This window comes from Acidovorax sp. JHL-9 (assembly GCF_000426205.1).
Lineage (GTDB): Bacteria > Pseudomonadota > Gammaproteobacteria > Burkholderiales > Burkholderiaceae_C > Acidovorax > Acidovorax soli.
In genome coordinates, this window is the sequence record NZ_AUEX01000014.1 from 55,185 (window position 1) to 110,434 (window position 55,250).

Annotated in this window: 56 protein-coding genes and 1 tRNA gene (2 of these 57 cut by a window edge); 37 read left to right on the forward strand and 20 right to left on the reverse strand. The window is 63.2% G+C overall.

Annotated elements, in window-relative coordinates:
- On the forward strand, positions 1 to 993 hold the 3' portion of the coding sequence (gene dnaB / locus K225_RS0110910) for a replicative DNA helicase (protein WP_026436442.1). The gene continues 426 nt to the left of window position 1, outside the view; 993 of the gene's 1,419 nt are visible here — the last part of the coding sequence; its start codon lies off the left edge, out of view; it ends in the stop codon at positions 991 to 993.
- Positions 994 to 1,069: 76 nt separating this feature from the next.
- Here the strand turns inward: dnaB and K225_RS0110915 are convergent, their stop codons facing one another.
- The 4 genes from K225_RS0110915 to K225_RS0110930 form a co-directional block, all read right to left on the reverse strand.
- Positions 1,070 to 1,456, reverse strand: a complete 387-nt coding sequence (locus K225_RS0110915; protein ID WP_026436443.1) for a hypothetical protein — start codon at positions 1,454 to 1,456, stop codon at positions 1,070 to 1,072.
- Between the two features lie 2 nt (positions 1,457 to 1,458).
- Positions 1,459 to 3,216: a PhoH family protein gene (locus tag K225_RS0110920; RefSeq protein WP_026436444.1), complete on the reverse strand. Its 1,758-nt coding sequence runs from the start codon at positions 3,214 to 3,216 to the stop codon at positions 1,459 to 1,461.
- A 184-nt stretch (positions 3,217 to 3,400) separates the two neighbouring features.
- Positions 3,401 to 3,886, reverse strand: a complete 486-nt coding sequence (locus tag K225_RS0110925) for a peroxiredoxin (protein ID WP_026436445.1) — start codon at positions 3,884 to 3,886, stop codon at positions 3,401 to 3,403.
- A 135-nt stretch (positions 3,887 to 4,021) separates the two neighbouring features.
- A complete protein-coding gene (locus K225_RS0110930) occupies positions 4,022 to 4,402 on the reverse strand; it encodes an Mth938-like domain-containing protein (RefSeq protein ID WP_026436446.1) in 381 nt (126 codons plus the stop codon).
- A 164-nt stretch (positions 4,403 to 4,566) separates the two neighbouring features.
- Here K225_RS0110930 and K225_RS0110935 point away from each other — a divergent pair, with 164 nt between their 5' ends.
- From K225_RS0110935 to K225_RS22565, 7 genes are all read left to right on the forward strand, one after another.
- Entirely contained in the window at positions 4,567 to 5,796 is a 1,230-nt protein-coding gene (locus K225_RS0110935) for a pyridoxal phosphate-dependent aminotransferase (protein ID WP_026436447.1), read from the forward strand.
- A 69-nt stretch (positions 5,797 to 5,865) separates the two neighbouring features.
- On the forward strand, positions 5,866 to 7,200 hold the full coding sequence (locus K225_RS0110940) for a homoserine dehydrogenase (protein WP_026436448.1): 1,335 nt from the start codon (positions 5,866 to 5,868) through the stop codon (positions 7,198 to 7,200).
- 13 nt (positions 7,201 to 7,213) lie between these two features.
- Positions 7,214 to 8,644 carry a threonine synthase gene (gene thrC, locus K225_RS0110945; protein WP_026436449.1) on the forward strand — a complete coding sequence of 477 codons (1,431 nt, stop codon included), beginning with the start codon at positions 7,214 to 7,216 and terminating at the stop codon, positions 8,642 to 8,644.
- A gap of 111 nt (positions 8,645 to 8,755) precedes the next feature.
- Positions 8,756 to 9,325: a molybdopterin-guanine dinucleotide biosynthesis protein B gene (mobB, locus tag K225_RS0110950; RefSeq protein ID WP_026436450.1), complete on the forward strand. Its 570-nt coding sequence runs from the start codon at positions 8,756 to 8,758 to the stop codon at positions 9,323 to 9,325.
- Positions 9,322 to 10,539 (forward strand): gephyrin-like molybdotransferase Glp, encoded by a 1,218-nt coding sequence (gene glp / locus K225_RS0110955; protein ID WP_369794854.1) that lies wholly within the window; start codon positions 9,322 to 9,324, stop codon positions 10,537 to 10,539. Before mobB ends, glp begins: the two co-directional genes overlap by 4 nt.
- 79 nt (positions 10,540 to 10,618) lie before the next feature.
- The gene (gene moaD / locus K225_RS0110960) at positions 10,619 to 10,873 is read left to right on the forward strand and encodes a molybdopterin converting factor subunit 1 (RefSeq protein WP_026436452.1); all 255 of its coding nucleotides are present in this window, start codon (positions 10,619 to 10,621) and stop codon (positions 10,871 to 10,873) included.
- A gap of 75 nt (positions 10,874 to 10,948) precedes the next feature.
- Positions 10,949 to 11,458, forward strand: coding sequence for a c-type cytochrome (locus K225_RS22565; protein ID WP_238323222.1), 510 nt, complete (start codon positions 10,949 to 10,951; stop codon positions 11,456 to 11,458).
- 51 nt (positions 11,459 to 11,509) lie between these two features.
- On the opposite strand, the gene K225_RS0110970 is transcribed toward K225_RS22565, so the two are convergent.
- Positions 11,510 to 11,845, reverse strand: coding sequence for a hypothetical protein (locus K225_RS0110970; protein ID WP_026436454.1), 336 nt, complete (start codon positions 11,843 to 11,845; stop codon positions 11,510 to 11,512).
- A gap of 9 nt (positions 11,846 to 11,854) precedes the next feature.
- On the reverse strand, positions 11,855 to 12,109 hold the full coding sequence (locus K225_RS0110975; RefSeq protein ID WP_026436455.1) for a hypothetical protein: 255 nt from the start codon (positions 12,107 to 12,109) through the stop codon (positions 11,855 to 11,857).
- A gap of 74 nt (positions 12,110 to 12,183) precedes the next feature.
- On the opposite strand from K225_RS0110975, the gene K225_RS0110980 reads away from it, so the two are divergent.
- The 5 genes from K225_RS0110980 to K225_RS0111000 all read left to right on the forward strand — a co-directional run bounded on the left by K225_RS0110980 (position 12,184) and on the right by K225_RS0111000 (position 17,697).
- Positions 12,184 to 12,414, forward strand: coding sequence for a hypothetical protein (locus K225_RS0110980; protein WP_026436456.1), 231 nt, complete (start codon positions 12,184 to 12,186; stop codon positions 12,412 to 12,414).
- Positions 12,415 to 12,440: 26 nt separating this feature from the next.
- Entirely contained in the window at positions 12,441 to 12,917 is a 477-nt protein-coding gene (locus tag K225_RS0110985; RefSeq protein WP_026436457.1) for a molybdenum cofactor biosynthesis protein MoaE, read from the forward strand.
- Positions 12,918 to 13,126: 209 nt separating this feature from the next.
- Positions 13,127 to 15,733: an ATP-dependent chaperone ClpB gene (gene clpB / locus K225_RS0110990; RefSeq protein WP_026436458.1), complete on the forward strand. Its 2,607-nt coding sequence runs from the start codon at positions 13,127 to 13,129 to the stop codon at positions 15,731 to 15,733.
- A gap of 105 nt (positions 15,734 to 15,838) precedes the next feature.
- Positions 15,839 to 16,189 (forward strand): hypothetical protein, encoded by a 351-nt coding sequence (locus K225_RS0110995; protein WP_026436459.1) that lies wholly within the window; start codon positions 15,839 to 15,841, stop codon positions 16,187 to 16,189.
- 68 nt (positions 16,190 to 16,257) lie between these two features.
- Complete coding sequence (locus K225_RS0111000) at positions 16,258 to 17,697, forward strand: coniferyl aldehyde dehydrogenase (RefSeq protein WP_026436460.1); 1,440 nt, start codon at positions 16,258 to 16,260, stop codon at positions 17,695 to 17,697.
- Here K225_RS0111000 and K225_RS0111005 read toward each other — a convergent pair.
- Positions 17,669 to 19,519 carry a hybrid sensor histidine kinase/response regulator gene (locus K225_RS0111005; RefSeq protein ID WP_026436461.1) on the reverse strand — a complete coding sequence of 617 codons (1,851 nt, stop codon included), beginning with the start codon at positions 19,517 to 19,519 and terminating at the stop codon, positions 17,669 to 17,671. The two genes, K225_RS0111000 and K225_RS0111005, sit on opposite strands and share 29 nt — an antisense overlap.
- 2 nt (positions 19,520 to 19,521) lie before the next feature.
- A complete protein-coding gene (locus tag K225_RS0111010) occupies positions 19,522 to 20,157 on the reverse strand; it encodes a response regulator transcription factor (protein ID WP_026436462.1) in 636 nt (211 codons plus the stop codon).
- A gap of 163 nt (positions 20,158 to 20,320) precedes the next feature.
- Here K225_RS0111010 and K225_RS0111015 point away from each other — a divergent pair, with 163 nt between their 5' ends.
- The 3 genes from K225_RS0111015 to K225_RS0111025 all read left to right on the forward strand — a co-directional run bounded on the left by K225_RS0111015 (position 20,321) and on the right by K225_RS0111025 (position 22,686).
- The gene (locus tag K225_RS0111015) at positions 20,321 to 20,878 is read left to right on the forward strand and encodes a hypothetical protein (protein WP_026436463.1); all 558 of its coding nucleotides are present in this window, start codon (positions 20,321 to 20,323) and stop codon (positions 20,876 to 20,878) included.
- A gap of 121 nt (positions 20,879 to 20,999) precedes the next feature.
- Positions 21,000 to 21,518: a GNAT family N-acetyltransferase gene (locus tag K225_RS0111020; protein ID WP_026436464.1), complete on the forward strand. Its 519-nt coding sequence runs from the start codon at positions 21,000 to 21,002 to the stop codon at positions 21,516 to 21,518.
- A 19-nt stretch (positions 21,519 to 21,537) separates the two neighbouring features.
- Positions 21,538 to 22,686 carry a methyltransferase gene (locus K225_RS0111025; RefSeq protein ID WP_026436465.1) on the forward strand — a complete coding sequence of 383 codons (1,149 nt, stop codon included), beginning with the start codon at positions 21,538 to 21,540 and terminating at the stop codon, positions 22,684 to 22,686.
- Positions 22,687 to 22,746: 60 nt separating this feature from the next.
- Here K225_RS0111025 and K225_RS0111030 read toward each other — a convergent pair whose 3' ends face one another.
- On the reverse strand, positions 22,747 to 23,262 hold the full coding sequence (locus K225_RS0111030) for a hypothetical protein (RefSeq protein WP_026436466.1): 516 nt from the start codon (positions 23,260 to 23,262) through the stop codon (positions 22,747 to 22,749).
- A 263-nt stretch (positions 23,263 to 23,525) separates the two neighbouring features.
- On the opposite strand from K225_RS0111030, the gene K225_RS0111035 reads away from it, so the two are divergent.
- Complete coding sequence (locus K225_RS0111035; RefSeq protein ID WP_026436467.1) at positions 23,526 to 24,479, forward strand: tRNA-dihydrouridine synthase; 954 nt, start codon at positions 23,526 to 23,528, stop codon at positions 24,477 to 24,479.
- Positions 24,480 to 24,486: 7 nt separating this feature from the next.
- Here K225_RS0111035 and K225_RS0111040 read toward each other — a convergent pair whose 3' ends face one another.
- The 3 genes from K225_RS0111040 to mnmH form a co-directional block, all read right to left on the reverse strand.
- Positions 24,487 to 26,352, reverse strand: coding sequence for a phospholipase D family protein (locus tag K225_RS0111040; protein ID WP_081679657.1), 1,866 nt, complete (start codon positions 26,350 to 26,352; stop codon positions 24,487 to 24,489).
- Positions 26,353 to 26,514: 162 nt separating this feature from the next.
- Positions 26,515 to 27,717 (reverse strand): ammonium transporter, encoded by a 1,203-nt coding sequence (locus tag K225_RS0111045; protein ID WP_026436469.1) that lies wholly within the window; start codon positions 27,715 to 27,717, stop codon positions 26,515 to 26,517.
- A 249-nt stretch (positions 27,718 to 27,966) separates the two neighbouring features.
- Positions 27,967 to 29,016: a tRNA 2-selenouridine(34) synthase MnmH gene (gene mnmH, locus K225_RS0111050; protein WP_026436470.1), complete on the reverse strand. Its 1,050-nt coding sequence runs from the start codon at positions 29,014 to 29,016 to the stop codon at positions 27,967 to 27,969.
- 57 nt (positions 29,017 to 29,073) lie between these two features.
- On the opposite strand from mnmH, the gene selD reads away from it, so the two are divergent.
- Positions 29,074 to 30,138, forward strand: a complete 1,065-nt coding sequence (gene selD, locus K225_RS20715; RefSeq protein WP_034712467.1) for a selenide, water dikinase SelD — start codon at positions 29,074 to 29,076, stop codon at positions 30,136 to 30,138.
- A gap of 35 nt (positions 30,139 to 30,173) precedes the next feature.
- On the opposite strand, the gene ribD is transcribed toward selD, so the two are convergent.
- The 8 genes from ribD to K225_RS22575 all read right to left on the reverse strand — a co-directional run bounded on the left by ribD (position 30,174) and on the right by K225_RS22575 (position 37,284).
- Complete coding sequence (ribD, locus tag K225_RS0111060; RefSeq protein ID WP_026436471.1) at positions 30,174 to 31,280, reverse strand: bifunctional diaminohydroxyphosphoribosylaminopyrimidine deaminase/5-amino-6-(5-phosphoribosylamino)uracil reductase RibD; 1,107 nt, start codon at positions 31,278 to 31,280, stop codon at positions 30,174 to 30,176.
- 124 nt (positions 31,281 to 31,404) lie between these two features.
- On the reverse strand, positions 31,405 to 32,988 hold the full coding sequence (locus K225_RS22175) for a hypothetical protein (protein WP_155885253.1): 1,584 nt from the start codon (positions 32,986 to 32,988) through the stop codon (positions 31,405 to 31,407).
- Complete coding sequence (locus K225_RS21675; RefSeq protein ID WP_081679658.1) at positions 32,988 to 34,328, reverse strand: pilus assembly PilX N-terminal domain-containing protein; 1,341 nt, start codon at positions 34,326 to 34,328, stop codon at positions 32,988 to 32,990. Before K225_RS21675 ends, K225_RS22175 begins: the two co-directional genes overlap by 1 nt.
- Positions 34,328 to 35,044, reverse strand: a complete 717-nt coding sequence (locus tag K225_RS21680; RefSeq protein ID WP_162143892.1) for a prepilin-type N-terminal cleavage/methylation domain-containing protein — start codon at positions 35,042 to 35,044, stop codon at positions 34,328 to 34,330. The genes K225_RS21675 and K225_RS21680 overlap by 1 nt, the downstream gene beginning before the upstream one ends.
- Complete coding sequence (locus K225_RS21685; protein WP_081679660.1) at positions 35,038 to 35,556, reverse strand: GspH/FimT family pseudopilin; 519 nt, start codon at positions 35,554 to 35,556, stop codon at positions 35,038 to 35,040. Before K225_RS21685 ends, K225_RS21680 begins: the two co-directional genes overlap by 7 nt.
- Positions 35,553 to 36,038 (reverse strand): type IV pilin protein, encoded by a 486-nt coding sequence (locus tag K225_RS21690; protein WP_081679661.1) that lies wholly within the window; start codon positions 36,036 to 36,038, stop codon positions 35,553 to 35,555. Before K225_RS21690 ends, K225_RS21685 begins: the two co-directional genes overlap by 4 nt.
- 112 nt (positions 36,039 to 36,150) lie before the next feature.
- A complete protein-coding gene (locus tag K225_RS0111070; protein WP_081679662.1) occupies positions 36,151 to 36,933 on the reverse strand; it encodes a GspH/FimT family pseudopilin in 783 nt (260 codons plus the stop codon).
- A 60-nt stretch (positions 36,934 to 36,993) separates the two neighbouring features.
- Positions 36,994 to 37,284, reverse strand: a complete 291-nt coding sequence (locus K225_RS22575; protein ID WP_026436473.1) for a hypothetical protein — start codon at positions 37,282 to 37,284, stop codon at positions 36,994 to 36,996.
- Between the two features lie 88 nt (positions 37,285 to 37,372).
- Between K225_RS22575 and K225_RS0111080 the strand changes: the two genes are divergently transcribed.
- From K225_RS0111080 to nuoL, 19 genes are all read left to right on the forward strand, one after another.
- Entirely contained in the window at positions 37,373 to 38,530 is a 1,158-nt protein-coding gene (locus tag K225_RS0111080) for a pyridoxal phosphate-dependent aminotransferase (protein WP_026436474.1), read from the forward strand.
- A gap of 112 nt (positions 38,531 to 38,642) precedes the next feature.
- A complete protein-coding gene (gene rpsO / locus K225_RS0111085; protein WP_034712472.1) occupies positions 38,643 to 38,909 on the forward strand; it encodes a 30S ribosomal protein S15 in 267 nt (88 codons plus the stop codon).
- Between the two features lie 207 nt (positions 38,910 to 39,116).
- Positions 39,117 to 41,393 carry a polyribonucleotide nucleotidyltransferase gene (gene pnp, locus K225_RS0111090; protein ID WP_026436476.1) on the forward strand — a complete coding sequence of 759 codons (2,277 nt, stop codon included), beginning with the start codon at positions 39,117 to 39,119 and terminating at the stop codon, positions 41,391 to 41,393.
- 91 nt (positions 41,394 to 41,484) lie between these two features.
- Complete coding sequence (locus K225_RS0111095; protein ID WP_026436477.1) at positions 41,485 to 42,477, forward strand: NAD(P)H-quinone oxidoreductase; 993 nt, start codon at positions 41,485 to 41,487, stop codon at positions 42,475 to 42,477.
- Positions 42,474 to 43,217: a triose-phosphate isomerase gene (gene tpiA, locus K225_RS0111100; protein ID WP_034712458.1), complete on the forward strand. Its 744-nt coding sequence runs from the start codon at positions 42,474 to 42,476 to the stop codon at positions 43,215 to 43,217. The genes K225_RS0111095 and tpiA overlap by 4 nt, the downstream gene beginning before the upstream one ends.
- Positions 43,218 to 43,258: 41 nt before the next feature.
- The gene (gene secG / locus K225_RS0111105) at positions 43,259 to 43,645 is read left to right on the forward strand and encodes a preprotein translocase subunit SecG (RefSeq protein ID WP_026436479.1); all 387 of its coding nucleotides are present in this window, start codon (positions 43,259 to 43,261) and stop codon (positions 43,643 to 43,645) included.
- 113 nt (positions 43,646 to 43,758) lie between these two features.
- Positions 43,759 to 43,843: transfer RNA gene (locus K225_RS0111110), tRNA-Leu, on the forward strand.
- Positions 43,844 to 43,916: 73 nt separating this feature from the next.
- Positions 43,917 to 44,276, forward strand: a complete 360-nt coding sequence (locus tag K225_RS0111115) for an NADH-quinone oxidoreductase subunit A (protein WP_026436480.1) — start codon at positions 43,917 to 43,919, stop codon at positions 44,274 to 44,276.
- Positions 44,277 to 44,301: 25 nt separating this feature from the next.
- Positions 44,302 to 44,781, forward strand: coding sequence for an NADH-quinone oxidoreductase subunit B family protein (locus tag K225_RS0111120; protein WP_007849129.1), 480 nt, complete (start codon positions 44,302 to 44,304; stop codon positions 44,779 to 44,781).
- A gap of 10 nt (positions 44,782 to 44,791) precedes the next feature.
- Complete coding sequence (locus tag K225_RS0111125; protein WP_026436481.1) at positions 44,792 to 45,400, forward strand: NADH-quinone oxidoreductase subunit C; 609 nt, start codon at positions 44,792 to 44,794, stop codon at positions 45,398 to 45,400.
- Between the two features lie 27 nt (positions 45,401 to 45,427).
- A complete protein-coding gene (locus K225_RS0111130; protein ID WP_026436482.1) occupies positions 45,428 to 46,681 on the forward strand; it encodes an NADH-quinone oxidoreductase subunit D in 1,254 nt (417 codons plus the stop codon).
- The gene (gene nuoE, locus K225_RS0111135) at positions 46,678 to 47,169 is read left to right on the forward strand and encodes an NAD(P)H-dependent oxidoreductase subunit E (protein WP_026436483.1); all 492 of its coding nucleotides are present in this window, start codon (positions 46,678 to 46,680) and stop codon (positions 47,167 to 47,169) included. Before K225_RS0111130 ends, nuoE begins: the two co-directional genes overlap by 4 nt.
- Positions 47,166 to 48,521, forward strand: a complete 1,356-nt coding sequence (nuoF, locus tag K225_RS0111140; RefSeq protein WP_026436484.1) for an NADH-quinone oxidoreductase subunit NuoF — start codon at positions 47,166 to 47,168, stop codon at positions 48,519 to 48,521. The genes nuoE and nuoF overlap by 4 nt, the downstream gene beginning before the upstream one ends.
- Positions 48,522 to 48,536: 15 nt before the next feature.
- Positions 48,537 to 50,672, forward strand: coding sequence for an NADH-quinone oxidoreductase subunit NuoG (gene nuoG / locus K225_RS0111145; RefSeq protein WP_026436485.1), 2,136 nt, complete (start codon positions 48,537 to 48,539; stop codon positions 50,670 to 50,672).
- On the forward strand, positions 50,669 to 51,751 hold the full coding sequence (gene nuoH / locus K225_RS0111150) for an NADH-quinone oxidoreductase subunit NuoH (RefSeq protein ID WP_026436486.1): 1,083 nt from the start codon (positions 50,669 to 50,671) through the stop codon (positions 51,749 to 51,751). The genes nuoG and nuoH overlap by 4 nt, the downstream gene beginning before the upstream one ends.
- A 12-nt stretch (positions 51,752 to 51,763) precedes the next feature.
- On the forward strand, positions 51,764 to 52,276 hold the full coding sequence (nuoI, locus tag K225_RS0111155; protein ID WP_026436487.1) for an NADH-quinone oxidoreductase subunit NuoI: 513 nt from the start codon (positions 51,764 to 51,766) through the stop codon (positions 52,274 to 52,276).
- A 52-nt stretch (positions 52,277 to 52,328) separates the two neighbouring features.
- Positions 52,329 to 52,997: an NADH-quinone oxidoreductase subunit J gene (locus tag K225_RS0111160; RefSeq protein WP_026436488.1), complete on the forward strand. Its 669-nt coding sequence runs from the start codon at positions 52,329 to 52,331 to the stop codon at positions 52,995 to 52,997.
- Entirely contained in the window at positions 52,994 to 53,302 is a 309-nt protein-coding gene (nuoK, locus tag K225_RS0111165; protein ID WP_026436489.1) for an NADH-quinone oxidoreductase subunit NuoK, read from the forward strand. The genes K225_RS0111160 and nuoK overlap by 4 nt, the downstream gene beginning before the upstream one ends.
- Before the next feature lie 28 nt (positions 53,303 to 53,330).
- On the forward strand, positions 53,331 to 55,250 hold the 5' portion of the coding sequence (gene nuoL / locus K225_RS0111170; RefSeq protein WP_026436490.1) for an NADH-quinone oxidoreductase subunit L. Its footprint extends 120 nt past the window's final position; the window shows 1,920 of its 2,040 coding nt (coding positions 1-1,920); the start codon lies at positions 53,331 to 53,333; its stop codon lies beyond the right edge, outside the window.

The following is a 55,250-nucleotide window of genomic DNA, read 5'->3' on the forward strand; positions in this document are numbered from 1 at the left end:
ATCGCCACCAATGCGTTCAACCCCCAGGGGCGTCCGGTCGACAAGATCCTGGACGAGGCCGAGCAGAAGATCTTCAACATCGGCGAGGAAGGCTCGCGGATGAAGCAGGGCTTTCAGGCCATGGACACGCTGGTGGTGGACCTGCTCGACCGGGTGCAGGAGATGGCCGACAACCCGAACGACATCACCGGTGTGCCCACCGGGTTCATCGACCTCGACCGCATGACCTCGGGCCTGCAGGCCGGCGACATGGTGGTGCTGGCGGCGCGCCCGTCCATGGGCAAGACGGCGTTTGCCGTGAACATTGCCGAGCATGTGGCGCTGAACGAAGGCCTGCCCGTGGCCATTTTCTCGATGGAAATGGGCGCCGCGCAGCTGGCCGTGCGTATCGTGGGCTCGATTGGCCGCATCAACCAGGGCAACCTGCGCACCGGCAAGCTCTCGGATGAGGAATGGCCGCGCCTGACCGAGGCCATCGAAAAACTGCGCACCGTGTCGCTGCACATCGATGAAACACCGGGCCTGACGCCGTCGGAGTTGCGCGCCAATGCGCGGCGCCTGGCGCGCCAGTGCGGCAAGCTGGGCCTGATCGTGGTGGACTATCTGCAGCTGATGAGCGGCTCCAGCGGCTCGCAGGGCGAGAACCGGGCCACCGAGCTGGGTGAAATCTCGCGCGGCCTGAAGATGCTGGCCAAGGAGCTGCAGTGCCCGGTGATCGCGTTGTCGCAGCTCAACCGCTCGGTGGAGCAGCGCACCGACAAGCGCCCCATGATGAGCGATTTGCGCGAGTCGGGCGCCATCGAGCAGGATGCCGACATCATCATGTTCATCTACCGCGACGACTACTACAACAAGGACAGCAAGGAGCCGAATGTGGCCGAGGTCATCATCGGCAAGCAGCGCAATGGCCCCACCGGCACCGTGAAGCTGTTCTTCCAGAAGTCGCAGACGCGCTTCGAAAGCCTGGCGATGGGGTCGGGCGACGATTTCTAATGAAAATAGCCGCTAGCGCTTATGCATAAGCGCTAGCGGCTATCAAAGTAGAAGCGGTTGGGTGTTGCGAGCGATGCTATGGCCGCAGAGCCCACACCAGCAGGCCCACGCACAACGCCCCCAGTATGGCGACGGCTGCCGTGAGGCGCCGGTTGCGCAGGCGCAGTGCCTCGACCGCCTGCACTACCTGGGCATGCTGTTCGGCCAGGGACTGGATCAACAGGGCTGATTCCTGCTGCTCCAGTTCGAGCCGCGCCACGCGCTCGCGCAACTGCTGCAGTTGCAGGGCGACCGGGGGAGCGGCTGCGCCGTCCGCATCCGCCAGTTTGCCTGCAGCGGCATCCGCAGTACCTTGGCGCGTGGTGCCCAGCAGCTTCTTGGCTGCCTGCAGGATCTGGGGCGTCGCCTCCAGGACATCGCCCCAGGGAACCAGCTTGAGGGCGGCAACCCAGCCCACCGCCATGGCTACAGCACCTCGCTGGCAAAGTCTGCCAGGCGCGAGCGCTCGCCGCGCGCCAGCGTGATGTGGCCGCTGTGCGGCCAGCCCTTGAAGCGGTCCACGGCGTAGGTCAGACCCGACGAGCCTTCGGTGAGGTAGGGCGTGTCGATCTGCGCCAGGTTGCCCATGCAGATGATCTTGGTGCCGGGGCCGGCGCGGGTGATCAGCGTCTTCATCTGCTTGGGCGTCAGGTTCTGCGCCTCGTCGATGATCACGTACTTGTTCAGGAAGGTGCGCCCGCGCATGAAGTTCATGCTCTTGATCTTGATGCGGCTGCGGATGAGCTCGTTGGTGGCGGCGCGGCCCCACTCTCCCGCGTTGCCGCCATCGCCCTTGGCCAGGAATTCGAGGTTGTCGTCGAGCGCGCCCATCCAGGGGCCCATCTTTTCCTCTTCGGTGCCGGGCAGAAAGCCGATGTCCTCGCCCACGCTGACGGTGGCGCGGGTCATGATGATTTCGGTGTAGCGGCGGTCGTCCAGCACCTGGGTGAGGCCCGCGGCCAGGGCCAGCAGGGTCTTGCCGGTGCCGGCCGTGCCGGTCAGTGTGACGAAGTCGACCTCGGGGTCCATGAGCAGATTCATGGCGTAGTTCTGCTCGCGGTTGCGCGTGGTCACGCCCCATACCGCATGCTTGGCCGAGCCATAGTCCTTGAGCGTCTGCAGCACCGCGGTTTTCTCGCGGATCTCGCTGACCCGGGCAAACATGCTGGGCTCGCCCGGAGCCTCGAAGTACACAAACTGGTTGATCATCAGCTGCGGCACGATGGGGCCGCCGATGCGGTAATAGGTGTTCGCGCCGCTTTGCCAGCTTTCCACGTTCTTGCCGCTCTTGGCCCAGAAGTCGGGGGGCAGGGCCAGTACGCCAGAGTAGAGCAGGTCGCCGTCTTCCAGCGTTTTGTCGTTCTGGTAGTCCTCGGCGTTCAGGCCCAGGGCGCGCGCCTTGACGCGCATGTTGATGTCCTTGGATACCAGCACCACTTCGCGCGGGGCGTGCAGCTTGCGCAGCGCTTCCACCACGCCGAGGATCTGGTTGTCGGCCTTGCCTTGCGGCAGGCTGGTGGGCAGGCTGTAATCGAGCGGGGCCGTCTGGAAGAACAGGTGGCCGCCCGCAGCGCGCTGGCCTGTGGAGTCGAGCTTGAGGCCATGCGCAATGTCGGCGCCTTGCACGCCCGCCAGGGCATCCAGGGTGCGGCTGGTCTGGCGGCCGTTGCGGGCCACTTCGGTCATGCCCTTCTTGTGGCCATCCAGCTCTTCCAGCACGATCATGGGCAGGAAGATGTCGTGTTCCTCAAAGCGGAACAGGCTGGTCGGATCGTGCAGCAGCACATTGGTGTCCAGCACGAACAGCTTGGCAGGGCCCTGCGGTTGCGCCTTTTTGCTGCGGGACGCACCGGTTGCTGCGGGCGCGCTGGCGGTGGTCTTGCTGCCGGGGCTGCGCGGGCCGCGTGCACTGGCAGGGCTGCGCGCTGCGGGGGCCGTGGCGGGCGTGCGGGCGGGTTCTGGCGTGCGCGACCGGGTCTCGACCTGGATCAGGGCAGGGGCCGCGCCCGCTTCGAGGGTGGCCGCATCGTTGCGTGCGCTCTTGCGTCCACCCCGGCTGGCGGGGACGGCCGTTGTCTCTGCGTCGGGAAGCAGATTTTCGACGGGGCGGGCGCGCGCGCTTGCTTTGTAGGCTTCAGGTGCGAGGAGGGCGGCGCGCCGGTTGGGGGCGGGGGGCAGGGGCATGGTGGCGGGGTCTCGGGCAGTGGGGTGTTCAGAAAGCAAAAAGCCGCCTGGAGACCAAGGCGGCTTTGGAGGGAGAAAAAAGCGTTGCTGATTTCAGGAGCATCGAACCATTATGCCCATTCACCATGTCGGATTGCGGAAGGCGTCCGCAATCCGTGCCGGGGGGGGCTTGCAACGGTGGATTTCAGGCGGCCTTTTTCAGGGCCTTGATGGTCTTGACGGCCTTGAGCACTTCGTCCACGTGGCCCGGCACCTTCAGGCCGCGCCATTCGTTGTGCAAAATGCCATCGGGTCCGATCAGGAAGGTGCTGCGCTCGATGCCCTTGACCTTCTTGCCGTACATGATCTTGTTCTTGACCACACCGAACATGTGGCACATCTTTTCTTCGGTGTCGGCGATCAGCTCAAACGGCAGTTCCAGCTTTTCCTTGAACTCGTCGTGCGACTTCATGTTGTCGCGCGATACGCCGAAAACGGCTGCACCCGCCTTGACGAAGTCCTTGTACCGGTCACGGAACTGCATGGCTTCCGTGGTGCATCCAGGGGTGTTGTCCTTGGGGTAGAAGTACAGAATCACAATCTGGCCGAGGTGGGAGGTATTGGACACCTTGATTCCACCAGTCGCGTTGGCTTCAAATTCAGGGAGGGGTTTGTTGACAACGATCGCCATGGCACTTCAATCTCTCAGGATGTAGTCGTTGAAAAGCCGGGGGAGCTGGGGTGTTATTGCTTTTGGTGGTGCCCCCGACCGCAACCTAGGATTTTACCCTGAAAACGCCTGAGAACCAAGCTGCCACCCCGCCCCCTAAGACCCTGGCGCTTCCAGAATGAGCGCCGCCACCACGTTGCGGCCTTCGCTGGCAAGAATGTTGTAGGTGCGGCAGGCAGCGGGGGTGTCCATGGTTTCAAGGCCCAGTCGCCGGGCCATCAGCGGCTGCAGCCAGGCGGGTGGCGGAAAGCGGTTGCGTGCGCCGCTGCCAAAGACGATCAGTTCCGCTTCCAGGGTGGCCAGCTGGGCGAAATGCTCGGGTGTCAGGTCTTCAAAGCGGGTGCATGGCCAAGCCAGGCGCAGGCCGCCCGAACCCAGGATGATGCTGGTGGTGATCTTTTCCGTATCCACACCGATCCAGCCGGGGCCGTAGGCCCGGATGGTTTGCGCGGTGGAAGGTTCGGGCTGGAATTTCATGCAAGGACGGGGTGGGTGGGCGCGGGCCGTGGGTTGGGGCTTGGCGGGGGGGGGGGGCGCTGTGGCCTCGGGGGCGCCGGCGATCTGTGGTCAAATTATAGGTTTCGCCAAAGCGCCCGGGGCGCTGTCAGGTCTCTGGCAACATCGCATTCCAACGTCAGCCCATGAAAACCGTCCACAAATCCGCCAAGCTCGCCAACGTCTGCTACGACATCCGGGGCCCCATCATGGACGCGGCCCGGCAGATGGAGGAGGACGGCCACAAGATCATCAAGCTCAACATCGGCAACCTGGCCGTGTTCGGTTTCGATGCCCCCGAGGAAATCCAGCAGGACATGATCCGCAACCTGCCCAATTCTGCGGGTTACTCGGACAGCAAGGGCATCTTTGCGGCGCGCAAGGCCGTGATGCACGAGACACAGAAGCAGGGCATCAAGGGCGTTACGCTGGACGATATCTACCTGGGCAATGGCGCCAGCGAACTTATCGTCATGGCCACCAATGCGCTGCTCGACACCGGCGACGAATTGCTGCTGCCCTCGCCCGACTACCCGCTGTGGACGGCGGCGGCCAGCCTGTCGGGCGGCACGCCCGTGCATTACCTGTGCGATGAGGCCAATGGCTGGATGCCCAACCTCGATGACATCCGCGCCAAGGTCACGCCCCGTACCAAGGGCATCGTCGTCATCAACCCCAACAACCCCACGGGCGCGCTGTACTCCGACGCGTTGCTCAAGGGCATTGTGGCCATTGCCCGCGAGCATGGCCTGGTGATCTTTGCCGACGAGGTGTACGACAAGGTGCTGTACGACGGCGCCAAGCACACGGCCATTGGCTCGCTGAGCGAAGACGTGCTCACGCTCACCTTCAACTCGCTGTCCAAAAGTTATCGCTCGTGCGGTTACCGCGCAGGCTGGCTGGTGGTTTCGGGCGACAAGAAGCCTGCCCGCGATTACATCGAGGGCCTGAACATGCTCTCGAACATGCGCCTGTGCGCCAACGTGCCCGGCCAGTGGGCCGTGCAGACAGCGTTGGGCGGCTACCAGAGCATCAACGAGCTGGTGGGCGAGGGCGGGCGCCTGCGCAAGCAGCGCGACCTGGCCTACCAGCTCATCACCGCCATTCCGGGCGTGACATGCGTGAAGCCGCAGGCCGCGCTGTACATGTTTCCGCGCCTTGATCCGGAGATTTACCCGATCAAGGACGACCAGCAGTTCTTCCTGGAATTGCTGCAGGAAACCAAGGTCATGCTGGTGCAGGGCACGGGCTTCAACTGGGCCTGGCCCGACCATTTCCGCATCGTGTTCCTGCCGCACGAGGACGACCTGCGCGAGGCCATTGGCCGCGTGGCGCGCTTCCTGGAGCAGTACCGCAAGCGGTCTGGCACCAACTGAGACTCTTTTTTGATAGCTGCTTGCGCTGACAGGTAAAGCGCTGCAATCATTTTGACTGGTAAATTTTCCATGAAACCGATCCAAGTAGGCCTGCTGGGCATTGGCACCGTCGGCAGCGGCGTCTTCAACGTGCTGCACCGCAACCAGGAAGAAATCCGCCGCCGCGCCGGCCGGGGCATCGAGATCGCCATGGTGGCCGACCTCGACGTGGAGCGCGCCCAAAAAGTGGTGGGCGAGGGCGTGCAGGTGGTGAGCGACGCGCGCGCCGTCATCGCCAATCCCGACATCGACATCGTCATCGAGCTGATCGGTGGCTACGGTGTGGCCAAGGCGCTGGTGCTCGAAGCGATTGCCGCCGGCAAGCATGTGGTCACCGCCAACAAGGCGCTGCTGGCCGTGCATGGCACCGAGATCTTCGCCGCCGCATCGGCCAAGGGCGTGATGGTGGCGTTCGAGGCCGCCGTGGCCGGGGGCATCCCCATCATCAAGGCGCTGCGCGAGGGGCTCACGGCCAACCGCATCCAGTGGCTGGCCGGCATCATCAATGGCACCACCAACTTCATCCTGTCGGAGATGCGCGACAAGGGCCTGGACTTTGCCGTGGTGCTGAAAGAAGCGCAGCGCCTGGGCTACGCCGAGGCCGACCCCACCTTCGACATCGAAGGCGTGGACGCCGCGCACAAGGCCACCATCATGAGTGCCATTGCCTTTGGCATCCCGGTGCAGTTCGACAAGGCCTATGTCGAAGGCATCACCCAGCTCAGCGCCACCGACATCAAATACGCCGAGCAGCTGGGCTACCGCATCAAGCTGCTGGGCATCACCAAGCGCGTGGACAAGGGGGTGGAGCTGCGCGTGCACCCCAGCCTGGTGCCCTCCAAGCGCCTGATCGCCAACGTGGAAGGCGCCATGAACGCCGTGGTGGTGCAGGGCGACGCCGTGGGCGCCACGCTGTACTACGGCAAGGGCGCGGGCTCCGAGCCCACGGCCAGCGCCGTGATTGCCGACCTGGTGGACATCACCCGCCTGCACACGGTGGACCCGCTCAACCGCGTGCCGCACCTGGCTTTCCAGCCCCACACCCTCGACCAGGCCATGAGCGAGCTGCCCGTGCTGCCCATGAGCGAAGTGGTTACCAGCTACTACCTGCGCCTGCGCGTGGCCGACCAGGCCGGCGTGCTGGCCAAGGTCACCGGCATCCTGGCCGGTGCCGGCATCAGCATCGACGCCGTGCTGCAGCGCGAGGCTGATGAGGTGGGCGGCGAGGGTTCCACGCAGACCGATCTCATCATCCTCACGCACGACACTCGCGAAGGCACCATGAACGATGCCATCGCCCAGATGCAGCAGCTCCCCACGGTGCTGGCCCCCATCACGCGCATCCGCAAGGAAGAGCTGAATTAAGAGCGAGATTGCCATGCTGTACCTGTCCACGCGCGGCCATCCCGACCGCAAGCATTTCTGCGACATCCTGCTTGAAGGCCTGGCGCCCGATGGCGGGCTGTACCTGCCCGAGCACTACCCGCAGATCGACGATGCCGCCCTCACGCGCCTGCGCAAGGCGTACCAAAGCCAAGGCTACGCCGAGCTGGCGTTCCAGATCCTGTCGCTGTACATCGACGACATTCCCGCCGCCGACCTGAAAGCCCTGTGCGCCAAGACTTACACCGCCGAAGTCTTCGGCACGGGCGAGATCGTGCCCCTGCGCCACCTCGAAGACGGCCTGTGGCTCGAAGCCCTGTCCAATGGCCCCACGCTGGCCTTCAAGGACATGGCCATGCAGCTGCTGGGCAACCTGTTCGAATATGAACTCAAGCGCCGTGGCGAAGAGCTCAACATCCTGGGCGCCACCAGCGGCGACACCGGCAGCGCGGCCGAATATGCCATGCGCGGCAAAGAGGGTGTGCGCGTCTTCATGACCAGTCCGCACGGCCGCATGAGCGCGTTCCAGCAGGCGCAGATGTTCAGCCTGCAGGACGAGAACATCCACAACATCGCCATCGAAGGCGTGTTCGACGACTGCCAGGACATCGTCAAGGCGGTCAGCAATGACCACGCCTTCAAGCGCCAGTTCAAGATCGGCACCGTCAACTCCATCAATTGGGCGCGCCTGCTGGCGCAGGTGGTGTACTACTTCGCCGGCTACATCCAGGCCACCGAGACCAATGGCCAGAAGGTCAGCTTCACGGTGCCTTCGGGCAACTTTGGCAACATCTGCGCCGGCCACGTGGCGCGCATGATGGGCCTGCCGATTGCCAGGCTGGTGGTGGCCACCAACGAGAATGACGTGCTCGACGAGTTCTTTCGCACCGGCGTGTACCGTGTGCGTGGCAGTGCCGACACGCACGAAACATCGAGCCCCTCGATGGACATCAGCAAGGCCAGCAACTTCGAGCGTTTCATTTTTGACCTGCTGGGGCGCAACGGCCAGCGCACCAAGGCCTTGTTCAGCGCTGCCTTGCAGACCTATGGCCGGTTCGATCTGAGCGCCGACCCGCTGTTTGCCGATGCCGCCACCAAATACGGCTTTGAAAGCGGCAAGAGCACGCACGCCGACCGCCTGGCCACGATCAAGGACACCTACCACCGCTTTGGCATGACCATCGATACCCACACCGCCGATGGCGTGAAGGTGGCACGCGAGCACCGGGGCGACCCGGCGGTGCCGATGATCGTGCTGGAGACGGCCCTGCCCATCAAGTTTGCCGAAACCATACAGGAGGCCCTGGGCCATGCGCCCGAGCGGCCCGCCAAGTTTGCCGGCATCGAGGCATTGCCCAAGCGCGTTCAGGTCATGCCGGCCGATGTGGAACGGGTCAAGGCCTACATCGAGCGGCATTGCCAGTGATTCCCGCCGGAAGTGCGGGATATCAGGGTTTTTGAGTAAAAAAATGCCCCTGGCGATTGTCTGATAAGCGCTGGAAGCTATAAATAGCATAGCTATTCACAGGAGCATGGGATGAAGGTTGTAGGCTTTGCCGGTTTCTCTGGCAGCGGCAAGACCACGCTGGTCGAGCAGTTGATCCCCGAGCTGCGCCTGCGGGGACTGCGCGTGTCGGTGGTCAAACATGCCCACCACAGTTTCGACATCGACCACCCTGGCAAGGACACGTACCGCCACCGCGAAGCCGGGGCCTTCGAAGTGGTGGCCGCCTCGGACAAGCGCCTGATGCTGGTGCGCGAGTTCGAACAGCCCGCCACGCTCACAGTGCACCACCTGCTGGCCGAGCTGTACCAGGGCGTGGACTGGGTGCTGGTGGAGGGCTTCAAGGACAGCGATCTGCTCAAGGTCGAAGTCTGGCGCGCACCCGAGCCCGGCCGCGCGGCCAAGCCCGTGCGTTACCCCGACGACGACTTTGTGGTCGCCATCGCCACCGACGCCCCGCACAACCTGCCCGTACCCACGCAACGGCCCGTGCTCGACCTCAATGCCCCCGATCAGGTGGTGGACTGGCTGCTGCAGCATGCCGACCGCTTCGACTACCAGTGGGACCTGCACGGAGACCTGTTGCCATGCGTCCCCCAATGAAACCCCTGAAACCGCTGGATGAGGCGCTGGCCGAGCTGCTGGGCCACGCCGCGCCCCTGGCGGGCTCCGACACCGTCAGCACCTTCGATGCCGACGGCCGCGTGCTGGCGCAGGACTGCATTTCGGTGCTGCAGGTGCCGCCCAACGACAACAGTGCCATGGACGGCTATGCCGTGCGCTGCGCCGATGTCGTGGCGATGGGCCTTGCGCTGCCCGTGTCGCAGCGGATTGCCGCCGGCAGCGCGGGCGAGCCGCTGCAGCCCGGCACCGCTGCGCGCATCTTCACCGGTGCGCCCGTGCCTGCAGGCGCCGATGCCATCCTGATGCAGGAAGACTGCGAAGCGCTCGATGATGGCAGTGTGCGCGTCAACGCCGTGCCCCGCCCGGGCCAGTGGATTCGCCGTGCCGGCGAAGACATCACGCGCGGTGCCGTGGTGCTGCAGGCCGGCACCCGCCTGAGCCCGGCCGAGCTGGGCCTGGCCGCCAGCATCGGCCTGGCGCAACTGCCGGTGGCCCGCCGCCCGCGCGTGGCGCTGTTCTCCACCGGCGATGAACTGGTCATGCCCGGCGATGTGCCGCCCGAGCAGATGCGCCCTGGCGCCATCTACAACAGCAACCGGTTCTTTCTGCGCGCCATGCTGCTGCGCCTGGGCTGCGAGGTGAGCGATTTCGGCATCGTGCCCGACCGGCGCGACGCCACCACAGCCGCCTTGCGCCAAGCCAGCAACGCGCACGACCTGATCCTGACCAGTGGCGGCGTGAGCGTGGGCGAGGAAGACCACATCAAGCCCGCCGTCGAATCGCTGGGCACACTCGATCTGTGGCAGATCGCCATGAAGCCCGGCAAGCCGTTCGCCTATGGCCGCGTGGGTGCCGCGCACTTCATGGGCCTGCCCGGCAATCCGGTGTCGAGCTTTCTGACCTTCGCGCTGCTGGTGCGGCCGTTTGTGCTGCGGCTGCAGGGCGTGCAGGATGTGGCTCCTCAATCCATGGCTGTCCGCGCTGATTTCACATGGCCCAAGGGCGATAAACGCCGCGAATTCCTGCGCGTGCGGCACAACGCCACGGGCGGGCTGGACCTGTTCGACAACCAGAGCTCGGGCGTACTCACCTCGGCCGCCTGGGGTGATGGCGTGGTGGACAACCCGGCCGGCCAGACGATCGCATCCGGTGATACGGTGCGGTTCATTGCGTTTTCGGAGTTGCTGTCATGAACATGTGCCCCCACGCTTTCCACTTCGTGTGCTCGCTGCCCCCCGAGGGGGCCGCTTTTCATCTTGGGGTGGCCCAGCGATGAAAAAGATCACAGTGCGCTATTTCGCCTCCATCCGCGAGGCCATCGGCGCGGGGCAAGAACCGGTGCAAACCACCGCCACCACCTTGGGCGCGTTGCGCGACGAGCTCATTGCCCGCGGTGGTGCCCATGCCACCAGCCTTGCTCGTGGCCGTGCGGTGCGCATGGCGCTCAACCAGGCCTTGAGCGAAGAGTCGGCGGTTCTGGTCGATGGAGCCGAGGTGGCGTTTTTCCCGCCCGTGACGGGGGGGTAGCCGGGGGCGCCGGATCGGCCAGACCGTTTCGGCACGGGGCCGCCTTGAAGGGTGTGGGCGGCATCCGGGTGCACCATGGCCTGGCGTCTGCCAGCTGCTGCCGCGCTGCAGCCGCCCCCGAAAGTCGGCCTGCATATCCCCCGGGTTGTTTTGACGTATGTCAATACTGCGACGGCATTTGGTTGCGGGTCAATTGACGTGCGGTTGCGTCAGGAATATCTTGCATGTGGCATGTCGCCAAACCGCAAGGGGAAATTTATGAAGACGCTCCACCTCCTCGTCGTCGCAGGTTTGCTGGGTATGGGCTTTTCTGCGTGGGCCAACCCGCAGCTCGCTGACGAAAAACAATGCATGCAGTGTCACTCGATCACCAAGGATGGCGCGGGCCCTGCATTCCAGAAGATTGCGGTTCGGTGGAAAGGTGATCGGAGTGCCGAGAAAACCTTGGTGGCCACCATTCGGAAGGGCAGTGACGGCGGGAGCGGCCGGCATTGGGGCATCGCCAAGATGCCCGACGATTCCGAGCGGCCCTTGGTCAGTGAGGCGGAGGCCAAACAGCTTGTGAAATGGATTTTGTCGCTCTGATCGCTGCGCGCAGCAACCTGGGGCGCTGGGATGGCGCGGCGGCGCCACCCGTCAGCCACTTACCCCTGCATCCTTCACCGGGGCCAGTTCAGGGCACTGCCACGTCAGCAACTCGGCCAGCCGGGTGACGATCCAGGTGGCTTCGGGCACTGACACACCCGATTCCGCCGTGCACAGCCCCGCATGGATGCGCCGCAGGATCTCGGCCTCGGAGGGCGCCTGTACGTGGTACAGCGTCTGGGCGTGCTCCACCAGGTGGCCCGCCAGGTCTTCGCACAGTTCGTAGCGGCAGCGCACTTCGTCGGCCTTTTCGGTGAGGCGCCCGCGGGCGTCGGTGTACACCGCCAAGAAGGAGGGCGGCACGTGGATCTGGTTGTCGTCGTCCATGGGCACGGTTCAGTCGGGGGTGAACAGCCGCTCGAATTTGGCCTGGTCGGCCGCCAGCGCGAACGTGACCAGTTGCCCCATCTTCATGTCCGACAGGCGGCAGGCGGCAAACAGCGTGGTCTTGCCGGCCAGTTCCATGGCCGCCAGGTCGATGATGGCGTAGGGGTGGGGCACGAAGACCTGGTGCCCGAACACATCGCGGACCGTGTTGCGCGGGGACGGGTAGAGCTTGTACAGATCGGTCTGAATCGTTTGGGTGGCCATGGTAATCAGGTGCAGGGGGTCGCAGTGCGGGTACAGTGCGGGCGAATCGTACAGACAAACCTGTTTCACAATCTATGGCACGCAATAAAAGTGAATGGCCCGCCAAGGTGCTGGCGCTGGTGCGGGGCGGCAACCTGCCCGCCGCCATCGCGCAGATCAAGGTGGCCCCCACCGTGGCGGATGTCACGCGCCTGCAAACCCTGCTGGCCCAATTGCCGCCCTCGCCCGCGCTGGCGCAACTGAACAAGGTGGTGGAGGAAGAGCGCGCATTGCTGGCCGCACCCCGGCTGCATCGCTCGCCGTGAACCTCTCGCACGAAAGTCGTTTTGCCATGAACCTGCCCCGCGTTTCCATCCAGACCGAGGACTTCGACCTGTCCTGTGAAATCGCCGCCCTGCGCCGGGAGAACAAGAGCGTGGGTGCGGTATGCAGTTTCATTGGCACGGTGCGCGACAGGAACGAGGGGGATCCGGTGTCGTCCATGGAGCTGGAGCATTACCCCGGCATGACCGAGAAATCCATCGAAGCCATGGTGGACGAGGCCTTGCGGCGTTTCGACATCCTGGGCGCCCGCGTGATCCACCGTGTCGGGCTGCTCCAGCCGCTCGACCAGATCGTGCTGGTGGCCGTGACCAGCGCGCACCGGGGCCAGAGTTTCCAGGCCTGCGAGTTCCTGATGGATTACCTCAAGACCCAGGCGCCGTTCTGGAAGAAGGAAGAAACGCCCCAGGGCGCACGCTGGGTGGATGCGCGCGTGAGCGACGACGCCGCCCTGGCGCGCTGGGGCATCACGGCGAGCAATGCCTGAAGCACTGGGCCTTGTTCGACATTGAAAATCTGGATGAAATTGGCCTTTGATGTTGATTGGTAAATCGCTGGCAGCTATCAAAAAAGTAGTTTTCAGGGGCGATGGCTTCTGAATGGTGCGTTGACACAGCGCAACCGGCAGGCAGGGCGCTGCCTTGAAATCAGGCAACCCCTGCCCCAAGTGCTCTGCAATTCGGAGGACATTGACCCATGCGTCTCGACAAATTCACCACCAAGTTCCATGAAGCCCTGAGCGATGCCCAGAGCATTGCGCTGGGCAACGACCACGCCTACATCGAGCCCGTGCACATGCTCGTGGCCATGCTCCAGCAGGACGACGGCCCCAAGGCGCTGCTGCAGCGGGCGGGCACCAATGTGCCCGGCCTGCTGGCAGCGGCCGAAGCGGCCGTCAAGCGCCTGCCCCAGGTGCAGGGCCAGGACCAGGTGCAGGTCGGGCCCGAGCTCGCTCGCGTGCTGCAGGCCACCGAGAAGGAGGCCATCAAGCGCGGCGACCAGTTCATCGCCAGCGAGCTGTTTTTGCTGGCCGTGATCGACAGCAAGGGCGAGGCCGCGCGCATTGCCAAGGAAAACGGCCTCACGCGCAAGAGCCTGGAGGCTGCCATTGACGCCGTGCGCGGTGGCCAGAAGATGGACAGCGCCGAGGCCGAGGGCCAGCGCGAGGCGTTGAAGAAATACTGCATTGACCTGACCGAGCGCGCCCGCATCGGCAAGCTCGACCCGGTGATCGGCCGCGACGATGAGATCCGCCGCGCCATCCAGGTGCTGCAGCGGCGCACCAAGAACAACCCGGTGCTGATCGGCGAGCCCGGCGTGGGCAAGACGGCCATCGTCGAGGGGCTGGCCCAGCGCATCGTGGCCGGCGAGGTGCCCGAATCGCTCAAGGGCAAGCGCGTGCTGTCGCTCGACATGGCGGCGCTGCTGGCCGGCGCCAAGTTTCGCGGCGAATTCGAGGAACGCCTGAAGACCGTGCTCAACGAGCTGGCCAAGGACGAGGGCCAGACCATCGTCTTCATCGACGAACTGCACACCATGGTGGGCGCGGGCAAGGCCGAGGGCGCGATGGATGCCGGCAACATGCTCAAGCCGGCGCTCGCGCGCGGCGAGCTGCACTGCGTGGGCGCGACCACGCTCGACGAATACCGCAAGTACATCGAGAAAGACGCTGCACTGGAACGGCGCTTCCAGAAAATCCTGGTGGGCGAGCCTACGGTGGAGGCCACCATTGCCATCCTGCGCGGCCTGCAGGAAAAGTACGAGGTGCACCACGGCGTGGAGATCACCGACCCGGCCATCGTGGCCGCGGCGGAACTCTCGCACCGCTACATCACCGACCGCTTCCTGCCCGACAAGGCCATCGACCTGATCGACGAGGCGGCCAGCAAGATCAAGATCGAGCTCGATTCCAAGCCCGAGGTCATGGACAAGCTGGACCGGCGCCTGATCCAGCTGCAGATCGAGCGGGAAGCCGTCAAGCGTGAAAAGGACGAGGCCTCGCAAAAGCGTTTTGAGCTGATCGAGGAAGAAATCGCCTCCCTGCAAAAAGAGATCGCCGACCTCGACGAAATCTGGCAATCGGAAAAGGCCCAGGCCCAGGGCAGCCAGCAGGTGCGCGAGCAGGTCGAGCAGGTCAAGCTGCAGATCGAGGAATTGAAGCGCAAGGGAGACTTCAACAAGGTGGCCGAGCTGCAATACGGCAAGCTGCCCGATCTGGAGAAGCAGCTCAAGGAAGCCCAGGCCAAGGAAGAAGGCAAGGACGGTGCGGCACAGGCCAACCGTTTGCTGCGCACCCAGGTGGGCGCCGAGGAAATTGCCGAGGTGGTGAGCCGTGCCACCGGTATCCCCGTGGCCAAGATGATGCAGGGCGAAAAAGACAAGCTGCTGCAGATGGAAACCAAGCTGCACGAGCGCGTGGTGGGCCAGCAGGAGGCCATTGCCGCCGTGGCCAACGCCATCCGCCGCTCGCGCTCGGGCCTGAGCGATCCGAACCGCCCCACGGGCTCGTTCCTGTTTCTCGGCCCCACGGGCGTGGGCAAGACCGAGCTGTGCAAGGCGCTGGCGGGCTTCCTGTTCGACAGCGAGGAGCACCTCATCCGCATCGACATGAGCGAGTTCATGGAGAAGCACTCCGTGGCCCGCCTGATCGGCGCGCCGCCCGGCTACGTGGGCTACGAGGAGGGCGGCTACCTCACCGAGGCCGTGCGCCGCAAGCCCTACAGCGTGCTGCTGCTCGACGAGGTGGAAAAGGCCCACCCCGATGTGTTCAACGTGCTGCTGCAGGTGCTGGACGATGGCCGCCTGACCGACGGCCAGGGCCGCACCGTGGACTTCAAGAACACGGTGATCGTGATGACGAGCAACATCGGCTCGCACCTGATTCAGGCCATGGTGGGGCAGGACTCGCAGGACATCAAGGATGCGGTCTGGGGCGAGCTCAAGAACCATTTCCGGCCCGAGTTCCTGAACCGCATCGACGAGACCGTGGTGTTCCATGCGCTCGATGCGCAGCACATTGCATCGATCGCCAAGATCCAGCTGCAGTTGCTGCAAACCCGGTTGGCGAAGATGGACCTGGAGTTGCAGGTGTCCGACGCTGCCTTGGCGGAACTGGCCAAGGTGGGGTTCGATCCGGTGTTTGGTGCGCGGCCGCTCAAGCGGGCGATCCAGCAGCGCATCGAGAACCCGCTGTCCACACTGCTGCTGGAAGGGCGCTTCCCGCCCAAGAGCGTGATCCCGGTCGATGTCGATCCGGTGCGGGAGCCTGGTGTCTTTCACTTCGGCGCATTCGCGCCGGCGTGATGGATGGGATCAGGGTGCTGTAAACAAAATAGCCGCTGGCGCTTGATGAACAAGCGCTGGCGGCCTATTGAATGCAAAGAATTGGTGGATGCCTGAGGAGGTTGTTTGAATGATTTCTTATCGGGCCTGACCCGCTGGCTCATCCGGGCCGTGGTGGTGGTGGCCGGGCTGGTGATGTTTCTGAGCCTGCTGGCCGCCGTGCTGGTGCTTGCGCTGGCGTGGGGGTTGCGGGCGGTCTGGGCGCGCCTTACCGGCCGGCCCGTCATGCCCTGGACCATGCGGGTGGACCCGCGCACGGGTTGGCGCACGGTGTACCGCTCCACCGAGCGCTGGTCCGCCGTGCGCACCGCGCCCGCTGCCGATACGCCGTCGCGCCGAGCGGGCGTGTTGCCGGGGGCCGGCGAAGTGGTGGACGTGGAGCCGCGCGAACCGCGCAAACCAGCCGATTTGCGGTAAAGCTGGCAAGCTGGCAAGGCACAGGTTCTTACGTTTCAGGCCGGGGGCCGTCTTCTATGATGGCTGCCATGACACCTGACGACATCCGTGCCCAATTCAATCTGCAACACCAGGCCAGCCGCGAGCACATTGACGTGCCCCTGCTGGTCCGCCGCGAGCGCCTGCTGCGCGTGCAGAAGATGCTCGACGAGCACGGCCCCGTGCTCGTCGCCGCCGTGCAGGCCGACTTCGGCATGCGCTCGCCGCGTTTGACCGAGATGGCCGATTTTTTCGTGCTGCGCACCTTGCTGTCGCACACCTTGCGCTACCTGGCGCGCTGGATGAAACCCCAGAGGGTGCGCACGCCCTTCTTTTTGCAGCCCGCGCGGGGCTGGATCACGCGCCAGCCCCTGGGAGTGGTGGGCGTGATCTCTCCCTGGAACTACCCCGTGCAACTGGCGCTGGCGCCCGCCATCACGGCGCTGGCGGCGGGCAACCGCGTCATGCTCAAGCCCAGCGAGCTCACGCCCCACACATCGGCCCAGCTGGCCCTGCTGGTGGCGCAGTTCTTTGCTGCGGATGAGTTTTGCGTGGTGCAGGGCGATACGGCCACGGCGCAACTGGTGGCCTCACTGCCGTTTGATCACCTGGTGTTCACCGGTTCCACCGCGGTGGGGCGCAAGGTGGCGCAGGCGGCAGCGCAGAACCTGACGCCCACTTCGCTGGAGCTGGGGGGCAAGTCGCCGTGCATCGTGGACGCCGATTGCGACATGCAGGACGCCGCGCTCAAGATTGCCCACGGCAAGCTGCTCAATGCGGGCCAGACCTGCATTGCCCCCGATTACCTGTTGCTGCCCCGCGGGCGCGAGGCCGAGTTTTTGCAGGCCTACCAGGCCGCGGTGGCGCGCCTGTTTCCCAGCATCGAGGGCAACCCCGATTACGTCTCCATCATCACGCCGCGCTACTATGCGCGGCTGCGCACCCTGCTGCAGCAGGCCCAGACCCAGGGCGCAGAGGTGCACACCATCGATCCCACCGCAGGCAAGCCTGTGGCCGCCACCGTGGGCACACTGGGCGACGGGGCCAGCCGCCAGATGGCCCCATCGCTGGTGTTTGGCGCCACGTCGGGCATGGGCCTGATGCAGGAGGAGATTTTTGGCCCCATCCTGCCCGTGATCTCGTACGACCGGCTGGACGATGCCATCGCCCACATCAATGCGGGGCCCCGCCCACTGGCGCTGTACTGGTTTGGCCGCAGTGAAGCGGTGCAGCGCGATGTGCTGCGCCGCACCGTGAGTGGCGGTGTCACGGTGAACGACACGCTCATGCACTTCGCCCACGACAACCTGCCCTTTGGCGGCGTGGGCGACAGCGGCTGGGGCGCCTACCACGGCGAGCAGGGTTTCCTGCGCTTTTGCCACCAGAAGTCGGTGCTGGTGCAGTCGCGCTGGGCCTTGGGGTCGCTGCTCTATCCGCCGTATGGCCCGCGGTTCGACCGCATCATGGGGCTGTTGCGCCGCTGGCTGTAAGCGCCGCTGTCAATGTGCCTCGGGTGGCGGGGCGCTCCTGGCCCTGGGCCAGCAGCTGCACCATGGCCTCGCGCAGCTGGCCGGTGGACACGGGCTTGTGCAATAGCAGCGCCGAGGTGCTTTGCGCATCGCGCAGGCGCTGGGGCGAGGTGTCGCCCGTCATGATGATGGCCGGCACCGCAGTGCCCAGGCGGGTGCGCAGGGCCTGCAGCACCTGCTTGCCGGTTTCCTCGTGGCGCAGCCGGAAGTCCGTGATGATGAGATCCGGCCGGCGTTCACCCAGGCGCGCGAGCGCTTCTGCGCCCGATCCGGCCACGGTGCAGTGGCAGCCCCAGCTTTGCAGCAGCGACTGCATGCCCAGGAGCACCGCTTCGTCGTCGTCGATGGCCAGCACATGCAGGCCCTCCAGGCTGTGGTCGTCGGGGGGCGGTGCGGCTTCATCTTCCAGTGCGCCGTCCCACGCATCCAGCCAGAGGCGAAACACCGAGCCCCGGCCCGGCTGCGAGTGCAGCTCGACCGTGGTGCCCATCTCGCGCACCAGCCGGTGCACGATGGCCAGGCCCAGACCCAGGCCCTTGCGCCGGTCGCGCTCCGGGTTGTCGAGCTGGAGGAACTCCTGAAAAATGTCATCCCACTGGTGCTGGGGAATGCCGACCCCGGTGTCCCACACCTCCAGGGCCACGCGCCGGCCGCGCCGGCGGCACGCAATCAGCACGCCGCCCCGGGCGGTGTAGCGCAGCGCATTGGAGATGAAGTTGCGCATCACCAGGCCGACCAGCGCGCGGTCGGCGTGGACGGCCGCCGAAGTCTCGCGTGTGCGGTACACGAGGCGCGCGTTGTCGGCCTGCACGCCAAACTCCTGCTCCAGGGCCGTGAGCAGGGGCTGCACGGCAAATGCCGTAGGGCGTACCTTGACCACACCCGCCTCCAGCCGTGAGTAGTCGAGCAAGGTCGTGAGCATTTCTGCCGCGGCGCTGGAGGCCGCATGGGCATGGTCCAGGATCGTTTGCTGGCGCTCGTTCAGGGGGCTGCGCTGCAGGCTCTCCAGAAACAGGCCCATGGCATGCAGGGGCTGGCGCAGGTCGTGGCTGGCCGCCGCCAGGAAGCGGGATTTGTCGCGATCGGCCTTTTCGGCAGTCTTCTGGGCCGCCAGGGCGCGTTGGGATTCGGCGCGCAGCTCTCCCACCAGGCGCACGTTTTCCAGCTTCAGGGCAATGCTGCGGCGGGTGGCCGTGTCGGTGGTGCTGGCCTGCATGCAGGTCAGGGCGTAGTACACCAGCGTGAGAACCAGCGCTGGCCACAGCACCGGCCCGCCCGCCATGGCAATGGCCAGCAGCACGCCGCCGATGGCGCAGCTCAGGTAGGTGAGGTAGGCGCGGTACAGCGGCGCCCCCAGCCCCAGGGCGCCGGATGACACCGTGCTGATGATGCCAATCGCATAGATCACGCTGTCGGCGTTGCCCCATTGCATCACCACCAGGCCCAGGCTGCCCCAGCTCAGCCCCATGCCGGCCATGCAGGCCATGAGCTTGTAGGCCGACGGGCGGGCCGGTGCGTGGGTCGGGTCCATGCTGTGCAGCGCGAGATAGACCCCCGCCACCACCAGCAGGTGCGAGACCAGCCAGGCGGCCAGCGCCTGCCCGTCGACCCCGCTGCCCATCACCCACAGGGTGCCCAGTGCCGTGGCCAGCGAGGCCAGCAGGGTCATGGGAAAGTTCTGTCGCAGCAACGCGACCTGCTCGCGCAGGACGTCATCGCGCTCCCAGCGCAGCGACGGCCAGGGCCAGCGCAATGCGATGCCCAGCGCTTCAGCCGGCGTCATGGTCAGGCAGCGTCATGCGGTGGCGGCAGCGACAGGCCCAGCCGCTGCGCCGCCAGCAAGGCTGCGCTGCGGCTGTTGACGCCCAGCTGCGCAAAGATGGCGGCCACATGCACGCGCACCGTGTTCTCGCTCAGCCCCAGGTCGCGCGCAATCACCTTGTTGGGCTTGCCGGTGCACAGCAGCGCGAGCACATCGAGCTGGCGCGCGGTCAGCAAGGGCGCGACCGGAGCGCGGGTGGTGGCGGTGTTGCCGCTGTTGGGCGGAAAGCAGGGCGCGCCCGACAGGGCGCAGGTGATCGCCTCCAGAATGTCCTCGCCGCTGGCCGACTTGGGCAGGAAGCCGTCGGCGCCGCGCATGCGGGCCTCGTACACGGCGTCGGGTGCCACGCTGGCGGATACCAGCACGATGCGCGCCCGGGGGCAGGCCTGGCGCAACAGGCGCAGGCCGTCCAGGCCGCTCATGCCGGGCATCTGGATATCCAGCAGCACCAGGTCCGCGTCGTCCATCTGCAGCGCGCAGGCCTCGGCCACCGTGCCGGCCTCGGAAATGCAGGCCACCGCGGGATGGTCCTGCACGATCAGGCGCAGCCCGGTGCGAAACAGGGTGTGGTCGTCAACAAGCAGCAGGCTGGCGGGCATGTGGCGAGTATTGCGCACAACGCGTGGGCGTGGGCCTAGTCCATTTGTGCGATGGACGCACCGGCGTGCGCTTTCTAGACTTTGGTCCAGGCGTTGTGAGGGCTCGCAACTGGGCCGCAACGTACCACCGATCCTGTCCTGGTTGTCCAAAAAGAGGTTCATCATGAGTGCCAGTGCTTTGCATTTTGCCGCCGGAGCTTCCGCAACCCACCCACACATGGCCCATCCGCGCGCCGTGGCAACGGTTGCGGGTGCTGGCGTGGGGGGCAACACCGTTGCCCGGCTGGTCCAGGAAAACTGCCCCCATCTGCTGCCATCGGTCGGCGTGGTCATTGAATACCTGGATACGCAGGCGGGCACCTGGCAGTTTTCGCTGGACGACGGGCAGACCTGGCGCGCCATCCGCACCGACCTCATCAACCGGCCCGGCCACATGGGCCTGGCCCTCGATCACGGCGCGCGTTTGCGCGTGGTGCCCCTGGGTACCAGCCGCGAGGGAGCACGCATGGTGTTCCATGCCGTGCAGCGCAGCCATGGCCCCGGCAACGGCAGCTATCGCCCCTACGCACCGGATGAACGCGAGGACGCCTCGCACAGCGTGACGCTGGTGCTGGGCCTGGGCGCCATCAACGGGGTGCCGCCGGCCGTGAAAGTGCCGCGTCCGCGCAACAAGCGGGCCCTGGCGCAGGGCGCGCGCGCGGCTGTGCTGACGCTCGCCTGAGGGCGGATGCAGGGGCCTGCACAGGCCCCCGGATTAACCGGCGGTGCAGGGTGAAAAAGCGTTTCGGCGACAATGCCGGTCCTTTTTGTTTTTCCACTCCCTGTTTTCGTTCGGTTTTTCCATGTCCAGTATCCAGGTTCGTCCCGCCACGCTTCGCGATGCCAAAGCCATTGCACAGATCCACACCGTATCCGCCCAAGAGGCTTACAAAGGTCTGGTGCCAGACGAGCAGTTGAAATCCATGTCGGTCGAAAAGCGCCAAGCCTACTGGCGCGAGGCCATCGAGTATTGCGAACCCCAGGTGCAAGTCGCCATCGATGGTGAAAAGATCGTCGGTTTTGTCGGCTATGACCGTTCGCGCGATGAAAAATCCCGCCCCACCACCGGTGAAATCTGGGCCATCTACGCGGCGCCCACCCATTGGAACCAGGGCGTAGGCCTGGCCTTGTGGGACGCTGCCCGCGACGGCCTGCACGAAGAAGGCTGCACCAACGTGACCGCGTGGGTGCCCCTGCGCAACGAACGCGCCCTCCGCTTCCATGAAATGGCCGGCTTCAAGCGCGAACTCTCCACCGCCAAGACGGCCGTGGTGGGCGGCGTGAAGATCGAGGAAGTGCGCCTCAAGCGCCCCATCAACTAAGCCTGGTCCCGCCTTCCGCATGATTTCCTGGAGCGACTCGGGCCAGACCCACGAAGCCCGCTGGAGCTCCGAAAGCGGGGCGGCCGCGCCGCGCCGCGTGGTGGTGGCCGATGACACGCTGCCTGCCGACACGGCCTATCGGCTCGCCTGTGAAGGCACCGGCCTGCTGTGGCAGGGCGACTTCCAGAACGCCCGCATGCTGCTGCAGGCCCTCATGCGGCGGGTGGACCGCAAGGCGCCCAAGGCGGCGGCCAAGGCCGCCCAGAAGATAGCGGCGGCCACGGCGGCCGAGGTGTTTCACCTGCACCGCCAGGCACAGGCCCATCGCGCACGCGTGCTGTCGGCCTTGCTGATCCCGCTGGAGGGTGATTACGGCATTGCGCTGCGCCGTGCGCCCGACCTGCGCCAGCCTTGCACCGAAGCCTGGGGCCCGGCCACGGGCGAGCGCTCGGTGGCCTCGCTGCGCGAGCTGCTGGGCCTGGTGGGAGCGCACGAGTGGCGCAGGAAGGGCGTGGAGGTGCCCGCGCTGGGCGCCGCACCGAACAACCGCATCCATCCGCATTACGGGGTGTTTTCGCCCGTGCGCGGCGAATATGTGGACCTGGTGGCCGCGGCGGCCCTGCCGTCGAAGGCGCTGGCCTTTGACATTGGCGTGGGCACGGGCGTGCTGTCGGCCCTGCTGGTGCGCCGCGGTGTGCGGCGCGTGGTGGCCACCGAGAACGCGCCGCGCGCGCTGGCCTGTGCCCGCGACAACCTGCAGCGCCTGGGCGTTTTGCCGCAGGTCGAGCTGCAGCCGGTGGACCTGTTCCCCGCCGGGCGCGCACCGCTGGTGGTGTGCAATCCGCCGTGGGTGCCTGCACGCCCCAGCTCGCCCATTGAAACTGCCGTGTACGACGAGGGCAGCCGCATGCTGCGGGGCTTTCTGGCGGGGCTGGCCGATCACCTGGCGCCTGGCGGCGAGGGCTGGCTGATTCTGTCGGATCTGGCCGAGCACCTGGGCTTGCGCTCGCGCGAACAGCTGCTGGGCTGGATCGCCGAGGCCGGCCTGCAGGTGCTGGGCCGCACGGACATGCGCCCGCGCCACGCCAAGGCGACCGACGCGAGCGATGCCCTGCACGCGGCCCGCGCGGCGGAAGTCACTTCCCTGTGGCGCCTGGCGGTGGCCTGAACCACTGCCATCCCCTGGCCGCGTGAGGGGGTGGGCGTTGCGCCGCGCTGTGCGGCCGGCTCAGTCGCTCATGGCGGCGGACAGCGCGCGTTCTGGTGGCTGCAGCTGCTCCAGGCGTTCGCGGATGCCGTGGGCGCGCTCTTGCCCGGCCACCTTGGCCACCTCTGCGACCAGGGCTTCGCCCACTTCCAGCATGCTCTGGCGGTCGCGCGCTGCGCGCAAGGCCGCGTGGTAGGCGCGGGCCAGATCGGGGTCGCGGCGGGCAAACAGGCGCTCGGACAGATCGAACAGGTACATGCGCGTGCCCGCCAGGGAGCGCAGGGCTTCGGTCGGCTCGGGGGGCGCTGGTGGCGCGGGGGCGGCAGTGCCTGTGGCGTCGGTGGTGGCCAGATCGGTGAGGTAGCCCTCGCGCAGCAGGTGCTCCACCATCTGCGCGCCGATTCCGTTGTACATGGCCTGCAGTTCGGCCAGGGGCCTGCCGTCCGCCAGCAGCAGCAGCGAGCGTTCACGCAGGCTCAGGGTGCGAACGCCGGGCGAGAGTTCACGGCGGGCTTTTTCGGTTCGTTGGAGCAACATGGGCGCGCGGATCACGAAAGGGGAGTGCACGCATTCGAGCAGCGCGCGATGACGCTGTCATGACCTGCCTGGCACCCGCCATGGCCGGCCGGGCCACGCGCCGGGCTGCCGCACAATGGCGGGCTCTGCCGCGGCCTTCGGCGGGGTGTTGTTTTGCTATATTTATAGTAGCTATCAGCGCTTTCTGCATAGGCGCAATGGCCTGTTTCCTTGTCAATTTCCTCTGAAAATCCTCCGGCCCGCCCTGGCGGGCGAACCGTCCCATGACCCTGCTGCTCGCCCCCATGGAGGGGCTTCTGGATTTTGTGCTGCGCGATGTGCTGACCCGCGTGGGCGGCGTGGACCGCTGCGTGTCCGAGTTCATCCGCGTCACCGGCACCGTGCTGCCCGACAAGGTGTTTCTGCGCTACCTGCCCGAGCTGCGCCATGGCGGGCGCACGCTGGCGGGCGTGCCGGTGCGCGCGCAGCTGCTCGGCTCCGACCCGGCGTGCATGGCCGACAACGCGGCCCACCTGGCCGCGCTGGGGCCCGAAGGGATCGACCTGAACTTTGGCTGCCCGGCCAAGGTGGTCAACCGCCACGGCGGCGGCGCGGCGCTGCTGCAGGAGCCCGAGCGCATTGCCACGCTGGTGGCCGCCGTGCGCCGCGCCGTGCCGGCCCACCTGCCGGTGTCGGCCAAGATGCGCCTGGGCTTCAACGATGCGAGCCTGGCGCGCGAGTGTGCGCAGGCCATGCAAGCCGGTGGCGCCAGCGAGCTGGTGGTGCACGCGCGCACCAAGGCCGATGGCTACCGCCCACCCGCCTACTGGGAGCAGATTCCGGCCATCCGCGCGGCCGTGCACATCCCCGTGGTGGCCAATGGCGAGATCTGGACCGTGGCCGATGCACAGCGCTGCCGCGCGCTGTCGGGCTGCGACGCCCTCATGCTGGGCCGTGGCATGGTGGCCGACCCCGGGCTGGCCCGCGCCATCCGCGCTGCAGACCGGGGCCAGCCCGGCACCGACCCGGTGGAGTGGCCGGCATTGCTGCCGCAGCTGGCAGCGTTCTGGCAACTGGTGTGCAACGACCTGGAGCCACGCCAGCGGGCCGGCCGGCTCAAGCAATGGCTCAACCTGCTGCGCCGCCGCTACCCGCAGGCCGAGCAGGCCTTTCAGCAGGTGCGCACCATGACCGATCAGCGCGCCATCACCGCCTGGGTGGCTGGCTTGCAGCCTTGAGGCCGGGCTACAGCAGATGGTCGGGGGCCAGCGGCCCCAGCAGCCACAGGATCAGCCGCAGCGGCAGGCTGGTGTCGGGATCGGCGGTGGCGTCCGGCAGCTTGCTGCCTTGCGGCGCCCGCCAGACCAGGCCTCCGCCGGCCTGCAGCTCCACCTGCCATGCGGCCGTGCGCAGCGCCTGCTCGATGCTGGTGCCGGCCTGGCGTGCCAGCATGGTGCTGCGGATCAGCAGCGCGATCTCGGTGTTGTGCTTTTGCGAGCGCATGTCCAGATTCATGGAGCCAACGGCCAGCAGCCGGTTGTCCATGATCAGCAGCTTGGAGTGGAGCATAGCGCGCGAAGACCCGGTGCTGCCGCCACTGCCGCCCGTGGCGCTGAAGGCCTGGCGCAGGTCGGTGGCCTCGCTGTGCATCTCGTAGAGTTCGACGCCCATGGCCAGCAGCGCCTTGCGGTGGCGCGCATAGCCGACATGGGCGATGGGCGCATCATTCGACGCCAGCGAATTGGTCAGCACACGCACCCGCACGCCCCGGTCCCGCGCTGCGGCAAAGGCGGCGGTGATCTCGGGCCCGGGCACGAAATAGGGTGAAACGATGAGCAGGTCGCTGCGGGCCTGGCCCATGAGTTGCAGCAGGCCATCCACCACGGTGTCTTCCCTGCCGGCCAGATCGTCAGCCGAAGCACTCTGCGCTGCGCCAGGGGTATCGTCGGCAGGTGCATCGGCGGCAGCGTCGGGGTGGGGGGCTTTGGCGTTGCGCCGCTGGGCCTTCAACTTCGCCACCGTGACGCCCGGCGAGGGCGTGGCGGGCTGGGGCACCAGCGGCTGAGTGGCGGCGGAGGACTCGGCCGGAATCTTGGCCGGCTTGTCCACCAGCACCACGGCGGGGGCCCACACAAAGCGTGCGGCCTTCAAGTCGAGCGGCTGCTGGTCCCAGACCCGGCTGCGCCGGGCCTGGCTGGCGGCCGCGTCGGCGTCGGGTGCCACCGGGGTGGACGCCGCGGCCAACGGGCTGGAGGCGGCCGCGCGCACCGTGGCAGGCCCGGCGTGTGCGCCTGGCTCCTTGTCGGTGGTGGCAGGCGACGAGCGCAGGGCGTCCAGCTCTTTGGGCGTGATCAGCGACTGCACAGGGTAAGCCCGCTCGTTGTTCCAGTAGCTGTCGAAGCTGCGCGACAGGTCCTTCACGATGGGGCCGGCTGCCAGCACATCGAGGTCGACAAAGTTGCCCGATGTGTCATGGCCGAAATAGGCATCGCCCAGGTTGCGCCCGCCGGCCACGCCCATGGCGTTGTCGGCGATGAAGAGCTTGTTGTGCATGCGCTGCTGCGCCCGCGAAAAATCGCCCAGGGCGCTGACCATGCGCCACACGGTGGAGTTGCGGGCGCCGGCCACCGGGTTGAACATGCGCATTTCGATGTTGGGCTCGAAGGCCAGGCGCATCACCTGTGCGTCTTTTCCGGTGCTGTGAAAGTCGTCCAGCAGCACGCGCACACGCACGCCGCGCCGGGCGGCGGCGATCACACCGAGCAGCAGCCGCTCGGTGCTGGTGTCGGCGTGGATGGCGTAGTACTGCAGGTCCAGCGTTTTCTGTGCCGCTTCCACCATGGCCAGGCGGCTGCCATAGGCCGCCTGGGGGCCGGCCAGCAGCACAAAGCCCGATTCAAAGCGCGCGTTCGCCGTCGCGCGGCGCTCGTCCACCAGTGTGGCCAGTGCGGTGCCGGCGGTGGCTTCGAGCGCCGTGGAAACAGGGCGCCGCACATTCTTGGGCAGTTCGGCGCAGCCACTCAGCGCAAGAATGAGCAGGGCAGCCCACCATGGCGGCAGGTGCCGGCGCAGCAGCGTGGGAAGAAAGCCGGAAACAAGGGCGAGGGTCATGGGCGGGCGTAGCGGCGTGAATCGGTGGCGGGCACTCCCAGCGGGGTGCGCCCCAGCGTAGCGGGCCGCGCGCCAGGTGGATGTCAGACGTGGCGCCGTCGTTTCAATACACCAAACCCAGCTCTCGGGGCACGGCGCATCCGGGCCCTGGGGGCTGCAGGCTTACCAGCTCACTTCGCGGTCCGGCGTTGCGCTGATCTTGTGGATCGACAGATCGGCACCGTCGAATTCCTCTTCCTGTGACAAACGCAGGCCCAGCGTGGCCTTGAGCACGCCATACACCAGTGCACCGCCCAGCAGCGCCCACACCACGCCCATGGCCGTTCCCAGGAGTTGCGCCCACAGGCTGACACCGCCCAGCCCACCCAAGGCCTTGCTGCCGAAAATGCCTGCGGCAATGCCGCCCCAGGTGCCGCACAGCCCGTGCAGGGGCCATACGCCCAGCACATCGTCGATCTTCCAGCGGTTCTGGGTGAGGGTGAACATCACCACAAAGATGCTGCCGGCCACGCCGCCCACCACCAGCGCACCCAGCGGGTGCATCAGGTCAGAACCCGCGCAAACAGCCACCAGGCCGGCCAGCGGGCCGTTATGCACAAAGCCGGGGTCGTTCTTGCCCAGTACCAGCGCGGCCAGTGTGCCGCCCACCATGGCCATCAGCGAGTTGACCGCTACCAGCCCCGACAGCTTGTCCAGCGTTTGCGCGCTCATCACATTGAAGCCAAACCAGCCCACCATCAGCACCCACGCACCCAACGCCAGAAAAGGGATATTGGAGGGCGGATGGGCCGAGATGGCGCCATCCTTGCGGTAGCGGTTGGCGCGTGACCCCAGCAGCAGAACGGCGGGCAGGGCAATCCAGCCGCCCACGGCGTGCACCACCACCGAGCCGGCAAAATCATGGAAGGTGGCGCCGGTCAGGGCGGCAATGCCAGCCTGGATGCCGAAATGCTCGTTCCAGGCGATACCTTCAAAAAATGGGTACACAAAGCCAACGATGGCGGCGGTTGCCAGCAGTTGGGGCCAGAACTTGGCGCGTTCCGCAATGCCGCCCGACACAATGGCCGGAATCGCCGCCGCGAAGGTGAGCAGGAAAAAGAACTTCACCAGGGCAAAGCCGTTTTGCTGGGCCAGTGTCTCCGCGCCCACCAAGAAATGCGTGCCATAGGCCACGCCGTAGCCCACCAAAAAATACACCACCGTGGACACCGAAAAATCCACCAGGATCTTGACCAGGGCATTTACCTGGTTCTTTTTGCGCACAGTGCCCAGCTCCAGAAACGCAAAACCGGCGTGCATGGCCAGCACCATGATGGCGCCCAGCAATATGAACAAGGCATCGCCGCCCTGTTGGTGTGCATTCATAACTTCCTCGTGCTTTGAATTGATCAGTTCTGGTGCAATCTGGACGCAGGCGCCAGACTTGCACCAAAATTAAGCAATAAACGCGCCAAAAAAGCCATAGAGGTGCACCGCCAGTTCGCCCCATCATGGGGCGTTGCCTTGAGGCAAGTGCAAAAACAATGAGGAAAGATGGCTCTGGCGCTTTGCTGACAAGCGCGAAAAGCGATTTTTTGATGGCCAGTGGGGGAGCACAGCCCGGTGCCGGGGAAGTCAACCGAGCGCCAGCAGTTGCTCGGCCAGGGCATCAATGCCGGCCGCAGAAAGATCGTCGCTGGCCAGGCTGAGCCGCGTGGCCCACTGGTGCAGGTGCGTGCTTTGCGAGCGGGCATAAAGCGGGTCGTAGTGCAAGGCCACCAGCTCGGCAAACAGCGGCGCCAGCGCACCTGCTGCGGCCCAGTCCTGCCAGCGTGCAATCACCTGCTTGCCGTGCAGTTCCTTGAGCACACCCAGCTGGCGGGCCAGCAGGGCCGGGTCGTCGCCCAGGTTGGCGTAGTCGCGCAGCAAGAAATCCAGCCGCGCCGGCACGCTGGCGGCGATTTCGGTGCAGGGGCTGGCGCGCAGCCGCTGCACTAGGGGCTGGGGCACCGCCAGGCGGCCAATCTTGCTGCTCTCGGCTTCGACATAGATGGTGCGCTGCAGATCCAGGGGCTCCAGTGCATGCAGCAGGGTGGTCTCGAAGGCGGTTTGCGAGGGCTGCTCCACCCCCGGCCAGGCACCCAGCACCGATCCCCGGTGGCGGGCGCAGGCCTCCAGGTCGAGCACCTGCGCGCCGCGCGCGGCCAGGGCCTGCAGCACGCGCGTCTTGGCGCTGCCGGTGGGGCCGCAGATCACGCGCAGGGGCAGCTGCGGCGCCAGCTCGGCCAGCCGGTCTATCACATGGCGGCGCCAGGCCTTGTAGCCACCGGCCAGCTGCTGGGCGTCCCAGCCCACCAGGCGCAGCCAGGTCACCATCGAGCCGCTGCGCATGCCGCCGCGCCAGCAGTACACCAGGGGCTTCCAGCTGGCGGGCTGGTCGGCAAACTGCGTGCGCAAATGCCGCGCCAGGTTGGCTGCCACCATGGCGCCACCCACGCGCCGTGCCTCAAAGGCACCTTGCTGCTTGTAGAGGGTGCCGACGATGCGGCGCTCGTCATCGTCGAGCACCGGGCAGTTGATGGCGCCGGGAATATGGTCGAGCGCGTATTCGGCGGGCGAGCGCGCATCGATCAGGGTGTGAAAAGCATGGCGGTCCGCCACGCGCACGGGGCCGCGGTGGCTCATGGCGCCAAGCCCTTGCCCCGCGCGGGCCGGCGGCCGGCTGGCACAATCGCGCGCACCATGACTGTTGATTCAAAACCCATTCGTCTTACCCAGTTCTCGCACGGCGGCGGTTGCGGTTGCAAGATAGCGCCGGGCCTGCTGCAGGAGATTTTGGCACGCGCACCGCAGGGCATCGTGCCGCCCGAGCTGCTGGTGGGCACCGAAACCAGCGACGATGCGGCCGTCTATCGCCTCAACGACAGCCAGGCGCTGGTGGCCACCACCGATTTTTTCACCCCCATCGTTGACGACCCCTATGACTTTGGCCGCATTGCCGCCACCAATGCGCTGTCCGACATCTACGCCATGGGCGGCACGCCCATCATGGCGCTGGCCCTGGTGGGCATGCCCATCGCCCAGCTGCCGCCCGAGGTGATCGGTCGCGTGCTGGAAGGCGGCGCCGCCGTGTGCCGCGATGCCGGCATCCCCATCGCGGGCGGGCATTCGATCGACGTGCTCGAACCCATCTATGGCCTGGTGGGCCTGGGGCTGGTGCACCCGCAGCGCGTGCGCCGCAATGCCGACGCGCAGGCGGGCGATGTGCTGGTGCTGGGCAAGCCGCTGGGGGTGGGCATTCTCTCGGCGGCACTAAAGAAAGGCCTGCTGGATGCAGCTGGCTACGCCGACATGTTGCGCTACACCACACAGCTCAACCGGGTGGGCATTGCCCTGGGTGCGCTGGATGGCGTGCACGCCATGACCGATGTCACCGGCTTCGGCCTGGCAGGCCACCTGCTGGAGGTGTGCCGGGGCTCGGGGCTTTCAGCCCAGGTGGAGCTGGCCCGGGTGCCGATCATTGCGGCCGCGGCGCGGTTTGCGGCCGACGGCGTGGTCACGGGGGCCTCGGCACGCAACGGGGCCGCGTATGGTGCCGATGTGGCCTGGGCCCCCGGCGTGCCCGAATGGCAGCGCCACCTGCTGACCGACCCCCAGACCAGCGGTGGCCTGCTGGTGAGCTGCAGCCCTGATGCACTGGCGCGCGTGCTCGACACTTTTCACCAGGCCGGCTTCGCAGCGGCTGCCGCCATCGGTGGCATGCAGGTGCGGGCGCCGGGGCAGGGCAGCCAGCTGGTTTGCCGGTGAAAAAGGCCGGCCCCACAGGCCCTGCGCCATTGCGCTCAAAAAGCGTCGCGCCCGCGCACTCTTGCCACGAGGCGGATGTCTGGCCCTACCCGGTCTACCGAAGTGAAGTCCATGGCCAGGCCTTGCGCCAAGGTATCGAACGGACCGACATGGGCCATGCCCAGGCCTGGCCCCAGCAAGGTAGGCGCCAGGTACACCAGCATCTCGTCCACCAGCCCTTCGCGCACGAATGAGCCATTGAGCTTGTTGCCGGCTTCCACATGAAGCTCGTTCACGCTGCGCTGGGCCAGGTCGCGCAGCATGGCGGGCAAGCTCACTTTGCCCTGTGGGTTGGGTAAATAAACCACCGTGGCGCCACGCGCTTCCAGTGCGGCCTTTTTGCCATCATTCTGGGTGGCTGCGTAGATCATGCAAGTGCGGCCGGCCATGAAAAGGCGCGCATCCGGCGGGGTTTGCAATTGGCTGTCCACCACCACCACATGCGGCTGGCGTGGGGTTGGGACCTCGCGCACATCCAGGCGCGGGTTGTCGTCCAGCACCGTGCCAATGCCGGTGAGCACCGCGCAGGCCCGCGCGCGCCAGGCATGGCCATCGGCGCGCGCAGCGGGTGAGGTGATCCACTGGCTGGTGCCGTTGTGCAATGCCGTGGTGCCGTCGAGTGACGCCGCCGCCTTGAGGCGCACCCAGGGTATGCCCCGCACCATGCGGCTGAAAAAGCCGATGTTGAGTTCGCGCGACTCGGCTGCACCCGGCCCCACCTCCACCGCCACGCCCGCAGCGCGCAGCCGCGCAAAGCCCTGGCCGGCCACCAGGGGGTTGGGGTCGGCAATGGATGCCACCACCTTGCCAATGCCCGCCGCCACCAGCGCGTCGCAGCAAGGTCCCGTGCGGCCCTGGTGGGCGCAAGGTTCCAGCGTGACGTAGGCCGTAGCGCCCCGCACATCCTGCCCGGCAGCCGCCGCGTCGCGCAGTGCCACCACTTCAGCGTGCGGGCCACCGGCCTGCTGGGTGAAACCCTGGCCAATCACCCGGCCATCGGGCGCCACCAGCACGCAGCCCACGCGGGGGTTGGGGTTGGAAAGAAAAAGCGCCTGGGCGGCGAGCCCAAGCGCTTGGGAGGTGAAGTGCGCTGGTGTGATCATTGCGCGGTGATGGTAATGCAGGCGCTATGGGCCTTGGCATTTTGTAACGATGATTTTTGTGTTGCGTGCGCCACGCAGGGTCAAATCTGGGGTGCGCACGCAATCAGCTGCTCGCTTTTGATAATTAAGGTTGGTGCAATACGGTCGTGGTGTCTGTATAAACCTCACTGCCAGTGCCATTCACCTCGACAGCGGAACCCGATGGGCAATTTTGATTTCCAGCAATCACCAGAAAATTCTGATTACTGAGAGATCTTTGCACATTGAGGTAGGCATAGGGATGCTCCTCGTTGTCAATTTTATCGACACTCTCAGTGGTTGCTGTGTCAGGTAATGGTGTTGCTGGCGTCCAAACATAGCCGTTAAGGTTGTAGTCTGCGCTGAATCGGCATACCTTGTAAGTAGTGCCTATAGAGGCGCTGGCAGCTGTGTCTGTACCTGTGACGATCAACTTGGTTAAGCCGGTCCATGCATTTGCTGTTAATGGATTGTTGTCCAAGTCAATAGGATAAATAATACAAGAGTAACCAATAAAGCGCTCGTTCTGATCGACGATATTTGAAATGGCGGTTTGCGGGTATGTAGTGTGTTCGGCAATGGCTGCTGGTGTTAATTCAGTTCCCACCGGCACGGTTAAATAGACCTTGGTGCTCGTCGAGGAGGTTGTAGCGCCATCATTGGTGAAGCTGTAGTTGACCGATGCCGTGAATGATATGGTTTTTAATGGTTCGGCAAAACAGGTGGGTAGGGTCGAGTATTTATTTTTAGAAATGTTGCTCGTCCAGGCAGGTGAAGTTTTTGCTAAAAGGGACAGCAAACCTTGTTTTCCGGTCGCTGGCGCAACATCATTCATGGTCATGCCAACCTCCCAAGTAGTTTTGGTTGGTACGGGATCATTGGCACTCACTGGATCGAAATTGGTGTTGAAACTTCCATCCTTAAAACGTATATAACCGCTTAACAAGTAGCCGGTTTGGGAGTCGCAACTGGCGACATCTGAAAGTGTGATTTGTGCGGTCCGTGTTGTTGATGTTATTCTGTTGCATATTTTTTTGATCAATCCGGTAGTGTTGTCAAAAACAATGGCGGTAGCACCGTCCGAGCGGGGTTTGAAAACGCTGGTGCCATCGCCAAGATTTTTCGATGGAATGGGGATGCTCACGTTACGACCCAAGGTGTCGCGCACATTGGAACCGTTGGGGACAAGCGATAGCGATACCGCGGTGGACGGATCAACTCCATTCATCACGCTTCTAAAAACAATAGCTTGATTTTCACCGCTGCGGTCCAGCCAAGTGACCCGTACCTGAACTTCCTTGTATTTGCCGGCGGACGGGTCTGAAGCAGGGACGCTGCGCTGTAGAGCGTAAGTCGTATTGGAGGTGTATGGATTGCTGGCCGTACCGGTTGTTACAGGGGCAGCGCTTGTGTCATTTTTAATGATATTTGTCCAGAACAATGCATCAGAACTTGTTCCTATGGTCCTGTAAACGCGCATTTCTTCCATCTGGGCCTGCGCCAGCCTGGCTGCCTCGCTGCGTTGCTTGGCGACGTCGGCATTGCGGTTCAGGAATAAATGCATTCCTACCAAGCCGAGTGCGCCAAGAGAAACTATCAGCAACGCCACCATGGCTTCAATCAGTGCGATACCGCGCTGTTGGGTGGTGATGCCATGCTTGCCATGGCTGCTTTTATTTATTCTAATCATTAAAAATCCCTCCAGCTGCCAGGTACTTGCGCAAATGATTTTGCACTTGATCGAATTTTTCTCATGACTTCTGGGTCATAGTAATAATTCGGGGTGCCGTTGCCGGTGTAGTCGCCTTCGGAAATGATGGCGCCGCGAAACAATGCGCTGCCACCGCCAGTGGAGTTCCAGGTGGCAGCGGTGGAGTAGATTACGGCGGAAATTTGAGGGCCACCACTGATATTGACCGCACCGTCAACGACCATGACAAAAGGATCTGTGGATGTTCCGATTGTAGAGTTCGCATTGATGGTCATTGAGCCTGGTACCCAGATTTGCCTTTCGCCTGCATTGTAGGCGGCAATTAAATCAGTATCAGTGCATGCGGTACACGGTAATACGTAGCTTAAGCTCTTGTATGCGTCTTTGCTCATGCCAAAAAATGAGGAGAATAAGTTGTCCTCCGTTTTATCCCGCAAAGAAGCATCATTCCCTACCAGCGTCGCTTTGGGCGGTGTGCCCGGTACGGTGGTAATTATCGCGCTTGCGGCGTCTATGGTGCCGCCAGAATTGATCGTGACGCCGTTGGTGTTAGGGTCTGGATTGCTGACGCCTAGGGCGGCGTTTCCAATGCTGACATTGCCTCGTGCGGTAAGTGGTGAGGCTGGCGGAGTCGCTAATCCAGAGATTTGGCCCAAGGTTGCTCTGACGGTTGCACTGGCGTCGCCGCCAGCGCATGCTGCAGCGCCAGATGGTAACGTGCAGCCTTGAGAAATAATGTTCACCGTTCCTGTTCTTGTGTTGCTTTCGAAAGAAATATCAAACCGTAGGTTATATCCTGAGCCTGCTGTGGGTACGGAGGGGTTGGGTGTGTTCGGCGTATTTGTAGGAGGAAGTATGGGTGGGTTGGGGTAGGGGCCTGCCCGTACAGGGCAACTGCAATTCATGCTGCCGCCTGCTTGGTTGTAAATGCAAGCAGCTATGGGTGCTGGTGGAGTGACAGAGTTAACGTATGTAAACTCTATAGTGGTATCTGGTTGGATATTAAGATAACGATTTTTAAATCTTTCATTACCCGGTGTTGTGGTCTCCGTACAGGCTGTAGTAATATATTTTTGCTCGTTGAGCATTGCCTGAGCCCATGCAAGACCCGCTTCAGCAGCTTCGAAGGCCAGCGTGGCACGGTACTGATTGGCCGATGTTTTTTGCTCAAAAATTATGGTTCGATTGGCAAAAGCGACCACGATGGCCATGATCAGAAGAAGTAATGCAACCACGACAACAGATGCTGCTCCGCGTTCATATCTGTGCTGATTTTTTCCAGGCATGCAAAGAATCTGCCTGTTGGTGTGATTATTCATTAACTGCAACTCCCGCTGACTGCATCATTTCGAACTCTTGCCTTGGTTCTTACGCCGCGAACCAACGTAGGGTCTGATGGTGGATGCCCACGCAATTCCACTTCAAATTGGCGAACAACCACTTGAGGTGGGTTGGGAACTGAGGCTGCTGCACAATTGCCAGGTAGGGATATTTGCAAAGGTGAAGCAATCAGGTTGAATTGGGTAATTTTGACGGTGTTGGGATCGCTGAGCGCTTGCGGGGTATTGCCTGCAACAAACGCATACAAAACACCCGTCGTTGCATCTAGCTTAAAGCCATACATTCCCGCATCTATGTAATAACACATGGCGGTAAGCGCAGTACCAGATGCTGGCGAACTGACTGGGGTTGGCAGAGTTGAAGTATCGCAACTGCCAGGAATAAGATTTTGATTGGGATTTTGAGGTAAGGACGCAGCAGCCACCGGGCTGCCTGCACTAGGTGGTACATAAACACCATCTGCGGCACTTGCCCAGTATCCTGCGCGGCGGATGTCTCTTGCGACCAGATCAGAGCTGGTACGCAAGTCTTGAACCAATCGGGTTTCCATCATCAGGTCGCGATTATTTTTTGTCATAGTTGACATGAGCACCAAAGCGCCGGTCACTACAAATAATCCCAGCGTGATGCCTACCATGCTCTCTACCAGACTAAACCCTTTCTGTCTGGAGCGTTTCAGCGGGTTTTTTAGCATGGTTTGAATCCTGTGATGGTTGCACTTGGGCTGCATATTTCTGCTCGACCCATTGTGTTTACCACTATTTTTAATGAGCGCGTGCTTGCGTTGGTATTGGATATGACAAGATCCGTGCCGGTAATGGTCGCAGTGGTTCTGACAGGTTCAAACTTTATTCCCAAATAGGTGGTGCCTGAAGAAGGGGAGAAAGAATTGTTGCTGGCCGAAATGTTGTTGACGGTCTTAATCATTGCCCCTGTCGTTGTGGTGCATGTAGTCAACTGAGTTATGGTGTAGCCTTGTGCACTGAAATCAACGGCAATACATTGATTTTTCTGTACGGACTCCATTTTTGCAAAAGATAGGTCTGTCATTATTTCATTTGCCAAACCTTTGATTCTTTGCGTGGCTATCATGGTGGTAAATGATGGTGCTGCAAGAGACGCAATGATCGCAATCAGTGCCACAGATATCAACAACTCAATGAGTGTGAATCCCTTGGCGTTGGGATTTTTAATAGGGCGCTTCATTGGTTCCAGCAGGTTTTTACTGTACCTGTCCCAGTTTTTCCGTAGGTAATAGTGCCATTTGCCAAAGTCGCAGTTAGCGTGGTGCACTTGGCATCACTGGCTTGGGCGCCTATAGCCGTTGCTGTAACGGTGTATCCGGTGGCCGACTGGCCGCTGATCCCAATTGAATAGTAGCCGGAGGGGAGGTTGTAGCTTGACGCTACGGTGGCGTCAGATACCAACTTCAAGCCCGTGGGCGAAGAGCTAACGTCGGCGCTATAACTGGCGTTAGTAGCGCGCCATCTTTCTTGAGCCTGCTGGACTTTGGAAATAGCTGCCATGGCATCCGACCTGCGGCTTTTTCTGACATATTCGGCGTACGAAGGGTAAGCGACGGCTGCAAGAATGCCCACAACCGCCACGACGATCATCAGTTCGATCAGCGTGAACCCATTGGGCTTGGGGGATTGGCGACGTACCTGTGGTGCGATAGAGGTTTTCATGCCCCCATTTTGCCGCGTAAGGTTTCGAAAAAGATGTTTCGAATGTGCCGTTGGTCGATTGTGCCGGGCCGCCTATCGGGTTTCCTGGTTGGCTGACGGGTGGCCGCTGGCTTCAGCAAGTGGCGTAGCCGCTGACGCTGCCTTGGGGCGAGCAGGTTCTGGTACGCCCCATGATGTTGACCACATGCCGGATGGTTTTGCCGCTGTCGGCGATCAGGTTGACCGATCCTGCTGGGGTTGTAGTGCCGCGAACCGGGTCGAACAGCATGGTGGTGACATTGGCCTGCAGGCGCACGCCCTCCCTGGAAGCCAGGCCCACGCTTTTCACGGGCGAGTTGGCGGGGTCGGTGCATTGCGCGGCCCCGGCGCTGGTGCAGGTGCAGTTGCCGGTGTTGCCGCTGTGCAATAAATAACAAGTGCCTGCCGCGTCAGACCCAAAGCGCAGGTGCATTTGCCGGTTTTTGGTCACGGCCTCGCTGCGGATGTACTGGATGTCTGTGGCCAGCTCCGCTGCGTGGCCTTCCAGGCGGCGCAATTCCTGTAGCCCCTGAAATGCCGGAACGGCCAGCCCCATGAGGATGGCCGCGATGCTGAGCACGATCAGCGCCTCTACCAGGCTGAAGCCCTGGAGCCGGCGGGTTTGGGCACTTGCCGCCAGTGCGGGGCGGCGGGTGGTTTGGCGGTTCAACGGCATGGCGGCGACTTCCTGTATGGGGGGTGTTGCGAGGCCTGCAGCGCATGCTATGGATTTACGGTGTCTTTGGCTACCGTGGTGCTGTGGTTGGACGAATGGCAGTTGAGCGTTTAAATTCGGTCCTTTGAAATCCCGAATGGCGTTCGGGCTGAGCGGGTCAACGCCCTTCGACGCGTTGGGCGCGAACGGTTCCAGCATCATCGGGCCGGATCAGCAGGGGCGCTGGTCTCGTTGGCGCCCTGGTCTTCCCTGGTGGTCTTGTTAGCGTCTTGTGTATCCCAGGCATGCTCCCGCATTGGGCCGGCCCTGGCATTCACGGTACAGGCGCCGGTCGCGCTCGGCGGTGCTTTCTTCCGACGCGCTGCGCTGGTGCTTCACCTTCACTGAACCCTTCTTTTTGACGGATTCGCTGGCGACTGTTGCTGCGGCGTTCTTTGGGGACGCTGCCTGCGCGCCAAAGGAGGGGGCCATCAGGCCCAGTGCCATGCAGGCGCACAGGAGTGCGCTCTCCCAGGGGCTTGGCGGGACTTGGTTGCAATGGTTGAGGGACATGCATGCTCCATGGCTGTGGATGGGGTGGGTGGTTCGTGGCCGGCATCCCGTACGATGCGGCTTTGACATTCTCCACGTCCATCCTGCCATGCGCCACGCCCTGCTGAACCTCGAAGAATCCCGTATCCGTGAAGTTGCCAACGCTGGCATGGGGCGCAGCGATGTGCTGGCCTTCTGGTTTGGCGAGAGTGACGAGGGTACGCCCGATGTGGTGCGCCAGGCAGCCATCGATTCGCTGCAGCGGGGGGAAACGTTTTATGCCCACAACCTGGGCTTGCCAGAGTTGCGCGCCGAAGTGGCGGCCTATACCAGCCGGCTGCACCGGCCGGTGGGTGCCGACCGCATTGCCATCACGTCGGGTGGCGTCAATGCGCTGATGCTGGCGGTGCAGGCGTTGGTGGACGCCGGCGATGAGGTGGTTGCGGTCACACCTGTGTGGCCCAATCTCACGGCGCAGCCCTTGATCATGGGGGCGGATTTGCGCTGTGTTTCACTGCGCCCCGAGCCGGGTGGTGCCTGGGCGCTGGACATGGCGGAGTTGCTGGCTGCCATCACGCCGGCCACGAAATTGCTGGTGGTGAACGCGCCCAACAACCCCACGGGCTGGACCCTGACGGCGCAGGAGCAGCAAAGCATTTTGGCGCATTGCCGCACCACGGGCACCTGGATCCTGGCCGACGAGGTGTATGAACGCCTGTATTACGAGCCCACGGCCAACGGCTGTGCACCCAGTTTCCTGGACCTGGCCGAGCCCGAGGACCGCCTGGTGGTGGTGCACAGTTTTTCCAAGAGTTTTTTGATGACGGGCTGGCGCCTGGGCTGGCTGGTGATGCCGCCCTCCATGACGCACCACATGGGCAAGCTGGTCGAGTTCAATACCTCGTGTGCCAGCGTGTTCACCCAGCGGGCTGGTATTGCGGCGCTGCAGCATGCGGACGCGATCACGCCGCGCGTGGTGGCGCACCTGAAGCAGTGCCGTGACACCCTGGTGCCGCTTTTGCAGGCCCTGCCCGGCGTGGAGGTGGCCAGCGCACGCGGTGGGATGTATGCATTCTTTCGCCTGCCAGGGCATGGCGACTCGCTGGCCACGGCCAAGCGCCTGGTGGCCGAGGCGGGGCTGGGCCTGGCGCCCGGCAATGCCTTTGGCGAGGAGGCCCAGGGCTGGCTGCGCTGGTGTTTTGCCTCCAAGGACCCGCAGCGCCTGGTGCAGGGGGTGGAGCGGCTCAAAAACTGGCTCGGGTTATAATCCGCAGGTTTTGCACGGTGCAAGACGCACGCCCATGGCCGTTCCAGCCGCAGGCGCAAGTAAAAACTATTGGCCTGTGGCTTTGCTGCAGGTCTTCATCAAGGAAAAATCAATGATCGCATCTTCTATCAAGGCCGAAGTCGTCAAGGCCAATGCACGCGCTGCCAACGACACGGGCAGCCCAGAAGTGCAGGTGGCCCTGCTCACCGCCCGCATCAACGAACTGATGCCTCACTTCAAGACGCATGCCAAGGACCACCATGGTCGTCGTGGCCTGCTGCGCATGGTGAGCCGTCGTCGCAAGCTGCTGGATTACCTCAAGGCCAAGGACGCCGACCGCTACACCGCGCTGATCGCCAAGCTGGGTCTGCGCAAGTAATCTGATTTGCATGCCAAAACGCCTGGGTTAGTCCGCTAGCTCAGGCGTTTTTTACTTCGGAGCCGCAAAACAGAGCGAAGCTGTGTCATTCCAATGGCCTTGCCCCACGCGGGTGGCAGGCAGGTTCACTGGAATGGCATCGTGTTCTGAATTGCTCTCCAAGCCAATCTGGCAGATCGCTGCCAGCTATTAAAACAGGAGCTGAACATGAGCATTTTCAACAAGGTCACCAAGTCTTTCCAATGGGGTGACAAGACCGTCATCATGGAAACGGGCGAAATCGCCCGCCAGGCCGGCGGCGCCGTGCTGGTGAACATCGACGACACCGTGGTACTGGCCACTGTGGTGGCTTCCAAGGTGGCCAAGGCGGGGCAGGACTTTTTCCCGCTGACGGTGGACTACATCGAGAAGACCTACGCCGCTGGCAAGATCCCCGGCAGCTTCTTCAAGCGCGAAGCCAAACCCAGCGAGCACGAGACCCTGACCAGCCGCCTGATCGACCGCCCGATCCGCCCGCTGTTCCCCGAAGGTTTCTACAACGATGTGCATGTGGTCATCCACACGGTGTCGCTGAACCCCGAGGTGGACGCCGACATTGCCGCCCTGATTGCCACCAGCGCCGCGCTGGCCATTTCGGGCATCCCCTTCAATGGCCCGATCGGCGCTGCGCGCGTGGGTTACATCAACGGTGAATACGTGCTCAACCCCGGCCAGACGGCGCGCAAGAGCTCGCAGATGGACCTGGTCGTGGCCGGCACCGAGGCGGCCGTGCTGATGGTCGAGTCCGAGGCGCAGCAACTGTCCGAAGAAGTCATGCTGGGTGCCGTGGTGTTCGGTCACCAGCAAGGCAATGTGGCCATCAACGCCATCCACGAGCTGGTGCGCGAGGCCGGCAAGCCCGTGTGGGACTGGAAAGCCCCCGCCAAGGACGAATCGCTCATCGCCAAGGTGACCGAGCTGGCCGAAGGCAAGCTGCGCGCTGCCTACCAGATCCGCAACAAGCAGGCCCGTACGCACGCCTGCCGCGAGGCCTATGCCGTGGTCATGGCCGACCTGAAGGAAGCCGGTGTCGTGTTCGACAGCGTCAAGGTCGAAGGCATGCTGTTCGACATCGAAGCGCGCATCGTGCGCAGCCAGATCCTGGCGGGAGAACCCCGCATCGATGGCCGCGACACGCGCACCGTGCGCCCCATCGAAATCCGCAGCAGCGTGCTGCCCCGCGCCCACGGTTCCAGCCTGTTCACGCGTGGCGAGACCCAGGCGCTGGTGGTGACCACACTGGGCACCGAGCGCGATGCGCAGCGCATCGATGCGCTGGCCGGCGAGTACGAAGACCGCTTCATGATGCACTACAACATGCCTCCCTTCGCCACCGGCGAAGTGGGCCGCATGGGCAGCACCAAGCGCCGCGAAATCGGCCACGGCCGCCTGGCCAAGCGCGCGCTGGTGGCGGTGCTGCCGACGAAGGAAGAGTTCCCCTACACCATGCGCGTGGTGTCGGAAATCACCGAATCCAATGGTTCCTCGTCGATGGCTTCGGTCTGCGGTGGCTGCCTGTCGATGATGGACGCGGGCGTGCCCATGAAGGCCCATGTGGCCGGTATCGCCATGGGCCTGATCAAGGAAGACAACCGCTTTGCCGTGCTGACCGACATCCTGGGCGATGAAGATCACCTGGGCGACATGGACTTCAAGGTGGCAGGCACCACCGCCGGTATCACGGCGCTGCAGATGGACATCAAGATCCAGGGCATCACCAAGGAAATCATGCAGGTCGCGCTGGCGCAGGCCAAGGAAGCGCGCATCCACATCCTGGGCAAGATGCAGGAAGCCATGGGCGAAGCCAAGACCGAGGTGAGCAACTTCGCGCCCAAGCTCTACACCATGAAGATCAACCCCGAGAAGATCCGTGACGTTATCGGCAAGGGCGGCGCCGTGATCCGTGCGCTGACCGAAGAAACCGGCTGCCAGATCAACATCGAGGAAGACGGCACCATCACCATCGCCGCCACCGACAACGCCAAGGCCGACGAAGCCAAGCGCCGCATCGAGCAGATCACGGCCGAAGTCGAAATCGGCAAGATCTACGAAGGCCCGGTCACCAAGATCCTGGACTTCGGTGCGCTGATCAACCTGCTGCCCGGCAAGGACGGACTGCTGCACATCAGCCAGATTGCGCACGAGCGCGTCGAGCGCGTGGGCGACTACCTGACCGAAGGCCAGATCGTCAAGGTCAAGGTCATGGAAACCGACGAAAAGGGTCGCGTCAAGCTGTCCATGAAGGCACTGGCCGAGCGTCCAGCCGGTGGCAGCGATCGTCCGGCCCCGGCCGAGCGGGGTGACCGCGGTGGCGAGCGCCGCGATGGTGGTCGTGATCGCCAGCCCGCCGAGCAGCAACAGCAGCAGCAGCAGCAGCAGCAGCAGCAGCAGCAGCAGCAGCAAGCGGTGCCTTCCGAAGGCAGCGCGGGCCAGCTGAACGGTTGATTGATCTGCTATTGATATAGGAGCTTCTGGCACTTGTTGCACAAGTGCTGGAGGTCAGAATCATTCAGATGGACGTGCGAAGGGTTTCGGTATGCGCGCTGTAGAAATCACGGCCTTTGGTGCTCCGGAGGTGTTGCGCCTGGGCGAGCGCCCCATGCCCCAGGCGGGGGTGGGCGAATTGCTGATCCGCGTCAGTGCGAGTGGCATCAATCGGCCCGACGTGTTGCAGCGTCTGGGCCATTACGCGCCGCCACCGGGTACTTCCGACCTGCCGGGGCTGGAAGTGGCGGGTGTCGTGGAAAGCGGTGATGCTGTCGCTCTGTCCAAGGCCGGTTTGAAGGTGGGCGACCGCGTTTGCGCGCTGGTGGCCGGTGGTGGTTATGCCGAGTGGTGCGTGGCGCCGGTCGAGCAGTGCCTGCCGGTGCCCGCCGGGCTCAGCGACATCGAGGCGGCCTCTTTGCCCGAAACCTTCTTCACGGTGTGGAGCAACGTGTTCGACCGCGGACGCCTGCACCCGGGCGAAACCCTGCTGGTGCAGGGCGGCACCAGCGGCATTGGCGTCACGGCCATCCAGCTGGCGCGCGCCATGGGTGCCACGGTGATCGTGACGGCGGGCAGCGATGAAAAATGTGCGGCCTGCCTGGCGCTGGGCGCGCACCATGCCATCAACTACAGGACGCAGGACTTTGTCGAGGAAGCCAAGCGCATCACCGCCGGCAAGGGCGTGGATGTGGTGCTGGACATGGTCGCCGGCGACTATGTGGCGCGCGAGGTGGAGTGCTTGGCCGAAGACGGTCGCCTGGTCATCATCGCCGTGCAGGGCGGGGTCAAGAGTGCGTTCAACGCGGGGCTGGTGCTGCGGCGCCGGCTGACCATCACGGGTTCGACCTTGCGGCCGCGCCCGGTGGCGTTCAAGGGCGCCATTGCGCGCGCGCTGCGTGAGCATGTCTGGCCCCTGATCGCGGCGGGCAAGGTCCGCCCGGTCATTCACAGCACTTTTGCTGCGGCGGATGCCGCGCAGGCCCATGCGCTGATGGAGTCCAACCAGCACATCGGCAAGATTGTTTTGACGTGGTCATCATGAAAAAGAAACTCATTGCGGGCAACTGGAAGATGAATGGCAGCCTGGCTGCCAACGACGCGCTGGTGCGCACCCTGATCGCTGGCATGGGGCAGCCCGCCTGTGATGTGGCGGTGGCGGTGCCGGCGCCCTATCTGGCGCAGGTGGCGGGCATTGCGGCGGGGTCGGCGCTGGCGCTGGCTGCGCAGGATGTCTCGGTGCATGAGGCGGGCGCCTACACGGGTGAAATCTCGGCAGCCATGCTCAAGGAGTTCGGTGTGCGCTATGCGCTGGTGGGGCACTCCGAGCGCCGCCAGTACCACGGCGAGAGCGATACCGTGGTGGCTGTCAAGGCGCAGCGGGCGTTGGCGCTGGGCATCACGCCCATCGTGTGCGTGGGGGAAACCCTGGCCGAGCGGGAGGCTGGCCAGACCGAGGTGGTCGTGAAGCGCCAGCTGGCGGCAGTGATCCATCTCAACGGCCATTGCATCAGCGAAATCGTGGTGGCCTATGAGCCCGTCTGGGCCATTGGAACCGGGCGCACGGCCTCGCCAGAGCAGGCCCAGCAGGTGCACGCCGTGCTGCGGGCCCAGTTGGCCGCCGCCAGTGAACATGCGGACCGCATTCGCCTGCTGTACGGCGGCAGCATGAACGCCGCCAATGCAGCACAGTTGCTGGCGCAGCCAGACATCGACGGCGGCCTGGTGGGCGGTGCGGCGCTCAAGGCGCAAGACTTTTTGCAAATTATTGCTGCCGCCCAATAAGGGATTGGGCTTGCAGCGATTAAATCAGGAGTGAACAGAGAATGAATGTGCTTGTGAATGTGATTTTGGGTGTGCAGATGCTGACGGCGCTGGGCATGATTGGCCTGATCCTGGTCCAGCATGGCAAGGGTGCCGACATGGGGGCGGCTTTTGGCAGTGGCAGTTCGGGTAGCCTGTTTGGTGCCAGCGGCAGCGCCAACTTCCTTTCGCGCACCACGGGCGTGCTGGCCACGGTGTTCTTTGTGGCGACGCTGGCGCTGGCTTATTTTGGCAATGTGCGTCCCGCCAGTTCGGGCAGCGTGCTGGAAACGCCGGCTGCAGTCGCTCCTGCGGCTTCGGGTGAAGCGCCTGTGACGGCAGGATCGAATGCGGTGGTTCCTGCGCCGGCAGCGGCCGCCTCGGGTGCAGCGCAGATCCCGACGAAATAAACTGCACTAAATTGGTTTTCTGGCTCCGGAGCAGGGTTTTTCCGGAGTAGAATTCCGGATTGTCTGGAAAGCCAAAACCGCAAGGTTCCTCATGCCATCCAGATGAAAAATCAGCCGTCGTGGTGAAATTGGTAGACACGCTATCTTGAGGGGGTAGTGGCGAAAGCTGTGCGAGTTCGAGTCTCGCCGACGGCACCAAAACAAAGGCCTGCCTGCATGACCCGGCCAGGGTTCTGACGGGCAAGGCCACAGCGGTGAGCACATCCTCCAGATGAACCTCGAACAGTACCTCCCCGTCCTTTTGTTTATCCTGGTCGGTATCGCCGTAGGTGTCGTTCCCCTGGCCCTGGGGTATGTGCTGGGCCCCAATCGCCCGGATGCGGCGAAAAACTCCCCTTACGAATGTGGCTTCGAAGCCTTCGAGGATGCGCGCATGAAATTCGATGTGCGCTACTACCTCGTGGCCATTCTTTTCATCCTGTTCGATCTGGAAATCGCCTTCCTGTTTCCCTGGGCCGTGTCGCTGCAGGAGGTGGGGATTACCGGCTTTGTCGCCGTGGTGATCTTCCTGGCCATCCTGGTCGTGGGTTTTGCCTACGAGTGGAAAAAAGGCGCCCTGAACTGGGAATGAGCGGGCTTCAACAAGGACTGATGCAATGATTGAAGGCGTGATGAAGGAAGGCTTCATCACCACGAGCTACGACTCCGTGGTGAACTGGGCCAAGACCGGATCCCTGTGGCCCATGACCTTTGGTCTGGCATGCTGTGCGGTCGAGATGATGCATGCCGCCGCTGCACGCTACGACATCGGGCGCTTTGGCGCCGAGGTGTTCCGCGCCAGCCCGCGACAGTCCGATCTGATGATCGTTGCCGGCACGCTGTGCAACAAGATGGCACCGGCTTTGCGCAAGGTGTATGACCAGATGTCGGAGCCGCGCTGGGTTCTGTCGATGGGGTCGTGCGCCAATGGCGGTGGCTACTACCACTACAGCTATTCTGTGGTGCGTGGCTGTGACCGCATCGTGCCGGTGGATGTTTATGTGCCTGGCTGCCCGCCCACGGCCGAAGCGTTGATCTACGGCATCATCCAGTTGCAGCAGAAAATCCGCCGCACCAACACCATTGCTCGTGTCTGAAGGGTTGATGATGACTGCTGTTGCCATTCGGCCGGAAAAACTCCAAGACAACATTGCTGCGGCCCTGGGCGCCCGGGCGCTCCAAATCACGGTGGCCCTGGGTGAAGTCACGGTGGTGGTGGCGGCTGCCGACTACCTGGATGCCATGCGCGTGTTGCGCGATGCCGAGGGTTGCCGCTTCGAGCAACTCATCGACCTGTGTGGTGTGGACTATTCTGCCTATGCCGACGCCGTGAACGAGGGCGCCCGCTACGGCGTGGTGTCGCACCTGCTGTCCGTCAGCCTGAACCAGCGCGTGCGCGTGAAAGTGTTTTGTCCGGATGATGATTTTCCGGTGGTGGCTTCGGTGTCCGATCTGTGGAACTCGGCCAACTGGTATGAGCGCGAGGCCTTCGATCTGTTCGGCATCGTGTTCGATGGCCACAACGATCTGCGCCGCATCCTGACCGACTATGGCTTCATCGGTCATCCCTTCCGCAAGGATTTTCCGCTGTCCGGGCATGTGGAGATGCGCTACGACACCGAGCAGCGGCGCGTGGTCTATGAGCCCGTGTCCATCGAGCCTCGGGAAATCACGCCCCGCATCATTCGCGAAGACAAGTACGGAGGCCTGCACTGAGCCGCTGGGCGTCTCACGTGATCCATCATGGCGGAAATCAAGAACTATTCCCTGAACTTTGGTCCGCAGCACCCGGCTGCGCACGGTGTGCTGCGTCTGGTGCTGGAGCTCGATGGCGAAGTGGTGCAGCGCGCCGACCCGCATATTGGTCTGCTGCACCGCGCTACCGAAAAGCTGGCCGAGCACAAGACCTATATCCAGTCGCTGCCTTACATGGACCGGCTCGATTACGTCTCGATGATGTGCAACGAGCACGCCTACTGCCTGGCGATTGAAAAACTGCTGGGCATCGAAGTGCCGCTGCGCGCGCAGTACATCCGTGTGATGTTTGCTGAAATCACGCGCCTGCTGAACCACCTGATGTGGCTGGGCTCGCATGGCAACGATTGCGGCAGCTCCACCATCCTGATCTACACCTTCCGCGAGCGCGAAGACCTGTTTGACATGTACGAAGCCGTGTCCGGTGCACGCATGCACGCGGCGTACTTCCGTCCGGGCGGTGTGTACCGTGATCTGCCGGACAGCATGCCGCAGTACAAGGTCAGCAAGATCAAGAATGCCAAGGCCCTGGAGGCCATGAACAAGAACCGCCAGGGTTCGATGCTTGATTTCATCGACGACTTCACGCGGCGCTTTCCGGGCTGCGTGGACGAGTACGAAACCCTGCTCACCGACAACCGCATCTGGAAGCAGCGTACCGTGGGCATCGGCGTGGTTTCGCCCGAGCGGGCGCTGAATCTGGGGATGACCGGCCCCATGCTGCGCGGTTCCGGCATTGCGTGGGATTTGCGCAAGACGCAGCCCTACGACGTTTACGACCGCATGGACTTCGACGTGCCTGTGGGCAAGACGGGCGACTGCTATGACCGCTATCTGGTCCGCATGCAGGAAATGCGCGAGTCCAACCGCATCATCAAGCAATGTGTGGACTGGCTGCGTGCCAACCCGGGGCCGGTGATCACCGACAACCACAAGATTGCACCGCCTGATCGCGAATCCATGAAATCCAACATGGAAGAGCTGATCCACCATTTCAAGCTGTTCACTGAAGGGTTCCATGTTCCCGAGGGCGAAGCCTATGCGGCGGTGGAGCATCCCAAGGGAGAGTTCGGCATCTACCTGGTGAGCGATGGTGCGAACAAACCTTATCGCCTCAAGATCCGTGCCCCCGGTTTTGCGCATCTGGCCACGCTGGATGAAATGGCCCGGGGCCACATGATTGCGGACGCCGTGGCCATCATTGGGACCATGGATATCGTGTTCGGAGAGATTGATCGATGATTACCGAAGCGACCAAAGCGCGATTCGCGCGAGAAGTGGCCAAGTACCCGCCGGAGCAGAAGCAGTCGGCCGTGATGGCCTGCCTGTCCATCGTGCAGCAGGAGCAGGGCCATGTCAGCGAAGCCAGCGAAGCGGTTATTGCCGAGTACCTCGGCATGCCGCAGATCGCCGTGCACGAAGTCACCACCTTCTACAACATGTACAACCAGCAGGCGGTGGGCAAGTACAAGCTCAACGTCTGCACCAACCTGCCATGCCTGTTGCGTGACGGCGGCAAGGCGCTGGAGCACCTTGAGCACAAGCTGGGCATTTCCATGGGTGAAACCACCCCGGACGGCCTGTTCACCCTGCAGCAATGCGAGTGCCTCGGGGCCTGCGCCGATGCGCCCGTGATGCTGGTGAACGACCGCAACATGTGCAGCTTCATGGGCAATGACAAGCTCGACCAACTGGTTGACAGCCTGCGCGCAGTGGAGGCGAAGCAATGACCACGGCTGCCCAGGTGCTTGCACAATTCCAGGCGGCAGGTGTCGAAACCTGCTTCCATGACCGCCACATTGCGCCCCAGATCTACGCCGACCTGAATGGCTCCAACTGGAGTATCAAGGACTATGAAGCGCGTGGTGGCTACCAGGCGTTGCGCGCCATCCTGGGCAAGGATGGTGGTGAGGGGCTCACGCAGGACCAGGTGATTGCGACCGTGAAGGAGTCCGGTCTGCGGGGTCGTGGCGGTGCGGGCTTTCCCACCGGCCTGAAGTGGAGCTTCATGCCCCGGCAGTTCCCCGGTCAGAAGTACCTGGTGTGCAACTCGGACGAGGGCGAACCAGGCACCTGCAAGGACCGCGACATCCTGATGTACAACCCGCACATCGTGATCGAGGGCATGATCATTGCGGCCTACGCGATGGGTATCAGCGTGGGCTACAACTACATCCACGGTGAAATCTTCCAGGTTTATGAGCGCTTCGAGGCCGCGCTGGAAGAGGCGCGCGCTGCGGGTTATCTGGGTGACGGCATCCTGGGCAGCGGTTTCAGTTTTCAGCTGCATGCGCACCACGGGTTTGGCGCGTACATCTGCGGCGAAGAAACGGCCTTGCTCGAATCGCTGGAAGGCAAGAAGGGGCAGCCCCGCTTCAAGCCGCCATTCCCGGCCAGCTTCGGCCTCTATGGCAAGCCCACGACCATCAACAACACCGAAACCTTTGCGGCGGTGCCCTGGATCATCCGCAACGGTGGCGCGGCCTACCTGGCCTGTGGCAAGCCCAACAATGGTGGTACCAAGATCTTCTCGGTCAGTGGCGATGTGGAGCGTCCCGGCAATTACGAGGTGCCCATGGGCACGCCGTTTGCCAAGCTCCTCGAATTGGCGGGTGGTGTACGGACGGGGCGCCAGCTCAAGGCCGTGATTCCTGGCGGCTCGTCGTCACCCGTGTTGCCGGCATCCATCATCATGGAATGCACCATGGACTATGACTCCATTGCCAAGGCCGGCTCCATGCTGGGTTCGGGTGCCGTCATCGTCATGGACGATTCGCGCTGCATGGTGGAGTCCCTCAAGCGCCTGTCCTATTTCTACATGCATGAGTCGTGCGGACAGTGCACGCCATGCCGCGAAGGCACGGGCTGGCTCTGGCGTCTGGTGGACCGTATCCATCGTGGTGAGGGGCGTCCTGCCGACATGGAGGTGCTCGATTCCGTGGCCAGCAACATCATGGGACGCACCATCTGCGCCCTGGGCGATGCGGCGGCAATGCCCGTGCGCGCCATGATCAAGCACTTCCGCCCCGAGTTCGAAGCGTTGATCCGGAACAAGACCCCTCAGGCTGCGCCCTCTGCCTGATCGCGAGAAAAGCATATGGTTGAAATTGAACTGGACGGTCAGAAGGTAGAAGTCACCGAGGGCTCCATGGTGATGCATGCTGCCGAAAAGGCTGGCACCTACATTCCCCACTTCTGCTACCACAAGAAATTGTCGATTGCGGCCAATTGCCGCATGTGCCTCGTGGACGTCGAAAAAGCGCCCAAGCCCATGCCTGCATGCGCCACTCCGGTGACGCAAGGCATGATTGTGCGCACCAAGACCGACAAAGCCATTCAGGCGCAGAAGTCGGTGATGGAGTTTTTGCTCATCAATCACCCGCTCGATTGCCCCATCTGCGACCAGGGCGGGGAATGCCAGCTGCAGGATCTGGCCGTGGGCTATGGTGCTTCCTCGTCGCGTTACGAAGAGGAAAAACGCGTGGTGCTCCACAAGGATGTGGGCCCGCTGATCTCCATGGAGGAGATGAGCCGTTGCATCCACTGCACCCGCTGTGTGCGCTTCGGCCAGGAAGTGGCTGGCGTCATGGAACTGGGCATGATCCATCGGGGTGAACACTCCGAGATCACCACCGTGACGGGTGAAACGATCGATTCCGAGCTCTCGGGCAACATGATCGACATCTGCCCGGTGGGCGCGTTGACCAGCAAGCCTTTCCGCTACAGCGCCCGCACCTGGGAGCTTTCGCGCCGCAAGTCGGTCAGTCCCCATGACTCCACCGGCGCCAACCTCATTGTCCAGGTGAAGAACCACAAGGTCATGCGCGTCGTTCCCTTCGAGAACGAAGAGGTCAACGAATGCTGGATTGCGGACCGCGACCGCTTTTCGTATGAAGCGCTCAACAGCGACGAACGCCTGACCCGGCCCATGCTCAAGCAGGGTGGCACCTGGCAGGAGGTGGACTGGCAGACGGCACTTGAATATGTCGCCAATGGTTTGCGCTGCGTTCGCAACGACCATGGCGCCGGCGCCATTGGCGCCCTGGTGAGCCCGCACAGTACGCTGGAAGAGCTGTATCTGGCAGGCTCCCTGGTGCGTGGACTGGGCAGCGAGAACATCGACTACCGGCTGCGCAATGCCGAATTCCCGGCGCCAGCCGGAATTCGCTGGCTGGGCACTTCCATTGCATCGCTTTCCACTTTGCAGCGTGTGCTGGTGGTGGGTTCTAATCTGCGCAAGGACCATCCGCTGTTTGCACAGCGTATCCGCCAGGCAGCGCGCCATGGTTGTGCGGTCAGTGCCATCAATTCTGAAGCCTACGACTGGGCCATGCCCGTGGCGTACACGCTGGTGCAGCAGTCCGGCGCATGGGAGCAGGCGCTCGCCAGCGTCGCTGCCGCCATTGCCCAGGAAAAAGGCATACCGGCTCCCGATGGGACCGTTCCGGTGAACGACTCGGCTTTGGCCATCGCCCGCTCCCTGCTGGGCGGCGAGCGCAAGGCCATCTTGCTCGGGAATGCAGCGGCGCACCATGCACATGCCAGCCGCTTGCTGGCGCTGGCGCAGTGGATCGGTGAGCAGGCAGGTGCCACGGTGGGTTACCTCACGGAGGCTACCAACACGGTGGGGGCACAGTTTGCCGGTGCCATGCCTGTCAACGGTGGCCAGAATGCCGGCCAGATGCTGGGCGGAAGCCTGAAAGCTGCCATCCTGCTGAATACCGAGCCCGCCTTTGATGCGGCCGGCGGTGACGCGGCCTGCCAGGCGCTTGCCAATACCGATATGGTGGTCACCCTGAGCCCGTTCAAGGCCAACATGGCTTTCAGCGATGTCTTGCTGCCGATCGCGCCATTTACCGAGACATCGGGCAGCTTTGTGAACGCCGAAGGCCGTTTGCAGAGTTTCCATGCGGTCGTCCGGCCGTTGGGTGAAACCCGGCCTGCCTGGAAAGTGCTGCGGGTGCTGGCCAATCTGCTGAACGTTCCGGGTTTTGATTTCGAAACGTCCCAGGACGTGCTTGCCAAGGCGACCGGCACTCCGGCAGGCGGCACGGCAACCGTGCCCTCTGCGCTGCTGAATAACGCCCAGGCCATGCTGCCACAGGCTGCCAGCTCTGCAGTGGGTGAGCCGGTCGTGGCCTCCATCTACCAGCTCGACGGACTGGTGCGACGGGCCACCTCGTTGCAACTGACGGCGGATGCACGTCGTGCGCAGGAAGGAGTTGCGGCATGATTGATGCAATCCACAACGCAGGTTTGAACCTGTTGGGCTATGGCTGGTGGACTGCCATCGTCTGGCCCGTACTCTGGATCCTGTTGAAAATTGTGGTGATCCTGGCGCCGCTGATGGGTGCGGTGGCCTACCTGACGCTGTGGGAGCGCAAGCTGCTGGGCTTCATGCAGGTTCGCCATGGTCCCAACCGGGTGGGCCCGTTCGGACTGCTGCAGCCGATTGCGGACGCCTTGAAGCTGCTGACCAAGGAAATCATCCAGCCTACCGCGGCGAGCAAAGGTCTCTTTGTGCTGGGGCCGGTCATGGCGATCATGCCCGCACTGGCGGCCTGGGTGGCGATTCCCTTTGGCCCGGACGTCGCGCTGGCCAATGTGAATGCGGGCCTGCTGCTGGTGATGGCCATTACTTCCATCGAAGTCTATGGCGTGATCATTGCCGGGTGGGCCTCCAATTCGAAGTACGCCTTCCTGGGGGCATTGCGGGCTTCGGCGCAGATGGTCAGCTATGAAATCGCCATGGGCTTTTGCTTCCTGGTGGTGATCATGGTGTCGGGCAGCATGAACCTGACCGAAATCGTGATGGGGCAGGGGCGTGGCATGGCAGCCGACAAGGGGCTGGGTTTCCTGTCGTGGAACTGGTTGCCCCTGCTGCCGATTTTCCTGGTGTACCTGATCTCCGGGGTGGCAGAAACCAACCGCCACCCGTTTGACGTGGTGGAGGGCGAGGCCGAGATTGTGGCGGGGCACATGGTTGAGTATTCGGGCATGGGCTTCGCCATCTTCTTCCTGGCCGAATACGCCAGCATGTGGCTGGTGTCCATTCTGGCTGCGCTGATGTTCCTCGGTGGCTGGTTGTCGCCCATTGACAGTGCACTGTTCAACTGGATTCCGGGCTGGATCTGGCTGGGTCTGAAGACCTTTGCCGTGGTGTCGATGTTTATCTGGATCCGGGCGACTTTCCCCCGTTTCCGGTACGACCAGATCATGCGTCTGGGCTGGAAGATCTTCATTCCGGTCACGCTGGTGTGGCTGCTCATTGTTGGCGGGTGGTTGCTCTCGCCGTGGAATATCTGGAAATAAGCGGGGACACAAATGACTGCTGTTGCTGCTGCTGCACCTTTTTCGTTCAAAGACTTTTTCAAGAGCTTCATGCTGGTGGAACTGGTCAAGGGCATGGCCCTGACTGGACGCTACGCCTTTCGCCGCAAGGTGACGGTGCAATTTCCCGAGGAAAAAACGCCTTTGTCGCCGCGCTTCCGGGGGCTGCATGCATTGCGCCGCTATGACAACGGTGAAGAGCGTTGCATTGCCTGCAAGCTGTGTGAAGCCGTCTGCCCTGCCATGGCCATCACCATCGAGTCGGATGTGCGTGAGGATGGATCGCGCCGCACGACGCGTTACGACATCGACCTGACCAAATGCATCTTCTGTGGCTTTTGCGAAGAGAGCTGCCCGGTGGACTCGATCGTTGAAACGCACATCCTCGAATACCACGGGGAGAAGCGGGGCGATCTGTATTTCACCAAAGACATGCTTTTGGCGGTGGGTGACCGCTACGAAGGTGAAATCGCTGCGGCCAAGGCCGCTGATGCCAAGTACCGCTAATGCGGTACTGATGCGAGTTCCTTAGGCCAGACTTTCTACAAAGAACCGATTCATGGACGCCAAGACAGGTTTTTTCTATCTCTTCTCGGTGGTGCTGCTGTTCGCAGCATTCCGGGTGATTACCGCGCGCAATCCGGTGCATGCGGTGCTGAACCTGATCCTGGCCTTCTCTCAGGCTGCCGCGATCTGGTTGCTGCTCAAGGCGGAGTTTCTCGCCATCGTGCTGGTCCTGGTGTATCTGGGGGCGGTCATGGTGCTGTTCCTGTTCGTGGTGATGATGCTGGATATCCACATCGATACGATACGCAAGGGGTTCTGGAAGCATTTCCCGCTGGCCGCCTTCGTGGGCGCCATGATCGCCCTGGAAATGGCGGCAGTTCTCATGGGCGGCTTTCGGGGCATGGATGAACCCAAGGCCGTCGCGGTGGTGCTGGATGCGGCGGGGCAGGTGGTTCCCTACTCCAACGCCAAGGCGCTGGGCAAATTGCTCTACACGGAATATCTGTATCCCGTGGAAATTGCCGCCGTCATTTTGCTGGTGGCCATGATTGCCGCCATTGCCTTGACGCTGCGCCAGCGCAAGGACACCAAGGCGATCGACCCCTCGACGCAGATCAGGGTGCGGGCGCGTGATCGTCTGCAGGTGGTGAAACTGGCAGCAACCCAGAAGCCTGCCCCCGAAGTCGCCAGTGCACCTGCGGGCGAGGAGAAAAAAGCATGACATTGACGCTGGGCCACTTTCTTTCACTGGGCGCCATGTTGTTCGCCCTTGCCGTGATCGGTATTTTCCTCAATCGCAAGAACCTGATCGTTTTGCTGATGGCGATCGAATTGATGCTGCTTGCGGTCAATATGAATTTCGTGGCGTTCTCGCACTATCTGGGCGACATGCACGGCCAGGTTTTCGTGTTTTTCATCCTGACGGTGGCTGCGGCCGAGTCGGCCATCGGTCTGGCCATCCTGGTGCTGCTGTTCCGCAACAAGACCAGCATCAACGCGGAAGACCTCAACACCCTCAAGGGTTGAGTCGCACGCATTCCCAAGGTTCTCAAGAATGAGTCAAACCCTTTCTGCTTCAACGCTTCTGGCGGTTCCGCTGGCGCCGCTGGCGGGCGCCTTGCTGGCCGGCATCCTTGGCACCACCTTTGGTGGCAACTGGATCGGTCGACGCCTCAGCCACACGCTGACCATCCTGGGTGTGCTGGTGGCATTCATCCTGTCGGCCATGACGCTCAAGAGCGTGGCGCTGGATGGCGCACGCTTCAATGAGACGCTCTACACCTGGATGGTCGTGGGCGGGCTCAAGATGGAAGTCGGCTTCCTCATCGACAGTCTTACCGCCATGATGATGGTGGTGGTGACTTTCGTGTCGCTCATGGTGCACATCTACACCATTGGCTACATGGAGGAGGACGACGGCTACAACCGTTTCTTTGCCTATATTTCGCTGTTCACGTTCTCCATGCTCATGCTGGTCATGAGCAACAACCTGCTGCAGCTTTTCTTTGGCTGGGAAGCGGTGGGCCTGGTCTCGTATCTCCTGATTGGTTTCTGGTTCAACAAGCCCTCTGCCATCTTCGCCAACATGAAGGCCTTCCTGGTCAATCGTGTGGGTGACTTCGGATTCATTCTGGGCATTGGATTGATAGCGGCATATGCCGGCACCCTCAATTACGGCGAGGTGTTTGGCAAAACGGCTGAACTGGGCGGTCTGTCCTTCCCGGGAACCGACTGGATGCTCATCACGGTCATCTGTATCTGCCTGTTCATTGGTGCCATGGGCAAAAGCGCCCAGTTTCCACTGCATGTGTGGTTGCCCGATTCGATGGAAGGCCCCACCCCCATTTCCGCTCTGATTCACGCGGCAACCATGGTGACGGCCGGCATTTTCATGGTGGCCCGCATGTCGCCGCTGTTTGAACTGTCGGATACGGCGCTCAATTTCATTCTGGTCATTGGCGCCATCACGGCCCTGTTCATGGGCTTTCTGGGCATCATCCAGAATGACATCAAGCGCGTGGTGGCTTATTCCACCTTGTCGCAACTCGGCTACATGACGGTGGCCCTGGGGGCCTCGGCCTACTCGGTGGCCGTGTTCCACCTGATGACCCACGCATTCTTCAAGGCGCTTTTGTTCCTGGGCGCCGGTTCGGTCATCATGGGCATGCACCACAACCAGGATATCCGCTGGATGGGTGGCGTGCGCAAGTACATGCCCATCACCTGGATTACTTCCCTGCTCGGTTCGCTGGCGCTGATTGGCACCCCCCTGTTCTCGGGTTTTTATTCCAAGGACAGCATCATCGAGGCCGTCCATTTCAGCCACTTGCCTGCCGCTGGGTTTGCCCACTTTGCCGTATTGGCCGGTGTTTTCATCACGGCGTTCTATTCGTTCCGCATGTATTTCCTGGTGTTCCATGGCAAGGAACGCTTTGACCAGAATCCAGATGCCCACCATGCGGACGATCATGGACATGGGCATGGCGAGCACCATGAGCCCCACGAATCGCCATGGGTCGTCACGGTGCCGCTGGTTCTCCTGGCTATCCCATCGGTCGTGGTGGGTTTCATGTTCATCCAGCCCATGCTGTTTGGCGACTTTTTCAAGAACGTGATTTTTGTGGATGCAGTCAAGCATCCCGCCATGGCCAAACTGGCCGAAATCTTCCACGGTCCCATGGCCATGGCCCTGCATGGACTGCAGACGGCTCCGTTCTGGCTGGCGCTGGCGGGGGTGGCGTTGTCCTACTACATGTACATGGTCAATCCCGCTTTGCCCACGGCCATCAAGGCACGGGTGCAACCGCTCTATGCGCTGCTGGAAAACAAGTACTACCTGGACTGGATCAACGAGAACATCCTGGCGCGTGGTGCACGCACCCTCGGTTCGGGTCTGTGGAAGGTGGGGGACCGCGCCATCATTGATGGTGCCCTGGTCAATGGATCGTGGAAGCTGGTGGGCTGGATTTCCGGC

Excerpts from the sequence above, each read along its gene's own strand:
- K225_RS0110915 (WP_026436443.1), bottom strand. The coding sequence starts at position 1,456 with ATGGCGGTGGGCTGGGTTGCCGCCCTCAAGCTGGTTCCCTGGGGCGAT.
- K225_RS0110920 (WP_026436444.1), bottom strand. The coding sequence starts at position 3,216 with ATGCCCCTGCCCCCCGCCCCCAACCGGCGCGCCGCCCTCCTCGCACCT.
- K225_RS0110925 (WP_026436445.1), bottom strand. The coding sequence starts at position 3,886 with ATGGCGATCGTTGTCAACAAACCCCTCCCTGAATTTGAAGCCAACGCG.
- K225_RS0110930 (WP_026436446.1), bottom strand. The coding sequence starts at position 4,402 with ATGAAATTCCAGCCCGAACCTTCCACCGCGCAAACCATCCGGGCCTAC.
- K225_RS0110935 (WP_026436447.1), top strand. The coding sequence starts at position 4,567 with ATGAAAACCGTCCACAAATCCGCCAAGCTCGCCAACGTCTGCTACGAC.
- K225_RS0110940 (WP_026436448.1), top strand. The coding sequence starts at position 5,866 with ATGAAACCGATCCAAGTAGGCCTGCTGGGCATTGGCACCGTCGGCAGC.
- thrC (WP_026436449.1), top strand. The coding sequence starts at position 7,214 with ATGCTGTACCTGTCCACGCGCGGCCATCCCGACCGCAAGCATTTCTGC.
- mobB (WP_026436450.1), top strand. The coding sequence starts at position 8,756 with ATGAAGGTTGTAGGCTTTGCCGGTTTCTCTGGCAGCGGCAAGACCACG.
- glp (WP_369794854.1), top strand. The coding sequence starts at position 9,322 with ATGAAACCCCTGAAACCGCTGGATGAGGCGCTGGCCGAGCTGCTGGGC.
- moaD (WP_026436452.1), top strand. The coding sequence starts at position 10,619 with ATGAAAAAGATCACAGTGCGCTATTTCGCCTCCATCCGCGAGGCCATC.
- K225_RS22565 (WP_238323222.1), top strand. The coding sequence starts at position 10,949 with ATGGCCTGGCGTCTGCCAGCTGCTGCCGCGCTGCAGCCGCCCCCGAAA.
- K225_RS0110970 (WP_026436454.1), bottom strand. The coding sequence starts at position 11,845 with ATGGACGACGACAACCAGATCCACGTGCCGCCCTCCTTCTTGGCGGTG.
- K225_RS0110975 (WP_026436455.1), bottom strand. The coding sequence starts at position 12,109 with ATGGCCACCCAAACGATTCAGACCGATCTGTACAAGCTCTACCCGTCC.
- K225_RS0110980 (WP_026436456.1), top strand. The coding sequence starts at position 12,184 with ATGGCACGCAATAAAAGTGAATGGCCCGCCAAGGTGCTGGCGCTGGTG.
- K225_RS0110985 (WP_026436457.1), top strand. The coding sequence starts at position 12,441 with ATGAACCTGCCCCGCGTTTCCATCCAGACCGAGGACTTCGACCTGTCC.
- clpB (WP_026436458.1), top strand. The coding sequence starts at position 13,127 with ATGCGTCTCGACAAATTCACCACCAAGTTCCATGAAGCCCTGAGCGAT.
- K225_RS0111000 (WP_026436460.1), top strand. The coding sequence starts at position 16,258 with ATGACACCTGACGACATCCGTGCCCAATTCAATCTGCAACACCAGGCC.
- K225_RS0111005 (WP_026436461.1), bottom strand. The coding sequence starts at position 19,519 with ATGACGCCGGCTGAAGCGCTGGGCATCGCATTGCGCTGGCCCTGGCCG.
- K225_RS0111010 (WP_026436462.1), bottom strand. The coding sequence starts at position 20,157 with ATGCCCGCCAGCCTGCTGCTTGTTGACGACCACACCCTGTTTCGCACC.
- K225_RS0111015 (WP_026436463.1), top strand. The coding sequence starts at position 20,321 with ATGAGTGCCAGTGCTTTGCATTTTGCCGCCGGAGCTTCCGCAACCCAC.
- K225_RS0111020 (WP_026436464.1), top strand. The coding sequence starts at position 21,000 with ATGTCCAGTATCCAGGTTCGTCCCGCCACGCTTCGCGATGCCAAAGCC.
- K225_RS0111025 (WP_026436465.1), top strand. The coding sequence starts at position 21,538 with ATGATTTCCTGGAGCGACTCGGGCCAGACCCACGAAGCCCGCTGGAGC.
- K225_RS0111030 (WP_026436466.1), bottom strand. The coding sequence starts at position 23,262 with ATGTTGCTCCAACGAACCGAAAAAGCCCGCCGTGAACTCTCGCCCGGC.
- K225_RS0111035 (WP_026436467.1), top strand. The coding sequence starts at position 23,526 with ATGACCCTGCTGCTCGCCCCCATGGAGGGGCTTCTGGATTTTGTGCTG.
- K225_RS0111040 (WP_081679657.1), bottom strand. The coding sequence starts at position 26,352 with ATGACCCTCGCCCTTGTTTCCGGCTTTCTTCCCACGCTGCTGCGCCGG.
- K225_RS0111045 (WP_026436469.1), bottom strand. The coding sequence starts at position 27,717 with ATGAATGCACACCAACAGGGCGGCGATGCCTTGTTCATATTGCTGGGC.
- mnmH (WP_026436470.1), bottom strand. The coding sequence starts at position 29,016 with ATGAGCCACCGCGGCCCCGTGCGCGTGGCGGACCGCCATGCTTTTCAC.
- selD (WP_034712467.1), top strand. The coding sequence starts at position 29,074 with ATGACTGTTGATTCAAAACCCATTCGTCTTACCCAGTTCTCGCACGGC.
- ribD (WP_026436471.1), bottom strand. The coding sequence starts at position 31,280 with ATGATCACACCAGCGCACTTCACCTCCCAAGCGCTTGGGCTCGCCGCC.
- K225_RS22175 (WP_155885253.1), bottom strand. The coding sequence starts at position 32,988 with ATGATTAGAATAAATAAAAGCAGCCATGGCAAGCATGGCATCACCACC.
- K225_RS21675 (WP_081679658.1), bottom strand. The coding sequence starts at position 34,328 with ATGAATAATCACACCAACAGGCAGATTCTTTGCATGCCTGGAAAAAAT.
- K225_RS21680 (WP_162143892.1), bottom strand. The coding sequence starts at position 35,044 with ATGCTAAAAAACCCGCTGAAACGCTCCAGACAGAAAGGGTTTAGTCTG.
- K225_RS21685 (WP_081679660.1), bottom strand. The coding sequence starts at position 35,556 with ATGAAGCGCCCTATTAAAAATCCCAACGCCAAGGGATTCACACTCATT.
- K225_RS21690 (WP_081679661.1), bottom strand. The coding sequence starts at position 36,038 with ATGAAAACCTCTATCGCACCACAGGTACGTCGCCAATCCCCCAAGCCC.
- K225_RS0111070 (WP_081679662.1), bottom strand. The coding sequence starts at position 36,933 with ATGATGCTGGAACCGTTCGCGCCCAACGCGTCGAAGGGCGTTGACCCG.
- K225_RS22575 (WP_026436473.1), bottom strand. The coding sequence starts at position 37,284 with ATGTCCCTCAACCATTGCAACCAAGTCCCGCCAAGCCCCTGGGAGAGC.
- K225_RS0111080 (WP_026436474.1), top strand. The coding sequence starts at position 37,373 with ATGCGCCACGCCCTGCTGAACCTCGAAGAATCCCGTATCCGTGAAGTT.
- rpsO (WP_034712472.1), top strand. The coding sequence starts at position 38,643 with ATGATCGCATCTTCTATCAAGGCCGAAGTCGTCAAGGCCAATGCACGC.
- pnp (WP_026436476.1), top strand. The coding sequence starts at position 39,117 with ATGAGCATTTTCAACAAGGTCACCAAGTCTTTCCAATGGGGTGACAAG.
- K225_RS0111095 (WP_026436477.1), top strand. The coding sequence starts at position 41,485 with ATGCGCGCTGTAGAAATCACGGCCTTTGGTGCTCCGGAGGTGTTGCGC.
- tpiA (WP_034712458.1), top strand. The coding sequence starts at position 42,474 with ATGAAAAAGAAACTCATTGCGGGCAACTGGAAGATGAATGGCAGCCTG.
- secG (WP_026436479.1), top strand. The coding sequence starts at position 43,259 with ATGAATGTGCTTGTGAATGTGATTTTGGGTGTGCAGATGCTGACGGCG.
- K225_RS0111115 (WP_026436480.1), top strand. The coding sequence starts at position 43,917 with ATGAACCTCGAACAGTACCTCCCCGTCCTTTTGTTTATCCTGGTCGGT.
- K225_RS0111120 (WP_007849129.1), top strand. The coding sequence starts at position 44,302 with ATGATTGAAGGCGTGATGAAGGAAGGCTTCATCACCACGAGCTACGAC.
- K225_RS0111125 (WP_026436481.1), top strand. The coding sequence starts at position 44,792 with ATGACTGCTGTTGCCATTCGGCCGGAAAAACTCCAAGACAACATTGCT.
- K225_RS0111130 (WP_026436482.1), top strand. The coding sequence starts at position 45,428 with ATGGCGGAAATCAAGAACTATTCCCTGAACTTTGGTCCGCAGCACCCG.
- nuoE (WP_026436483.1), top strand. The coding sequence starts at position 46,678 with ATGATTACCGAAGCGACCAAAGCGCGATTCGCGCGAGAAGTGGCCAAG.
- nuoF (WP_026436484.1), top strand. The coding sequence starts at position 47,166 with ATGACCACGGCTGCCCAGGTGCTTGCACAATTCCAGGCGGCAGGTGTC.
- nuoG (WP_026436485.1), top strand. The coding sequence starts at position 48,537 with ATGGTTGAAATTGAACTGGACGGTCAGAAGGTAGAAGTCACCGAGGGC.
- nuoH (WP_026436486.1), top strand. The coding sequence starts at position 50,669 with ATGATTGATGCAATCCACAACGCAGGTTTGAACCTGTTGGGCTATGGC.
- nuoI (WP_026436487.1), top strand. The coding sequence starts at position 51,764 with ATGACTGCTGTTGCTGCTGCTGCACCTTTTTCGTTCAAAGACTTTTTC.
- K225_RS0111160 (WP_026436488.1), top strand. The coding sequence starts at position 52,329 with ATGGACGCCAAGACAGGTTTTTTCTATCTCTTCTCGGTGGTGCTGCTG.
- nuoK (WP_026436489.1), top strand. The coding sequence starts at position 52,994 with ATGACATTGACGCTGGGCCACTTTCTTTCACTGGGCGCCATGTTGTTC.